Source organism: Marivita lacus, assembly GCF_014637725.1.
Lineage (GTDB): Bacteria > Pseudomonadota > Alphaproteobacteria > Rhodobacterales > Rhodobacteraceae > Marivita > Marivita lacus.
Map to the genome: position 1 here is coordinate 1 of NZ_BMFC01000007.1, position 56202 is coordinate 56202.

A 56202-nucleotide genomic window follows, 5' to 3' on the forward strand; every position below is an offset into this window, starting at 1 on the left:
CCGACATCATCGCCCGCATCTCCGATATGCCGGTCTCGCGCCTGCACGAGTTGCTGCCGTGGGAATGGGACGGGGCCACGCCCCTGGTCAAGGTCGCTTGACCGCGGCCTCCAGCGAATGCTTACTCCTCTCTTGATCAAGGCTCGATCGCGCGTGCTCAAGAGCCCTGCTGATTGGGCCAGTCACTGTCGATTTCCGTTGGTCAGGACATAAGCGTCATCCGAAATGCGCACAGGGTCTCAGGTCGACCGATGGCTGGCAGCATCGCGTCAGCATGGGCAGCGCACCCTGCACCACTTCACTTTGCAAGGTGGCATGGGTCAGCAGAATTCCAATTCAAGGTGCATTGGATTGAGACCGCTCATGTCCAGGACCGAAGCCATCCTAAACTGAAGCAACCGGTAAGGGAAGACGACGGTCAAGGTTGATGATCCAGTCGCTCACAACGCAGGCTTGGGTTCACCATTCAGATCTACAAAACAAGGAGCGACCTCGGAAAGCGCGGCTAAATGCGCATCTGTAGTGTTAGGCATTGCAGGCTGATGCTTCCCATTATCCTCTCTTCGTGATTTGCTCAAATTCTGCAAATCACTTCAAGTAATTCTTTTCACAAGGTTGGTCTTGCGTGGTGTCACTCTTCATGCTGCACCTTTCGACCGCTTTGGGCGCAAAAGCTTAATTGCTGGAAGCAGGATCAAGATGATAGCAATCACGGTAATCGGACCTGCTATCGGCCTGGTGAAAAAGATCATTGGATCGCCCGATGACAAAAGCAGGGATTGGCGCATTGTAGGTTCGGCAATCGGGCCAAGCACGATTGCAAGTACAGCAGGTGCAAGCGGATAGTCGAACTTGCGCAAGAAGAATGCAGCAAGCCCAAAAATTACGATCAGCCAGAGATCATGCAGGCTGCGCGATGCGGCAAACCCACCTACGATGGAGAGGACGAAAATCAGGGGTGCAAGGATGGTGAACGGCATCCGAAGCATCCAGACGAAGAGGGGGATGAAGGCGAGGTTGATGAAAAGCGCCGCAATGTTCGAGATGTAGAACGACCCGATCAAGCCCCACACAAATTCGCTCTCATCAACGAAAAGGCGGGGGCCAGGTGTCAGACCCCAGATCACCATGCCACCTAGCAAGATCGCCGTTGTTGGAGATCCCGGGATGCCCAATGTGAGCATCGGCAACATGGACCCTGTAGACGCGGCGTTGTTGGCAGCCTCAGGAGCTGCAACCCCGTCGGGCGACCCTTTGCCATATTCGTCACGGTTTTTTGAGACCATTTTGGCAACACCATAGGACATCAGTGACCCCGGCGTGGCACCTGCGGCCGGCAAAACACCGACAAAGAAACCAAGAATCGAACCAATCCAAGTTCCTTTCCAGCCTCTTCGGACTGCTTCCTTGGTGTCAGACAGCATGCCTTTTGCTGTCATTTTGGGATTTGTCGTCGTAACCTCCCCACGCGTCTGCTCGATGGTCCAAAGCATTTCCCCGATGCCATAGACCCCGATGGCGAGCACGATGAAGCCTATCCCACGCAAAAAGCCCTGGATGTCAAAAAGCACGAGGCGCGGTTCGCCAGAGATGGTGTCAAATCCGACGGTCGCCAGCACCAGACCAAGGCAGATCGAGAAGATCGTCTTGGGAATATCATCCCCACCAAGACCCACAAAGGTCGCAAAAGCCAAAAGCATCAGTGCAAAGATCTCTGGAGGCCCGAATGAGAGCGCCATATTGGCAAGCAACGGGGCAAAGAGCGTAAACAGAATGTTTGCAACCGTGCCACCCACAAAAGAAGCCAGTGCCGCAGTCACCAATGCAAGACTGGCTCGCCCTTGGAGCGCCAAAGGTCGTCCGTCAAATGTTGTGGCAACCGCGGTAGATGCGCCGGGTATTCCCATGGTTATCGATGAAATCGCACCGCCATACATGGCGCCATAATAGATTGCAGCAAGAAATATGATGGCGGAGCCCGGCGGAACCAGAAACGTGATTGGCAAAAGAATTGCTACGCCGTTCACAGACCCCAGACCGGGCATTGCTCCGATGAAAAGACCGACCGTTACGCCAATCAAGATCAAAAGCAGATTGATCGGTTCAAGTGCAACTAAAATACCGTCGGCCAAAAATGACAGAACTTCCATGGTGATCCTCGGTTCGGAGCTGGGTCAGTAAATGATGTCGTACATCAGATCGAAAAATGGCTGCGTGAAGGGCAGACCTTGTGGCATCGAAATCTGCATCGCGCCCTCAAAAAAGAAGAACAACGCGAAGGGAAGGGTGACTGCCATCGTAAGCGTCAACATCCAAGAATGCCGACCCAGGAAGCGCAGGTAATAGACCAAGAACAGTCCAACCGCGCCATACATCGACACGATTGCAATCAATGCAACGAAGCCCACAATACCACCGCCGACAAGGATGACAGAGCGCCATCCAAAATCATCCATCAGTGGTTCATCCGATACCGAAGCAGGACTCTTGCCGCGCCACCAGTTCCAAGCAATGGCAACACAGCTCAGAAGCATACCGACTGACAACCAGAATGGCCAAAATCCGCCACCAGGGCCTTGGCCACGGATGTAGCCGATGGGAAGCTCGGTGCTCTTCCACATCAGATACATGGAAAAGAGGGCAAGGAGCCCTGCAAGTGATATTTCACCTTGGCGCATCTCTGCCCCCTTTCCTTAGGTTTGGCTTAGCCGTCAATTTCGGACAGAAGCTTGCGATGGTTTGCAACTTGGGTTGCCCAATATGCCCGCGTTTGCGCTTCATCCATCGGCAGAGGGGACAGGCTTTCAGAGGTCAGATAGGATTGCCAATCCTCACTTTCATAGACCTTGCCGAAGACGTCGCGGTAATAAGCTGCGGCTTCGTCAGACATGCCTGGCGCACCAACGATGGCACGCTGATTGTAGTATGAAAAGTCATGCCCCTTTTCCTTCATGGTTGGCACGTCGGGGAAGGTTTCCATACGCTCGTCAGAAAAGACCAGAAGTGGCACAAAGTCGCCCGCCTCGTAAAAACCCTTGGCTTCGGCTGGATTGTTCACAGTTGCCATGATCTGCTGGCCAGCGAGGTCCTTTGCCACCGCACCGCCGCCGTCATACGGAATGTACTTGATATCAAGGCCAAAGGCGCCGGACATGTAAGCGATCACAATCGAGTCTTCCTGACCGGTGCCAGTGCCCCCCATGACGTACTCACCGTCCATTTCCTTGACCTTCGCGATAAACTCTTCAAAGGTCGTGATGCCAGAGTCCTTGTGGACCCAAAGCACGAAAGGATCGACGCCCATCATGGTGATCGGTGTAAAGGCTTCAATATCGACGCCCAAACCTTCTTGACGGATCGGCGTTGTGTAAAACGAGTTGAGCGTGACCATCAGAGTATGGTCCGCGTCGCGGGCATCTTTAAGGTGCAATAGCGACTCCGCGCCCGAGCCGCCACCGCGGTTGGTCGGGACCAGCGGGCGGCTCATCATGTCATTCGCTTCGACAACGGACTGCACGAAACGCGCGATCTGATCGGCGCCGCCACCGGGGCCTGCCATGATCGTGAAATCAATGGGGCGTTTGGGCTGCCACTCCTGGGCCAGAGCTGAAATCGGCAGTGTCGCAAGGGCAGTGCCTGCAGCCATTCCCAGGAAAAATCTTTTGGTCAGTTTCATAGTGTACTCCTCCCTAAAATGCCCGGTTTCCCGGACCAGTCGTTTCCGCGTAATGTGCGGGCTTCGGATTTGGGGATTGCCCCCGTCGTCGGCCTTGGTGCGGCCAAAGAGATGATTCAGTGCGCCATCAAGATGGGCATCTCTGTCTTGTCCACGATGCGCTCGGTGTTGCCCCCGAAGAGCATTTCCGTCTCGTGGCTGTGGCTGTAGGCTCCAATAACGAGCAGGCTGGCCCCAACACTTTTGCTTGTCTCGAGAAGTTCGGTCGCGGCGTCTTTGCCCTTGAAGCGTACAACCTCAGCAATGATGCCGCGGAGCGCGTAGTAATCCACGAGCTCTTCTACTGTTGGTCCGTGGGACTGCACCTTTCCACCAGTCAAGATACTGACGCGCTTGGCCGCGTGGACAATATCCAAAGATGATGCAACGGCGCGGGCAGCAGGCAGTGATCCATTCCAGCCGACCGCCACATGCTGTGCGAAGGTTTCGTCAGGCTGCAACTGTCCCGGACAGATCAGCACAGGGCGGCCCGCCCCATAAAGCGCGGCCTTCAAAGAGCTTTGACCGAGGTTGCGTTCACGCTGGGGCTTTGGCAGAACGATAAGATCAGACAGCCGACCGGCGTGCTTGACAACATCGGCCATTCGGCCGTGCACTTCTGCAAAGGTGCACGTCGCCGTGCCATCTACAATGGCGTTTTCCTCCAGCCCGAAATCCTGCGCCAAACGGTGCAGTATTTTCCGGAGATGGTCTTCCTGACGGTTCGCAAGCTCAACTGCCTGCTCAACCATCACCTTGCGCGCGAAATCGCTCAGGGCAATGCCCGGCGGGATCAGATCATTGGCTTGTGCACGGCAATGTACGACATTGACCTGTGCTTGGTGTTGCTTTGCGAGTTCTGCCGCATGAGCAAGCACAGTCGCAACCATGCCATCACCGCGCACCGGGACCAAAATGGATTTCAACATCGCCCGAGATCTCTCCTGCCTTTTTAAGTCGCTCTAGATCCGCGGTCTCATCTGGCGAAACATGCCATTTGACTAAAACGCCGTCCCTGTTGTTCACGTCAAACTATGCGCAGGATTGTTTCGTCAAGAAATAAATTATTGAAATTTCCTTGCGCACTCATTTTTGCTAAGTTTTTAAGCCTTTGTTAAACGTATATTTTTCTGTATCCAAAGGTATACCACGCTTTTGGGAAGCACAGGGTGCTCGTTCTGAACCAACAACGAGCAATCCGACACTGTTCAAATTCGAATCGTGCATGCACAGCTGTCGGCCTGATCCTTCTGCGCTCGGCTGACGCCGTCGAGGATGATCGGATCAAACCTGGCGAGGGTGGCCGCCTCTGGCGCAAGATCCCGGCGTATTGTTTCAAACCCCTGCGCCATGTCTGTGTTCAGGGATGAGAAGACGCGCTTGCCAGCCTCGACGAGAGCATGGCCCTGGTGGCGCTTCCGATTTCAGCCACTTTGCCACGCTACGGCGCTTGAACCCGGTCCGTCGTTCGATCTCGCTGCAAGACGGCCGCTCCTCTCGAAGCGCATTTATCGTTGTGGAGATTTCTTTTCGGGACCCGCGATGGGCCAAGCATGACCGCTGCAGGTCAATGTGTGTGCTGATGTTGCTCGCATCTGGCAGAAGCGCTCGGCAGGCTGCGCGACCATGCAGGTTCATCTGTTCTTCGATGGCCTGTCGCAGATCTTGTACAAGACGGACCCTGTCAGCGGCTTGCAGAGCCTGAGGGGCGCCTTCGTGAGCGGCCTTTGCATAAAGGCCGCAACGGTCCCTGCTGACCAACTGAAAACGTCCGGTGCGGGCAAGCGGACACCAACATTGGCGGCGGCAAACCTGGAGTGCCACTGTCACACCGTCTCCATGTGCGGGAAAATCCTGCAGCCGCCGATGCCACCATCGGTGACGGCTTGGAGAATGCAACCGACAGTCCGGGCCGATGCCCCCTGTGTCAGAGGGCCTGATACAAGCCACCCGCCGGTATCGCTTGCTCAACGCTTTGAGCGGAAACATCGCTCCCGGGCGAGCGGTGCTTCTTCGAATGCACGGCTAGCCCGCCCGAATATTCCAATTTCAGGATAGGTGCGCCCCACAGGTTGAGGCAGAGCTGATTAAGGGGCAACGCGACAACAAGCAAACTAGCGTCGAAGGCGAAATGCTGTTCATCTTTGGGCTGTTCCAAGTCGCATGAAGCAGCCAGCCGCCTCGACACACGAGTGTCCAACGACGACTACCGCAGCAGTCCCGTTTGAACCTGATACGTGACATGACCATGGCGAGGACCCCGAAGCAGTCTCGGTGCCGGTTAAAGCGGCTATTTTGTTACGAACCGGTTGACCACTCGCCCACGAAAACGCGTCCCAAATGATGCAGATCAGTTTGGTGATTGATGGCGGTCGCTATCGTACAACTTTGGCAGATCTGGTTCGAAGCGCGAAACGGTTCAGGGATGGGAGCGGCGAAACTGGAGCAGAACATGACGAAGGTTTCTTCGGATCGGGACACCAAGGCACCGATCCCTTCCGCTCGGCTATCAGACACGTCCGGCCTGCCTGCCCTGCGTCCGGAGGCACCATCCTCTGCCGCGCCGGGCCGGGTGCGGCGGCGCGTCTGGCCTTGGGGTGTGGCGCTTGGTCTTGCTCTCGCGGGGGCTGCCGCGCTCTATCTGCAACCCTGGTCCAATGCGCCTGTTGCGGTTGTCGTGGAAACGGTTGAACTGGCGCCGGTTACGCGGGTTCTTGCCGTCAATGGCCGCATCGCCGCCCTGCATTCGGTTGATATACGCGCGCTGGCGGGCGGCACATTACGCGATCTGCCCCTGGCCGAGGGCGACAGCGTGAGGCAGGGCGACATCCTGGCCCGCATCGATGCCGCAAACCAGCAAGCGATCCTGCGGCAGGCGGTGGCGGGGCTGGATGCCGCGCTGGTGTCCGAGGCGCGAGCGCAGGATGCGCTGGACCGGGCCGTGGCGCTGGGGCAGAACATCGCCCGCACCGAACGCGACGCCGCCGAACGCGCGCTTTTGACTGCCGCGCAAGAAGTGGCGCGCGCCACCGCACAGGTCGATCAGGCGCAAGTGCACCTGGACAACCATACGCTGCACGCGCCGATGGCCGGAACGGTGCTGGCGCTGAATGTCGAGCCGGGACAGACCATCGACCCGGCGACCATTTTGATGACCCTTGCTAACCTCGACCAGCTGATCGTCGAGACCGATGTGGACGAGGCCTATGCGACGCAGATCCGCGCGGGCCAGCCTGCTGTCCTGCAATTGGCGGGCGAGGCTGTGACACGCCCAGGTCGGGTCAGCTACGTGTCGCGACGCGTCGATGCAGGCACTGGCGGATTGGCGGTGGAGCTGTCCCTTGACGCGGTGGTGCGCGCACCTGTCGGGCTGACCGTGAGCACGAATATCGTGGTCGATGAAAGGTCCGCCGCGATCACCGCGCCGCGTGCCGCCATCGACGGGGAGGCTGTTTTCGTCGTGACCGATGGGGTCGCCACCCGCCGCCCCGTGGCCGTGATCGACTGGCCCGCCGCGCGGCTGATCGTGACCGAGGGGCTGGAGCCGGGGGATGCTCTGATCACCGACGCCGCAGGTCTGGCGGACGGGCAGGCGGTCCGGGTCACGGTGCCCTGATGCTGTACGGACTCAAGATCGCGACCCGCTACCTGACAGCCAGCAAGGCGCAGACAGCACTTCTGGTGCTGGGTGTCGCGGTGGGGGTGTTCATCTTCATCTTCATGTCGGCGCTCATCGGCGGTCTGGCGGAATTCATCCTGTCGCGCACCGTGGGTGACATCAGCCATATCACGATCCAAGCCGAAGACCCCGATCCGGCGGTTCTGATCGACGACGATGGTCATGTGCTGGCCGCCATCGAACGCGGCCGCGCACGCACCGCGACCCTGCCCGATGCCGCCACCTATCTGCCCCTGATCAAGAGCGTGCCAGGTGTCGTCGCCGTGTCGCCCCAGATCGGTGGAGCGGGGTTTCTGGCACGCGGCGCGCAGGTGGCGCAGGTCAGCGTCACCGGGCTGGAACCGGGGCGCGAATCCGCGATCCTGAACCTGCGCGGCTACATCGTCGAAGGGTCGGAACGGCTGGGATCCGGCATCGTCGTTCTGGGCGAGACACTGGCCGACGACCTGTCGCTTCGGTTGGGCCAGACGCTGCGCCTGCAATCCTCGACGGGGGCGTCGGCGGTCCTGACGGTGGGGGGCATCTATGACACCGGCAACGGCATGATCGACGGCAGCAGCGTCTATGTCAGCCTGCCGACCGCGCGCACGCTCTTCGCGCTTCCGCAAGGCGTCACGCGGATCGAGATCAAGCTTTCGGACCTCAATGCCGCCGATACCACGGCGCTGCGGATCGCGGCGCTGACGGGGCTTGATGCGGTGCCCTGGACCGACGGGGCCGAACAGTTGATGGAGGCGCTCGATGCGCAGGCGCAGACAGGCTATTTCCTCAAGACCTTCGCGCTCATCACCATCGTGATCGGTGTTGCCTCGGCACTCCTTCTGTCCACCTATCGCCGCCGCCCAGAGATCGGGATCATGCGGGCGATGGGGGCGGGGCGGGGCTTTGTGATCTTCGTCTTCGTCACCCAAGGCGCATTGGTCGGACTTCTGGGCGGTCTGTCGGGTGCTGCGCTGGGGTACCTGGCGCTCTTGCCTTTCCCGTCGCGCGACGCGTTCGAGGCGGGAACCCTGCCGATGGACATCACCCAGGGGTCTTACGGGCTGGCCATCACCCTGACGGTGATCGGCGCGATCCTTGCGTCGATCCTGCCCGCACGGTCGGCGGCACGGGTCGATCCTGTCACGGCGATCGGGCAATGACCGCGCTGCTCGAGGTTTCGGATCTCTTCAAGACCTTCGGGTCGGGCGAGGCGGAAACCCGCGTTCTGCGCGGCCTGTCGCTGACCCTTGCGGTGGGAGAGATGGCAGCCCTTCTTGGCCCATCAGGGTCGGGCAAGAGCACGCTTCTGACCATTCTCGGCACGCTGATGAAACCGACATCGGGCTGCTATACCATGCTGGGACAGGACCTCGTGACAGCCGACGACCGTGCGCTGACCGAATTTCGCAACCGTCATATCGGGTTCGTCTTCCAGTTCCACAATCTGCTGCCCGATTTCACCGCGCTGGAAAACGTTGTGTTCCCGACCGCCGTCCGCGAGGGGCGCGAGACGGAGCAGGCACGCGAACGTGGGCGCGAGCTCTTGGTGCGGATGGGCCTTGAAGCGCGCGTCGATTTCCCGTCGGCCAACCTGTCGGGCGGGCAAAAACAGCGCGTCGCCGTGGCCCGCGCGCTGATGAACCGGCCCGAGCTGGTACTTGCGGATGAGCCCACCGGCAATCTTGACCGCGACTCGGCCATGCAGGTGATGGACCTGATCGCCGAAATCAACCGCGACGAGGGCACGACATTCCTGATCTCGACCCATGACGAGAAGATCGCAAGCCTCTGCGCCCGGCAGATCGTTGTGGGCGACGGTCTGGTCACAGGCTGACCGTTTGTGTCCGGTCTCCTGTTTCGTTAGAAACAGATGATCGAGGTTAGCAGATGGGTGGCACGAATGTGGCACTCTGCACTCACAGGTCGTGGATGACATCTGCGGCGCAACGCATCGAAAGGCGACCGGACATGCATGTGGAAATCAGCACGGACAACACGATCAACGGAAGCGAAGCCCTGATCGCGGACCTGACCGCCGCGATCCAGCACGAGCTTGGACATTTCGACGCGCATGTAACGCGCGTGGAGGTCCATCTTCAGGACACGAACGCCGGCAAGTCCGGACCTGATGACATAGAATGTACGCTTGAGGTGCGGCTGAAAGGGCAGCAGCCCGTCATCACCAAGGATGCGTCCGATACCTTGGACAAAGCCACCAAGGGTGCTTCGACCAAGATGAAGGCGTTGCTGACAACAACGCTGGGCAAGCTGTCCGAGCGCCGCTGACCCTGTCCTTGCGGGCATGGGCCGAGACCGGCGCAACGTAGCGTATGAGACGAAAGGCAGTGTATCATGGCAACCGAAGACACGCTTTGGGCGATGGAAGAACGGTTCTGGATGCAAGGCGCGGACAGCGCGCGGACGATGACGGCCAAGGGCGCGGTTTTCGTCTTCCCATACCCTGTGGGCATTTTGCAGGGCGACCAGATCTGGCGCGAAAATCTGGTGGCTCAGCGGTGGCGGTCGGTCGAATTTTCCGAACGGTGCTTCAACCGGGAACAGGGTGTCGGCATCCTGGCGTATCGTGTCTCGGCCGAGCGTGAGGGTGATCCGATCTACGAGGCTTTTTGCACCTCGTCCTACTTGAACGATAACGGCACGTGGTTGCGGGTTTCGCACCAGCAAACACCGGTACAAACGGCACAACCATCCTGAGGTGATCTTGGGCCTGTCGTTTTTGGGTCAGGATGCATTGATTTCGGTCGCAATGCCTGAGTCACGGCTCCGAAAAATGGAGCTGTGACATGAGTGACTTTTTTTGGCTTCGCGACGCGCAAATGGCACGTCTCCAACCTTTCTTTCCGAAGTCGCGCGGAATGCCGCGGGGCGATGACAAGCGCGTTCTGAGCAGGATAATCTTCAACAACCGCAATGGGTTAAGGGGCGCGATCCCCTGCAGCCTATGGCCCGCACACGACGCTTTACAGACGCTGGAAGTGTTGGAGCGAGAAGGGCATCTTCGCTCTGATGATGGTCGGGCCGGTTGCGGAACATGGTGAGACGAAGACTGTGATGATCGCTGCAACATACCTCAAGGCACACCGAACTGCGACCAGCATGGTTGCCAAAAAAGGGGGGCGTCGCCGCCCGACCTGAATATGCTCGTAGACACAACAAGTTGGCAGACATGGGTCCGCTTTGGACCGGTCCCTAAAGGGTGCGTATCGCCGCACATGCGAACTCGATCTGGATCGCATTGGTCAGTATCGGCTCGGGCAGCAACCGATTTTCGACTTGGGTGACCGCAAACTGAATTTCAGCGCAGCTCCGCTTGGCCGCTGCCAGCCCAAGGCGGACCCGATCAGTCGCTCTTTTTTTCTTGCGCAGCGCCCGCAGGTCGGCGGAAAGCGGGTTTTCGCCGCAGGTGTGCGCCAGTCTGCTCAAGTCGAAATAAGCGGACTTTCAGAATTCCCCAGATATCAGTTCTTCAACGCAACGCAGCAAGCTGGCTCCGAACACAGACGTGCCGGTCGCCTTTTTTCAGAGATTGCATGCGCGATTGGCTGGTGCCAGTTCATGTACCGTCGTTTGACTGGGTTGGCCTCCAATCTTTTTCAACGGCCACAAAGGGGGCTTCGCAAAGAGTCGTGCCAATGGATGAACGGTCCGACACGCCGCTGAAAACGATAGGCCATGTCTCATTTCATCAAATCACGGAATGCTGCACCGTATCCGATTGCGGGTATGGGCTCAGGTATCAAGCCGTCCCCATCAATGCGGATGCCCCGATGGCAAAGGAGAGATAGCGGCCAGACGCTAACACGATGAGCATCATGATGAGCGTGCTCATCAACATGGCAGAGGCAGTTGCCTGTGCGCCTGGCTCGGGCCGTTTGGCAAGCCCGGACAGGTAGAACAGGGCCGGCGGCAACCGGACCGGGAGCATCATCGCCAGGATCATGCCGAGCCAAGGAGGAAAAGCCCGACCAGCAGTGCGTGTGTGCCCCACCTGCGCCGCGCGGCGACGCGGCGTGAGGCCATGACGTCATTTTTCACGCGCCCGCGCCAATTGGGCGGCGGCCGTGGCGCTGGCAAACGGGTTCACGTACAGCTTGTCGTGGCTTTCGACGCCCACGTCGACAACGCAGTCCTCTTTCGGGCGCGCCACGCAAAGCAAGACGTAGCCTTCTTCGGACTGACGTTTGTTCAATGCCGTACCATTTGGTTGCCTGACCGAACCCGAGATCATCCGGGCGGCACAGGTGATGCAGCCGCCGTACCGGCAGGCGATCGGCAGAACATGGCCCGCCGCTTCGACGACGTCGATGATCGGTTCATCTTCGCCGATCATGAAAGATAAACCGCCGCGATTTCGGAGCGTTACTTTGTGTTTGCGCATGTCTCCTCCGAGTAGATGGCCCCCGGCCCCGAAGGTCCGGGAAGAACGGGGAGGCTGGTCAGACCCAGATATCGGAGGAGCAATCGCCGCCCGGATAACGCGTTTCATGCGCCCGCGCGGGCCCGTGCGGTTCGTCGTTGAAATCGACGAGAAAGTTGTCGCGGATCGTCATGCCGCCATTTTCATTGTCGCAATCCACGATCAGCATGATGCCGCCCTTGTCCTTCATCGACGGGTAGAACTGGTTGTCCCAAGTCGAGAAGAGCGACGTCGTGACATAGAGTCGCTTGCCATCAAGCGACAGCTGGATCATCTGCGGCGCACCATCAACGGTGCGGCCGTTTACCTCGTGCGCCTTGCCCAGAAGCCCGCCGATCCAGACTTGGCCGGTCAACTGAGGATTGGCTGGGTCGGAGATGTCATACTGCCTCAGATCCCCGTGCAGCCAGTTCGAGAAGTAAAGATACTTGTCGTCCATCGACACCAGAATATCGGTGATCAGGCTCGGCATCGGAACGGGGAAGCCTTCGACATCCACGGGCGGCACGTCGATGATCTTGTTAATTTCAATTTTGCCGTTGTCCTTGTGGTAATGAAAGATGTTCGATGCCAGGGCGGCCCCGACAAAACCATGGGTGCTTTCGGGATTATGGTGGAAACGGGCCTCCAGCGGGATCATCCCTTCCTCGCCCAAGTCGATGGATTGTTCCACCTTGCGGTTCTTGAAGTCCCAGAAATGGATGTGCTGGCCGTATTTTCCCCGCGCCACGTCTTCGAGGTCAAAGCCCGGCATGAAGGTGTTGGGCGAGGCCCATTCGGTGGAGATCATCATGTTGTGGCGCGGCTGATACCAGAAGTCGTAGTTGTACTTCATGTCGCCGAGGTCGTTTTCCCAGCGCCCGATGATGTTGAAATCCTTGTCCAGATGCAGGAACCCGCCGGGCCCATTGCCGTCGGCATCGCCCAGCATCGACACGATGATGTCGGCACCGAGACAATGCACGGTGTGCGGGGCGGACAGGTTGGTCTTGGCCTTGATGTCCTCCCCGTCGATGGTCTTGAAGAGTGTTGGCCTGCGTGGATCGGTGGCAGTATCAACAATGTAGAAATTGGTGGTGCGCACGCCCGGGATGATCAGGTACTTGCGCTCCATGCTGCCGTCGGTGTTGCACGAGGAACAGGCGTTCCAGCCCATGTGGTGCAACTCGTCTCCGACGACTGGCATTTCGGTCCGATGGATCACCTCGCCGTAGGTCGGACTCTCCTCGTCAACGTCGATGGTGGCCAGGTAGTCGGGTTTCTCGATCCCGGTCCCGGTATAGATGCAGATTGTGTAGACAACTTTCTCGCGCGGTGCCTTGATCGCTTCTTGCGGCGAGGCATAGCCAGGCCCTGCGCAGCAGCTCCCATTGTCTTCTGTCATGTCATTCCTCCTCTAATGTTGACGTCGTGATTGGCCTTCTTGTTGTCGCACTGGCTTGAGCAGCGGGATGTCGGCTTCTTCAATCTGCGCCACATTGAACAACTGGATCGCGGCGCTTCTCCTCTCAGCGATTTGTATCAGTTCTTCGCCCAGATCATTGCGATAGGCCGCCTCGAAGCGGCGGACGGGGCCGACCACGCCAACACTGAACGATGCGCCGATATGGCCGATGAGCACCGGTTCTGCGACGCTGGAGACACCGATATCAATTTCTTGATGGCATTCGGCATGGCCTTGTTTCGCTATCTGTTCGAATTCAGCCTCACGGCACGCTTTCGTGGATTTGGTATATTTCGTGCAGGCGCCGAGCGCGCCGGACGGGTCGTCCGGCGTTTCGACGTGGATGATTTCGACCTGACGGCTGCGAAAACGGGCGAGGAACACGATGTCTTCGAACTTGGCTGCTGCCACCTTGAGCGCTGGCGCACAGGCACGGTGCACGTCAATGTCGGATTTTCCCAGCAGAGCGATCCGGATCAGGCGCTCTCCGACGATACAATGCGAGCTGCCGCCCAGGTCGTCGATCAGCCGATGTTTCGCCCGGGTTTGCAGCAGACGGTAGCAGGTGGGCCGCGGCAGTCCTGTTGCCTTCTGGACTTCCGCCGCGGTCAGCCCGCGGCCGGCAATGGCAACTACTTCAAGAATTGCGATGAGGCGATCCAAATGCATATAGACTCTCATGTATCGAGTCACTGTCCCAAATGATGGCCCCTGCATAGCGCTGACGCAAGGAAAGTCTGGAGCCGAGCCCGGTTTCCGCCGGATCTGCCCGCCGCTCAAGAACACGATCGCCCTTGCCGCGATTGAGATCGCAAGCCTTCAAGAAGCGTACTGGCATGGATCACGAGGGCGCCATTTCGCCGACAGGTCCATCCGCCGACTACCCGAAGGCTGCGGTGCAAAGACTGCGGCAGAGTTCAGTACTATTGTGGCGCAAGGCGGATCTTTCCGAATGTCCTGGCACAACGTCTGGCCAAAAAAGATGCCGCCTGGCCCTTGAGGGCGCCTGATCCGCTGCCCGAGGTGATCCAGGCCGGAGCCAAGGAACTGCTGCGCACAGCGGTTCAAGTCGAAGTATCGGCGTTCATTGCCGATCATGCCCACTTGCTGGACGAAGAAGGCTGCCAGCGTCTTGTCCGCCACGGTTTTTGCCCGCGCGCGAGGTGATGACTGGGATCGGGACGGTGCCTGTTCAAGTTGCGCGCGTCCGTGATCGTGGCTCCAATGAGTATGGCACCAAGATCAAGTTCCGCTCTTCACTGGTCCCGGCGTATCTACGCAAGGCCAATTCGGTCGAGGAATTGCTGCCGTGGCTGTACCTGAAGGGTATTTCGACGGGCGACTTCAGTGAGGCGCTGGCTGCGTCAAACCTTACGTGAAGCGCGGGAAGAACGACGCGGTTGATGCTGAGGCAATCTGTGAAGCGGTTTGGCGCCCAGCCGGGCTTGTCCGCGGGCACACAATGGTTTCGGCAGATGGTCCCCACCGAAAACTTGTGGCACGTTGCGCAAATGGAAGAACTGCACCGAACGGTCAGGTTGCTCTACACCGGTCAAAGCCAGCGCGCCCGGCGGTTTCGCTATGGGCTGATCGTTTTCGATGCTGTGACCATCGCATATTTCATCGCAACCGCGGCGCTGCCTGCCACACCGGCAATGACAGCGCTGAACATTGGGCTTGGCCTGCTCATACTTCTGGACGTCGCGGCCCGTTTATGGATCTCCGATAACCTGCGCCGGGAACTGACGCGCATCTACACTCTTACTGATCTGGTCGTCGTGCTCTCCCTGCTCCTGGCACCGTTTATTACCGAGAGCTTCGCATTCCTTCGCGTGCTGCGGGCCCTGCGGCTGATCCACGCCTACCACCTGCTGCGTGATCTGCGGCGTGAAAGCCTGTTCTTCCGCCTCCACGAAGACGCGATCCTCGCTGCGGTCAATCTGTTTGTCTTTATCTTCATGACTACGTCACTTGTTTTTGTGCTCACTTTCGATGAATCCGCTGGCATCACGGGGTATGTCGACGCGCTCTATTTCACAGTGGCTACGCTCACGACGACGGGCTTTGGCGACATCACCATGACGACAACCGGCGGAAAGTTGTTGGCGGTTTTCATCATGGTCGTGGGCGTCGCACTTTTTGTGCAGTTGGCCCGCGCCATCTTCCAGCCCTCCAAGATCAAGCATAAATGCCCAGAATGCGGATTGAACCGCCACGAAACGGATGCGATTCACTGCAAGCATTGTGGTGAACCGTTGAAAATCGAAACGGAGGGCGACACTGGAACATAAACGCGCCAGCGTTTTTCAATCATCGTGTTAGCCGAGCGGAAACAAAAAGCGGTTGGAAAATTTTATAACCTGGACCAGCAATACTCCACGGAATGGCCGCCGCCCCCAACATAATTCCTGCTCCGGCCCCCAAGCCAACATCCAGCAGCCAGCAGCCAGCAGCCAACTCAGGTGCTGCGGCTGCGGCTCGCTTTCCAGCCATTCGCTGCCTGTGCGAAACTTTGGGTTAGCTGAACTCACAGTCTGCGGACCTTGACACCATTCGATGGGGTGGCTCGGTCACCGCTGCGCCTTGGATGAAGTTGACGTGGAAAAACGCCTGCATCAACATGTACGACAATCAAACGGGCAGAGACCCAGTCGACCGGGGCGGCGGCTCCATGATCTGGTTTTTCGTCGGCGGCTTGGTGGTTGCCGTGGTCGTGGTCGGCTATTTCGTCATAGATGATGGTATCATTGCGAAGCCGTCCGCACCGTCAGGCGGCAATGTCTCGATAGATTTCGAAACCGCCCTTGGGCCGGCAGCAGACGCGGCTCCGGTGGCTGCGCCCACGGACGGGGCACCAGAGCCTGCGGCTCCGGTTGACTGAACGATCTGACGGGTCGTGCAAACTGAAGCTCTGGCCTGACGACGCGCGAAATTGCTTTTGGGTTTCAGCGACAACAGGTTAGAGAGGCCGCGTCTGTTTTTCGACTTTTTTGCTCTACCAGGTTCCATCGCCGCCACGCGCGTGGTAGCCTGTATTGAGCCGCAATCAAACGGGTCGCAAAAATACTCGACCGTGCGGAAGATCCCGATTGTGGAATGCGAGTGTTGATCTATTGGTGTCATCTCGCTTTTGCATGGCATCTCCAACGCTTTTAACGTCATAAGATGACATTGCTGGCATCAAGGCCTGTTGCGCAGCCCAGAGGACATCAGACCAACATGTGCCCAGCACCAGTGGCGGACGGTGCCAGCCGCGGGTTTATCATCCCGATCGGCGGCGGCGAAGACCGCATCAAGGAAATGCAGATCCATCGCCGGTTCGTGGAACTTTCGGGTGGGTCGAACGCGTCGATCGTGGTCATCCCGACAGCATCCTTGCTGCACGAGACCGGTCAGAACTACCGTCGCATCTTCAGCAGGCTTGGTGCGGGAAATGTTAATTTCCTGCAAATCACCCGTCGGGCCGATTGCAACAATCCCGAATTCTCGGAAATGTTGGACAATGCGACTGGCATATTCATGACTGGCGGCAACCAGTTGCGGCTGTCCGCCATCCTCGGGGGCACTCTTGTCGCGCAAAAGATCAGGCGCCGGAACGCCGAAGGCATTCCAGTCGCGGGAACCTCTGCGGGTGCGTCGATCATGTCAGAGCATATGGTGGCCGGGGGCGCGGGCAATGAGCCGCCCGCTGAGGGCAAGGTCTCCTTGGCTCCTGGCATCGGCCTTACCAACAGTGTCATCATTGACCAACATTTCACCCAAAGAAATCGTTTGGGACGTCTTTTGACGGCGTCGTCCTACAATCCCTTCTTGATCGGATTGGGGATAGATGAAGACACCGCCGCGTTCATCGGGGCCGACAACGTTCTGGAAGTCGTCGGCAGCGGCACGGTCACCGTTGTGGACGCCAGCCAGATGACCCATTCGTCCATCTGGGATGCCAAGCCCGGCCAGGCGCTGAGTTTGTTGGGCCTGCGGCTCGACGTGTTGGGCGAAGGGTGCCGTTACGATCTCAAAGCCCGTATCGGATATCCGCCCAAAGATCATACGGTGATCGGCGCCTTGCCCACCGCCAACGACAAGAATTCCGAATAACGCGGAGCTTCGTCAAACAGATAGGAAAATATGTGAAGATAGTCTCCACCAATGTGTTTGTCGGCCCGAACGTCTGGGCGGTGTTTCCGGTCATACGGCACGTCGTAGATCTGGGGATATTGGAAGACTGGCCTTCTGCAAAAATCGGATCGGAGTTTGTCGAGGGACTGGTCGAGGCCCTGCCCGGACTTTCCGATCATGGCTGTTCCTACAGCACAACAGGCGGATTTCTGCGCCGTCTGCGCGAAGACGAAGGCACATGGATGGGTCATATCCTGGAGCATTGTGCCATCGAAGTGCAGAATGTCGCTGGAACCGATGTCACCTTCGGGCGGACGCGGGGAACAGGCGTAACGGGCCAGTACAACATGGTCTATGCCTACCGCCAGCGCGACGTGGGATTGGCAGCGGGAGCACTGGCACTCAAGCTGCTGATGCATCTCTTGCCGCAGTCGTTGCGCGAGCGTATCGATTTTCCCTTCGATCCCGCCTTTGACTGGCAGGAGGAATTGCGCAGCTTCGTGCTGCATGCCCAACGCAAGGAGTTCGGGCCGTCGACCGGTGCGCTGGTTCGGGCAGCGCAAGATCGTGACATCCCGTGGCTTCGACTGAACGAAGGGTCTTTGGTCCAATTCGGGCACGGCAAATATCAGCAGCGCATTCAGGCCACTATCACCTCCGAGACACGCCACATCGCCGTGGAAATTTCCTGCGACAAGGAGGACACTCACAATCTCCTGAGCGATCTGGGGCTGCCCGTACCATTGCAACGTATCGTGTACAGCGCCGCAGAAGCCGTTCAGGCTGCCCATAAAATCGGGTGGCCGGTCGTGGTCAAACCGCTTGATGCCAACCACGGGCGGGGTGTGTCCATCAATTTGACGAAAGAAGATGAGGTCGTCGCAGGATTTACCGAAGCGGAGCTGCATTCGAAAAGTGCGGCCATTCTGGTCGAGAGCTTTGTGACTGGCTTCGATCATCGGATGCTGGTTGTGAACAACAAACTGGTTGCCGTGGCCAAACGTGTGCCCGGCCATGTGGTCGGCGACGGCAATCACACGATTGGCGACCTTGTGACGGCGGTCAATCAGGACCCGCGCCGAGGTATCGGGCACCAGAAGGTGCTCACAATGCTCGAGATCGACAATCAGGCGAAGCGACTGATAGCCGATGCCGGACATACCATTGATACGGTGCTGCCCGCCGGGGAAGTGTTCTATTTGAGATCCACCGCGAACCTGTCCACCGGAGGTACGGCAATTGATCTGACCGATGTCGTCCACCCTGACAACCGCGACATGGCAGAGCGCGCGATCATGGCAGTTGGTCTGGATGTCGGCGGCGTCGACTTCCTGATCGAGGACATCACCCGGTCCTACAAGGAGATCGGGGGCGCGATCGTCGAAGTCAACGCGGCCCCCGGATTCCGCATGCATGTCGCACCATCCGAAGGGCAGCCGCGGGATGTCGCAGGCTCGGTCATCGATATGCTGTTTCCGCTCGGGCAGGAAAGCCGCATCCCGATCGCGGCGATCACCGGAACGAACGGGAAAACGACAACCTCGCGCATGTTGGGTCATATCCTGAAGGCCAGCGGCAAGATTGTCGGCATGACGTCGACCGACGGGGTCTATGTGGACGGCAAACTCAGCGTCAAGGGTGACATGACAGGCCCTAAATCTGCCCAGATGGTTTTGCGCGATCCCACCGTCGATTTCGCAGTGATGGAAACGGCCCGCGGCGGCCTTGTCCGGAGTGGCCTCGGCTTCAGGCATTCCGACGTTGCGGCCTGTTTGAACGTGACGGGCGATCACCTTGGTCTGGGCGGCATCGACACCGTCGAACAGCTGGCCGTGGTAAAGCGTATCGTCATCGAAAGTGCCACAAAAACGGCAGTGCTGAACGCCGATGACATAAACTGCCTGAAGATGGCGGACTATGCAGATGTCAGTTCAATCTTCTACGTCACCGTCAACCCCAACCACACCTTGGTCAAGGAACACATCAAGGCCGGCGGACAGGCAATCGTTCTTGAACAGGGCATGAGTGGTGACATGCTCACAATCTATGACAACGGTTTGCACATGCCCGTTCTATGGTCACATGTGATCCCTGCCACTCTTGAAGGCAAGGCGGTGCACAACGTTCAGAATGCCATGTTTGCAGCTGCGATGGCGTATAGTTTCGGTGTTGATCTGGATAACATCCGCCACGGCCTTCGGACCTTCGATACCACTTATTTTCAGGCGCCGGGGCGAATGAACGTTTTCGACGAACACCCGTTCAAGGTGATCCTCGACTATGGCCATAACCCCGCCGCATTGGGGGCGATGGCGGGTCTGGCCGAGCGGCTCGAGGTCAAGGGTCAGCGTATTGTCGTCCTGTCCGTTCCCGGCGACCGTCGCGATCAGGATGTGGCCGAGGCCGCGAAGATCCTGTCCGGAAAATTCGACCATTACATCTGCAAGGCCGACGACGATCGTCGCAAACGTGGCCACGACGAAATCCCTCAAATGTTCAAGGCAGAGTTTCTCCGGAACGGCATATCCGAAGATCAAATCTCGGTTGTCCCGAACGAGGAAGACGCGGTTGCCACCAGCCTCAAGATGGCTCGGGCAGGCGATCTGGTGGTCATCTTCGGTGACAACAGTCCACGATGCTGGAAACAGATCATCTACTTCAATGCAGGTGAAAAAAAGGAAGGCGGTGCTTCAAAACCCGTAACGGCGACCAGCAGTGTCGCCTTCGAAGACATGATAGACAATGACCTGACCATCATACGCGATGGCCGTGGTGTCAGATTGGCCAGAGATCGCGTTGAAGATGGGGATTGAACCGGGCACCCATATCGACCGGATCGCAAGGCTCGAGGCCGCCCTTGATATCCGGTGGGCCGAAATCGACCGTGTTCATGTCGATCACCCCCGACGTCTGACCGGTCCGGGTCATTTGTGGATTCATCCCGGCGCTGTGACTGATGTCTTCTTCGATGATCTCGATCCTGACGTTCTCATCGCGTTGTGGAACAAACACGCGCGAAAGGTGCTGGATGCAGTCGGTTGGCATGACCAGGGCCTGATCCATCGCGTTTTTCAGGGCGGGGTCAGCCTTGCGATTTCCGCGCCAATGGATCAGCTCTATTCGGCGACTTTCGTCGTCAAGACGGCATGGCATTATTGCGCGGCCGCGCTTTCCGATACCGCAAGCCTGCCATTTGAGGACATGATCCATGATCTGAAACGCGTCATGGCCCAAGAGGCAAATCCGGCACTGATCGCGCTGATCGAGGCAGCGTCCATACATGGCGTCGATATCCTGTGCGATGATGAGAACGTGTCGCTGGGGCATGGAATTGGATCGCGGACGTGGCCCGCCGATGACTTGCCAACCCCGGCACAGGTCGGCTGGTCAGACATCAATGACGTGCCTGTGGCCTTGGTGACAGGGACAAACGGCAAGACCACCACCACCCGTTTGTGCGCGGCGATTGCCACCGCTGCCGAAAAGATCGCGGGCCTCACATCCACCGACGTGGTGCAGGTTGGCGGCGATATCCTTGATCGCGGAGATTATTCCGGTCCGGGGGGCGGACGGATGATGCTGCGCGATACACGTGTCGAACTGGGGTGTCTGGAAGTCGCGCGCGGCGGCATCCTGCGGCGAGGTTTGCCGACACGTCGCGCCCGTGTGGCTGTGGTGACAAACATCGCCGCGGATCACTTGGACGAATATGGCATCACGACGCTGGCAGAACTGGCCGAGGTCAAATTCGCCGTCGCGCGGGCGTTGGTGAGTGACGGCGTTCTGGTCTTGAATGCCAACGATCCAATTGCTGTGGAGGAAGCCGCAAAGATCGCGACTCCGGTTTGGTGGTTCTCGCATGATCCGGCAGCACCTCTGATCAGGCAGGCACAAGGCCGCGGTACCCCCTGTTCCTATATCAAGAACGGTGTTTTGACTTTTCATGACGGCGTTGCAGAAACGTTCACAATCGCTGTCGCGGACGTGCCTGTCACCCTTCAAGGCGCCGCGAGGCACAACGTGCAGAACGTATTGGCGGCCATCTGCGTCTGCACCGCACTTGGCATATCAGACCATGCGATCCGGGCAGGGCTTTCGGGCTTCGTGTCCGATCACAAGGACAACCCCGGCCGCTTCAATGAATTCCAGTACAAAGGTGCACGGGTATTCGTTGATTTTGCACACAATACCCATTCGATCGCAGCGATTTCCGACGCCCTTTCATCCATTCCCTCGAACCGCCGGTTCATCATGCTCAGTCAGCCCGGGGACCACAGCGATCAGGATATCGCGGATGTGACGCATGCCGCCCTTCAATTTCGGCCCGATATCATCGTCGCCGCCGAGATCGAAGATTATCTGCGTGGTCGCGATTTGGGCGAAACGACCAGCCTGATCAAGGCCTCTGCCATTGCGGGCAACACTGACCCCGAATCCATCCTGAGCGCCGACTCTGCGGCCAGCGGTGCCAAGATGATTCTCGACTTGCTGCAACCGGGTGATCTGGCTTTGCTTTTGGTGTTGTCGGATCGTCAGGCAGTGTTCGATTTGTTGATGGAACACCTACGGTGAGAGTGACGCAGAAAAACGATATCGGCGGCAATCATCCAATCCCGCGCTGTCCGGCAAAATTCTTCACTTCGTCATCGGTAGTCCATCGGAGGATGGATGACATCGCTACGGCGACTTCGGACCTCTCTACGACAGACGGCTTTTTCTTGCCTTGCCGCAATATGTTCAATCGAGACCCGGGGTCACTTCTGCTCAGTTCAACATCATAGAGCACTACATACTGATATTTCCAGAATTGCAGGTCATTTTCAAAACAGACACGACACAATATTTGAACGTCGGTTCCTTTCCGAGGGCGCAGACAAAACCTTATGTTGCCGGAGACGGGGCAATGATCGTATTCAACTTGAGAGCGTGCCGATCGCCGCATGTCGGTCCGAGCATCAGTTACGGGTGCTGCGTTTGGAAAGCACGGTAATCCGCACATTCCGCCAACGCTACCAAGAGGCTTCGCGGCTGCAACGAGAACCGATCACATGCGGTGAACGGCAGGAAGCTCACGCTTCCTGCCAATTGGACCTTTATCCGAGCAACCCGGTTGAACCAGAAGCATATCGGGAATCTCATGTCTGGCGTGGAATACTACTCTCCCGAACCCGCTTCGCCGGTGAAGAAAAGCCGAACCAAAAAGAACAAGAACACAATGATTGCAAGAACGGTGCCCCAAGACACAGAAGGTCGATTTTGGGTGATTTGAATGGACTCGCCCTGAGAAAGGCGGCGGTTCGGCAACAAGGATGCGAGCTTTTTCGCAATCGCGTGGTGGTCTTGGCGAAGCGATGGGATATCGATGCATCGTGCCAGCAGCTGACTGAGCCTCTGAACGGCGGCGTCACGGCTAAGTGCCCCAAGGCTTGCGGCTTCGTCCCAGGGATCAAGTTTCAGCCGCGCCAGAACCGACAACACGCTGACGCTACGGCCCCCGTGATCATCGCCTACAGTTGCATAAAGAAATTTTTCGAAATCTGGGTCATGCGGGTTGAGGATCGTGGATGCGGACATCGTGGCCTCCATTGCCTTGGGGAGGATCGCACTGTGCAGCCGATCCAGTGTCCGACCGGACATCGCGTCCGCATTCGGTTGGTTCAAGGACTCTATACCTCGCGAGGCTTAAACAGGCTGACGCAGATCAGTCAGACGCTTCAATGACGCGCTACCGCGCGTCGATTGACACTGCTGCACTCAGGACAATCCAGAGAATGTTGCGGTCCAGCGGCTGCCGATACTGATGCAACTGACTACAAAAGTCTTTTGAGCTTACAAGCGGCAGGGGGGCAGGGGGGGGCGACATCGGCTAGAAAAGTGATGTCTCGCTGAACATTTGGCGGGGTATTTTTCCGAGTACCAAGAAGTGTGCGGGCGTGTTGATCCTCAAAGCTTCGGCATTTCGGCGCGCTTCTCAGTCTCGGAACGTCCATGAAAGGACACTCTTACGTCAACCGAACAAACAAAAACTGCCGACAAGATGAAATCCGTCAAGGCAGCCTGGGACAAGGCGCCTTTCGACCCGAAGAAAGATTCGGCGCTGAAGCATTACCAGGCGGCCAAAAAGGCGAATACGGCAAGAAACGAGGAAGACACGAACAAGGAACTCGACGCGGCGACCCACGGTCTCGCGTGACGCCCGTTGCCTGACCGAACACCGGGCCCGCTCCCCAGTAATGGCGGGCGGCCCTGTCGTTTCAGAACCGACCCGAGCTCATCCAGTACATGCTGAATCAATTTCGCAAGGTCCAACAGAAGGCCATGGTCGTGGACTACATTCTGGCACCCCAAAATATTGCCCTCCCGCACTCTCAAGCCCCTACTCCGATTTATTCGCGATATCGCCATTTGCCTGGAGGACGGTCGCACCCGCGCGCGATTTGCTCTGTCGCGATTTTCGGCACATGTCGCGCATGAAGGATACCATTCAAGATGGAACTTGAGAGCTTACCGGTTATTGTTCTGGTCGGCGGGATCACGGGCTTGCTTGCAGGCTTGATCGTCAAAGGTTAGGGCTACGGCCTTCCCGGCAATATCGTCGTGGGGATCATCTGGTCGTTTGTCGCCAGCCTGATCTTGTCGGAAATCGGACGGAACATTGAGACAGGTATCGCTGGTTCAATTGTCCATGCCACTTTCGGTGCGGTGATCCTTCTGGTGTTGTTGCGGGTGATCAAAAGAACTTGCCTCTTTTGCGTCAGGTTCCGCCTTTGATCTGCACAATAATCCCAAGATTGTACTGATCCAGATCAGTGTCGAAAGGCTCCAAAATGCAAAAACTGGTTTCATTGCGATACCCAGGCGCGGGAGTTCCCGCGCAAGGTGTTCGAGGAGAGTTGCGAACTGGACAAGGACGTCATCAAGGGAACACTCAAGCAGGTCAGGGAATGCATCGGCAAAGTTGCGAGCGATGCATCGCTTGAAGCTGAAGGCAAGATCGATCATGCCGAGGGCGCGCTTCGGAAGGCATTCGGCGAAACGAAGGATGTCCTGAACAAGGATTGATCACGCCGCCGTTGGCCCCGTCGCCATTTACCTCGTGCGGCGGGGCTGCTATTTTGGTGATGAAAACCTTGGTTGATGCAGGTGAGCGCGCGTTCCGAAGGTTGGCGGGCAGGTCGCGCCGCGACGCTTGATAGCATCGCGTTTATCAGTGCGACGACAGTGATGTGGCAATCATCCGGATCGCTGCCCGGAGCATTTAGAAAGACTCCTGCCGCGTCCCGCAACACGCCAACAATCTCGTGTTCGGGCAGCACGCCGCGGTCGATCATGGCGAAGAGCAGGGATTGGCAAATCGTCAGCGCTGCGGCTCAGGCGGCGTCTTTTGGTTCGCTCATGGTCGACGTCACTGTCGGATAAGGGTTACACAGGACCATTCCAAGTCCAAGGCTACAAAACGACAACCTAAACCAAGTCGGCTTTTTCGAACTGATCCACAGCAGCTTGGTCACACTTTCTCGGCCTCGTGTCATCGACAGCGAAACACGGCCTCACTATCTCGGAGTTCACGCCGTGCCACACCAGAGCGCACTGACACGAAAACTGCTGACCTTCGTCGCCCTGTCCGATCTGGACATCGAGACGCTGGCGCGTTTCTTCCAGCGCCGCAGAAGCTTTCTTGCCGGTCACGAAATGATCTATCAAGGTGAGAAGGATGCCTCGGCCTTTATCTTGGCCTCAGGCTGGGCCTATTCCTACAAGTTGCTCGCCAGCGGAGAACGACAGATCGTCGATTTCCAGGTTCCCGGCGATTTCCTTGGCTTGCGCAGCATTCTCTTTCGGACATCCGACCACAACATCGAGGCGATCACCCGCATCGAAGCTTCTGAAGTGCTGGCGTCCGATATTCTTGATGCTTTTTCGCATGCGCCGCGGCTGGCAACGGCCATTCTCTGGGCTGCATCACGCGACGAGGCTATGGTCGTGGAACACCTTGTCAATCTTGGTCGGCGCTCGGCGGAAGAACGCGTGGCACATCTCTTTCTGGAGCTGGGGACACGGTTGAAACTGGTTGGACTTGATGACGAAAATGGGTTCGATTGCCCGCTTACCCAATATCACCTTGCTGACGCACTGGGTCTCAGTGCTGTCCATGTCAATCGTGTGCTGCGTAATCTGCGTGAAGATGGCCTTGTAACCTTTCAGAAGGCGCGTGTGGTCTTCCACGATTTTGAAGGACTCAAGGCGCTGTCGGGCTTCGATACGGGCTATCTTGACCAGGACGGTCCTCTGCTGCGTTGATGTCCGGGTCAGCAGGCGTGTTGATGCCTGGCTTGAAACGCGCGAAAACCGGTTCATGTGAGGAGCGGGTAGTGTTCTTGCCGCCAATTTCCAATCGAGAAAAACAACGCTTTCGGAATTCGTCAAAGGTTGCTGATCTACATCAGCCTGATCACCTCAAGATTGTATTAGTGTCTGTTATCGCGATCGAATATCCGATCGCAATGCTGGCCAAATTCCGGAAACGAGAGACTTGAGGACGGACAAACCAAGTTTGTCCGAACCCCTTTTCCTGCAGTTCCGGACCCGGCCGAAAGGAATATCCAATGATTACGAAGAAGACACTTGGGGCTACAATTGCGACTCTGGTTCTGGCAACATCGGTGTCCGCGCAAACCAATGCGACCGCGTGGACCGATCTGAATTTGCGCGCCGGTCCGGGACCAACGTATGACATCCTGCATGTGATCCCTGCGGCGCAGGTGGTCGATGTTGATGGCTGTCTTGATGCCTCGAATTGGTGCAGCGTTACCCATGGCGAGTTCAAGGGCTGGGCGTCCGGCGAATACCTGACGGCGATGGTCGAGGCACCGATCTATTCGAACCGCGAACAATTGGCGGTTGGCACCGTGACCTATGAACGTGCTCCCGACGCTACCGTCGGTGGAGGTGCGGCCGGTGCTGTTGCTGGTGCATTGATTGCTGGCCCGATCGGTGCGGTGGTCGGGTTGGGTGTCGGGATGGGACTCGGCGCGGCAGCCACCCCCGAGGAGCGCGTGACGACCTATGTCCGGACGAACCCGGTCGACCAGATCTATCTCGATGGCGAAGTCGTGGTGGGTGCGGGCATCCCCGAGACAGTGCAGCTTTCGGAAGTTCCTGAAAGCGAATATTATTACGCATATGTCAACGGATTGCCTGTTCTGGTCGAGAAGGAACAACGACGCGTCGTATATATCGTGCGGTGACGTTCCATAGCCCTTCTGCAAGGCAATGTGAAAATGGAGGCCCGGTATACGCCGGGCCTTCGTTGAAGGTGTCACATTCGCCAATGGTGTCACTGCCACCGACTTTGAAAAACCGCGCCGCTTATCGCGTGATCAGGACGCGTCATCCAAAATCAGGCAAATCCCCACGATTCAGTGGAGGATCAGAATTTGTGTTGGATGTCAGTGCGCCTCTTGAATGTTCGAAAAAAGCCCCACTGAACATTCAGTAGGGCATTTCGTTCATAAGCGTTGTCATGGTTCTCTTGCACTGGCGCAGGTTGGTTCGAATACTTGCTGCGAGTCGCTTTGTTCCCATGCCTTATGTAACGGGCGTCTGCTGGTGTGAAAGCCGCTGCCATCTGTCGTCATCAAGCAAATAGGTTGAGGCACAAAGTGCTTTGGAGATCGGCACGTCAGGTTTTTCTGCCGAAACGCGGTATGTGAGAATGGCGATGGTACCACGAAACGTCAGACGCCGTTCGCTGATGGAGACAGACCGCCATCCGGTCCGATCTCGTAAGTGGTTCCAGATCAGATCGCCTTGGAGGATACCCGGTGGATACGGGAAGATCATGACGGCGTTGGTGGCTGTCGTCGCACGGGCATTGTCTGCTCCACTGGTCCAGAACTGTTCCTCCATGTCCCACAGGATCTGTTGTTCGTTTGGCGGCAGTGTACCGGATTTATGTGCAGCATGAACGGGCGTCTTCACTGAAGGGTTGGACAGGTTCATTTGGCCACCCCCGATCCGACCAACATCCAAAGTTGAAACAGCACGAAAACGAACGTGAGGATCGTCCAGAGCGCGCGGCCCGGGCCGCGGCGACCGACCAGAGCCAGAGAGGCTGACCCATTAAAACTACGTATCGCCGCTTGTTCCGGAAGCAGCAGACTAAGTTCCTTGGCCATTTTTCCGTGATCATTCCCGAGCGAGGGGACGTCTTTGAATTTGGCAAGCAATTCCCCCAGCCTTTTGTGTGCGGCCTCGTCGCCCAGGATGGCAAGGTCGGCGCTCTCGCTCCAGGGATCAAGCTCGAGCCGTGCCAGCGCAGAGAGAACTGTCACCGCTGACCCGTTCCGGTCCTCGCCGACAGACGCAAAAAGAAATCGTTCGAACTCGGGTGGGTTAGGGTTGAGAATAGTGGTTCCGCGCATCGTCATTCCAGTTCTGGCTTGGGGATCACAGGGGGTCTCAATCGCGCAAGCGTACGCGGTCGCCGATCCGTCTGCCCTTACACAGGTCAGTATGCGGAGCCGTCTGAGCGATTTCACGCCGAACGAATGGCCAAAGTCTGCCGCCAAGTGCTCGGGACTAACCTGCATCAGTACTGGATTGCCGAATCTGAGGTATAAGCCGAAAGTTGTTCACTTTTGCTCATGCTCGATTGAGATATCTGCAAACGTGACCTGCGGCGCACCTGCACATCATACCTGAATCGGAGACCGACATGCGCGCGAGCCATCTCACTGTCATTTACCCACATCCCTTCAGCCTGTCGGGATATCCGCACGAATTGCCGGCCGGACAATACGAGGTTCTTGTCGAAGAAGAGACCGTCACGGTGCGCGGCGTGCCCGTCTTTCGGTGGACGGCGGCATATCTGACCCTGCCCCGCACGAAAGGTGAGGCAGGTCGTAGAAAACGCCGCCCGCTCAACGGGGCAGACCTTGTCACAGCGATGCAAAACCGACTTCCCCCCAGTCAGTACCAATAGCACGGCAAGTCTTTCTCCGCAGGAGTATTTGAGGTAAGCATTCCCGAATGATTCAAGCTTGGCATCTATGGCGCAGCGATTGGTGTTGAGCGATGTTCGTTAGTGTTTTCTTACGCTGTGCCCAATCAAAATCCACATGATCCGGACTATCCGGATTTGCAATTTCTGCGTTTGAGGCTTGGAAAACCGCGGTTTTCCGGGGTGCCAAAATGGGGGAAAAAGTGAGCCGGTCTAAGGTTCAGGTCTAATCGTGAAATTTCACTTAAGCATATGATTTGTAGAAGGTAATTTTTGATCTGCAACTCGCTTGTGCGGGGTGTCTGCATGGAGTCTCATATGCACAAAAAAGTGCATATGTATTATAGGATATTATATACCTGATTTCACTTTTAATTCAAAATTATGCTGTGTGCATTCTCACTGAAGATCGAGCAACAAACGCACCTTCTCGGCAAGTTGTTTGCGGCGGTAGGGTTTGCTCAGCAATTGCACACCCGGGTCGAGTCGACCTTGATGCATGATGGCTTGTTCCGTGTAGCCCGAAGTGAAGAGCACCTTTATTTCTGGACGCATCTTGAGGGCAATGTCGGCGAGCTCGCGACCGTTCATTCCATCTGGCATCACGATATCGGTGAACAGCAGGTCGAAAGACTGCGTCTGCGTCAGGGTTTCAATCGCTTCGGGTCCGGATCCCACGCCAACGACCTTGTATCCGAGCCCCAGCAACTGGGAGATCAGGTGCTCGCGCACCAACATGTCGTCCTCGACCACGAGGATACTCTCCGATCCACCGACGAGATGTTTTCCCGTGTCTGAAATTTGGTCAAGAGTGGCCTCTCCAGTCGCGCGCGGGAAATACAGCTTGATCGACGTGCCTTCGCCAGGCTCGGAATAGACGTTGATGTAACCACCCGATTGCTTGACGAAGCCGTAGACCATGCTCAGTCCCAGTCCGGAGCCCTTGCCGACCTCCTTGGTCGTGAAAAACGGCTCGAAGATGTGCGACAGGACATCCGTCGGAATGCCCTCTCCTGTGTCGGTGATGGTAATCATCACATACTGGCCGGGAATGACGTTGTACCCACGGGCACTATAATCCTGGTCAAGCGCGGCATTGGCGGTCTCGATTGTAAGGCGACCACCTTCCGGCATCGCGTCGCGGGCATTCAGTGACAGGTTCAATATTGCAGCATCGAGTTGTGACGGGTCAATTTCTGTCCGCCAAAGACCATCAGGACAATTCAGCCGGATATCGATATTTTCCGACAGCGTGCGACCCAACAGCCCCTCGGATCCGCGGATCAAGTCATTCACATCCATCAATTGCGGCTTCAGAGGCTGCTTGCGCGAAAAGGCAAGAAGCCGGTTGGTCAGATCGGCGCCGCGCTCCGCAGCGGTGATGATCATCTCTGCAAGCGTCCGCTGCGGCTCGCCGAGTTCATCGCCGAGAATCTCGGCATTGCCCAATATTATCGTCAGCAGATTGTTGAAGTCATGCGCCACGCCGCCGGTCAACTGCCCTACAGCCTCCAGCTTCTGGGACTGGCGCAACCGGTTCTCGGTGTCTCGCTTGGCGGTGACATCGGACATGCTCCCCGTCAGGCGAACTGCCTTGCCTTCGGCATCGCGGATGATGAAGGCGCGATCGACAACGATCAGCGGGAGTCCGTTTGCGTGCATGAAGCGGTATTCCTCGGTCCAGCTGTTGGCTGAGCCAGCGATCACAGCGTGAACACTTTCCAGAACCCGCGTCTTGTCCTCGGGATGTATCCGGTTGACCCAGGAGTCCGAACCGGGCTCCACCTGCGCCGGATCGTAACCGAAAGTCGATTGCAGGCTTTCGTTCCACCATTGCGTGTCGGCGATCATGTCCCAGTCCCGGATCGTCTCGTTCGTGGCCTTTGTCACAAGGGAAAAGCGCTCTTGGCTGACACGGAGCTCAGCCTCGGCGCGGCTCCGCGCGACGGCCTCCCACAACCGCTCCGCGACTGCTTCCGTCAGCGTGACGTCGCTGGACTTCCATGGGTGCGGGCTGGAGAAGTAGACCCCCAAGATTGCCCGAAGACGACCCTCCTTCAGCAGCGGAACCTTCAACAGGCTGCCGATGCCAAGATCTTCGAAAGCGGCAGGCGGGTCATTGCCTGCGATACGCTCATCCTCGAGAACGTTCTCGATGACGAGTGTCCGGCCCTCTTCGAGATGGTCCAGAACCCGGTGCCCAAAATCCTCGACGCGGTAGCCTCCAACCTGCACCGTCACCTGTTCATTGCTCCAGACACGTGGCAAGATCCGGTGTTCGTCGCTGTCATCGATGTCGGCGTAAAGCACCCAGGCGGCATTCAATTGCTTGCCAAGCGCCTCGCAGGTCATGTCGATCAGGCTTTCCGGGCTTGCCTCTCCACGCTGCCGATCGAGGAGGTCGAGGATGAAGCCGCGACGGACTTCCCGTGCATTCTCCTGTCGCTCGGTTGCCCGCTCCTCTGTCAGGTCGTCGATGGCCAGAAGGATGAGCTGATGGGTATTGATGCGGCGCGCGTTCAGCATCATGACACGATGCCCGATATCATCGAAGTCGTGTTCGACCTCGAACCCGTTGAAGGTGTCGTTGTCGGGCAGAACGTCCTCGAGCAGTTCACGCAGCTTGGGGATGTCCCACTGACCGTTGCCGAGCTCATACACAAGCCGGCCCTCCGTCTCCTCGCGGTCGACCGCGAATGCGTCGAAGAACGTTTCGTTTGCCCTGAGCACCTTCAGATCCTGGTCGAGGACCAGGAAGGATACCGGCGCGGCGTCGATGATGATCTCGGCCAGGTGCTTCTGCCGTTCGGTCTCGTGGCGGTGATCCTCCTGCGCGGTGATGTCGTCGATCGACATCAGTATCAGCGCGGGACTGAGTTCCGGGATCTGGCGCGCGTTTATCATCATGATCCGCCGACCTATGGTCTCGAAGCGATGATCCACCATGAAATCCTCGACGACCTCACTGTTCGGAAGGATGTCCTCGAGTAGCGTGCGCAACCTTGGAATGTCCCACTGTTGGTTCCCAAGATCATAGATAATGCATCCCTCTGTATCGACGGCTTTGACGTCGAATGTGTTGTAGAACCTCTTGTTGGCACCCCTGACCACGAGTTCGCTATCCAGGACGAGGAAGGGCTGCCGCATCGTGTTGAGAATGGACTGCGCGTCGAGGTTGCTCATGGAAAAGTCGCGATCTTTTGCGCTCTTTGCGGTACCATCGTCGGGGTGCTTCATCTATTTCTTCCTGATGTGTGGGAAGTGGGCTCTGGTCTTGACTCCCTCGCGTAATATTAGCGTCCATGCGATGGTAGCGTCCTTAATCTGGGTTAGTGGCCATTGATTATGGTCGCCAGCGTGAGCCAAAAGCAGATACGTGCGGTGAAGTTTCGTGCAAGGAGGCGTTGGTTTGGTGCGCTACTGCTGAATAGTCAGTGATCCAACCGTGAGTGGCCACCAAACGGCATAGGCCGAGAACCGAAATCTGCGATCCGGGTCAAAGCGGTCAGTGGCTTTGATCAGCCCAATCTGCGCCTGTTGCACCAAATCCGGGTCAGCCTCCCCGGTCCCTCGTTTGAGGCGCTTTGCGATCGAAGCCGCCAATGGAGCGAATGCGCGGATCAGATGATCACGAGCGCGTCGGTCGCCATGCGACTGCCATGCGCAAATCAATGACCGCTCCTCGTCAGCAGATAGCATCCCCGAAGATCGGACGTGCCGGGTCCCGTGGATGAGAGTCCTGACAGGTTTGTTCATGGCCAAGCTCATTTAATTTTGAAGCGATACTGAATCCTGGATCTTGAGATTGTCAAAATGATTTCGTTTCGCTATTAGTTTGTCATGATCGATGAACCACAAACGCCAGACCGGATCGCAGAATTACTTGTTCATGTCGGGCGCGCGGCGCGGAGCGAAGATACAGACTCCGGCCTGACGGCCGCCCAGTGGACCTGCCTGCGCTTTTTCGCTCGTGCCAACGGCAGCACACGTACTCCTTCGGGGTTCGCCAGCTTCCAGGCAACGACCCGTGGCACGGCATCGCAGATCATCAAGTCGCTGGAGCGCAAGGGGCTGGTGACGGCGACTCGCTCGGACCGAGACCGTCGCAGCGTGTTTTTTGACCTGACAGGTCGCGGGCAGGCAATGCTTGCCAATGATCCGCTGCGACACCTGATTGACGTGATCGACGGGCTTGCCGCCATCGAGCGCGACAGCTTCCTGACAACATTGTCCCGTTTGGCCGCAACATTGGCTATTCATCGGGACGCTCCTGCGTTTGGGACGTGCCAGGATTGCAGCCATTTCGCGTCATCCGGCGATACGGCCTATTGCGCCTGCATGGCCGAAGAACTGGCGGCCGTAGACATCCCGAAGCTCTGCGCAAGCTACAGGCCGACCCGCGCAGTACAGAGTCAAGGAGACCAAAATGGCGCAGACTGAACTGCCCGCTGAGCCCCGCATGATCGCCATCAGCAGTGGCAAGGGTGGAGTGGGAAAATCCACAGTCACAGCAAATATCGCTGTTGCCATGGCCGAGGCGGGCTTGCGCGTCGGAGTGGTGGATGCGGACATCTACGGGCCATCCATCCCGCGCATGCTGGGGATTCCTGCAGGCAAGCCAGCGATGTCGCCCGCACAGAAGGTGATCCCGGCCGAGGCGCATGGGGTGAAGGTCATGTCTATGGCCATGTTATCGGACGATGACTCCCCGGCGATCCTGCGTGGGCCCATGGTGACGAAATACCTGCAGATGTTTATCCGTCAGGTGGAATGGGGCGCGCTGGACGTCCTGTTGCTTGACCTGCCGCCGGGCACGGGCGACATCCAGCTGACCTTGGCGCAGGCCTTTCCTCTGACGGGCGCCGTGGTCGTCAGTACTCCACAGGATGTCAGCCTCAAGATTGCGCGGCGAGGCCTGCGCATGATGGAACAGGTCAAGGTACCGATCCTTGGCGTGATCGAGAACATGAGCGGCTTTACCTGCCCGGAGTGCGGGACGGTGACGCATATTTTCCACGAGGGTGGCGGCGAAGCCATTGCGCGAGAGCTTGGCGTGGAATTCCTCGGCAAGGTACCTCTTGACCCGACAGTGGTCGATTGTGGCGACGACGGACGGCCGTTGGTTCTCGCCGCACCGGAGAGTTCTGCAGCCGCCGCGTACCGGAGCATCGCCACCAGGTTGGCCGGAAGCGCCTGCGACATCGTAGGGATCGCGACGCCCTTTGCGTGGACACTTACCGACGACACCGGAAAACCGGCGCCTGTACAGGCCCTGGTAAGTGGTCCAGCCGACCGCCTCGCGGCTCTGGATCATGCCGACGGCGCGCTCCTTTTGCGATGGGCCGACGGTGCAGATCAACGGCTGACAGACCGCGATCTGCGGCTGGTCTGCCAATGCGCACAATGCCGCGACGAAATGAGCGGCAAGCGGATTCTGAATCCTGAAAACGTGTCGCTGAATATCAACCTGACCCGAGTCTGGAGCGTCGGCAACTACGCGCTCGGCATGGCCTTCAGCGACGGCCACGATACCGGCATATACACCTTTCAGGCATTACAGACGATGGCGGGGACGGAACTGGAGGATGTCTGACACCGCCATCCGCCGCCGCATCCGGGCCCAGTCATCGGAAAACGATCCTGATGTCATGGGCTTTGTCTTGGACATCCCGATCCAGGAGGGTGCGTTGGTCTGGTTCGAAGCCTCAGACGATGCCCCGCTGGCACAGGCACTTTTTGCGTTGGACGGGGTCGTCCGCGTCGAAGTGAGCGACACCACAATCTGGGTAAAGAAACGCCCTGACGCTGACTGGACACACCTCAAGCCCCGCATTGCCGAAGGGATCCGACGCGTGCTCGACGAAACAGACATGCCACTTGGCGGGGAAAGCGTGGTCGCGGCAAGCCCGGACGAAGGCCTGCGAAAGGCCGTCGAGGATTTGCTGGACCGGCAGGTCAATCCGGCGGTCGCCGCCCATAGCGGCCATATCTCGGTAGACAAGGTCGAAGGGTTGACCGTGCACCTGCGCATGTCCGGCGGCTGTCAAGGCTGTGCTGCATCGGCAGTCACGCTCCGAGAAGGGGTGGAACGCATGCTGCGCGCCGCCTTGCCGCAGATCGACCGGATCATCGACGTCACGGACCACGCGTCAGGGGACAACCCGTTCTATGCCCGTGACGATGGACCCTCGCCGTTCCTGAACAGACCCGTCCCCGAAGGCGTCATCAGATGGGAGGATGGGCAAATAACAGTGGACCCCAACTATCTGGCGCCAAAGCTCGGCATCACCGCCGAAACTCTTCGCGCCGGATTGCGTCGCGGGGAGGTCGTTGGCGTGACCGAAACCGGCGAAGGCACGGACAATGGCAAGACCCGGATCATCCTTCGCACCTCGACCCGCGCCTGGGCAGCAGAAATCGACTCCACCGGCGCTGCCCGCGAGATCCCGCCCCCGCGCGTGATCAAGACGGCAGCAAGCAACGAGGTCGATTTGACAAACCGCGTGCGCGCACATCTGGAAGGTCTCAACGAGAACTCCGCTCCAATCACATACGGTGCATTGGCGCGTGCGCTCGGTTTGTGGGCGCCAGGCTCCGTCGGCAGGGTCACTCGGGCCCTGGAAACGACGATGCGGCAAGACGCGGCTGCCGATCACCCTTTCATCGCCGCCCGCGCGGTCAGCCGCGGACACAACAATCTGCCCGGCAAAGGCTATTTCGATCTCGCCCGCGCTCTCTCGCGCGGACCGCTGGAAGGTGAAAGCGAGGCAGAGTTTCACACCAGAGAACTCCGCCGCCTGAACGAGATCAGGACCAATCAAACACCTTCCGGCGCTGTCACCGTGAACACACACATCTAACCACAGCACATGTTTCTGATCATATCCGCCGATGTGAAGGATTTTCGATGCCGGCCGCAGTGCACGGTTCCAGGAGGATGGCGTGCGCCCCCGATGGCGGTCAGCGACGGCGTGATGTGCCCGGGCTGACGGGCAACGCGTTTCGCCAAGCATTCAAGCTCTTGCAGCGCCGACAGATCCGTTCGCCAAAGCCTTCACTCCAGAAAACACTATCGCATCTCAGGCAAGGACGTTCTCGAGGTATGTCGCCCAAGGCCTTTTCTGGCGCGTTGCACGGCGCTGCCGCTTCAGCCATAGCCCTGTTCGCCGTCATATCTGTTCTGCTGCGAGGCACATCCGCAAGGGCTGCGACGTTTCCGGTCGCGAGGGCATGCCTTCGTTTTCGGCAACCTGGATTGACGCATTTTCGCGTGCTCGTTGGTAGGCCAGCTTGGGGTCCAGCACATCCAGGTCGGACTGTGGCGTCCGGAGCCCAGAATAGAGATGTCGCAGATGCGCCACGGAGACGCCGTCAGCCTCCATCACGAGACGCACTATCGGATCTGCCAGCATTTCTTCGAGCAAGAAGTCGGATAACGCCTTGCCCGTCAGCTTGTCCTTGGCACGTATGTGGTCCAGGTCCGCAAGCGAAACGGTCAGGGTCCTGGTCAGTCCAGGATGTGATACCCGAGGATGTAGATTGACCAGAACAGAGGCCTTCCAGGCTTCGGGATCCTCTTGATCTGGGGGTGAAACGAGCTCGGTTTCGATGTCGTATTCCCCCGCTGGCAGTGTCTCGCCAAATCCTGGGACGGTGAACGGTCGGGCGAAAACCGCAACGGTCTTGCTCGTCTGATCTTCCATCGACGTGATCCTCCATGTTGTTGCTGCGGGTGGTTCGCACCCCCTTTTGAGAATGGGGCGCGTGGCTTGTATACGTCTCAAGATGTCTTGGACGTCGCAGGCGCTTCCTTGCCGACGGCATTGGACTCGTTCTGCTTGGCAGGGGTCTTTGCTGCTTCGGCAGGCCTCAGCTTCATTGCCGCCGAAGCCCGTGCTGTCAGGTCCTTGAGGGACATGTCATCGACCCTTTGATTGGCCGACGTCAACTCCTCGTCCATGGTGGACCGGGAGGCTCGACAAAAGTACTACTATCTATATGGGGACTGGCCCCCCAATTTACGACGGCGCAGGTCGAAGAAAACCAAAGTCGATTAGGCCAATTCATCGGTCCAGACCTTGAATTCCGTCAAAATGTTGTGCCCGAATGTCTGGGTCAAAGGCACATCGGCGGTATCGCGGTAACGCGCGATCAGAATTCTCGCAAACCTCGGTTTGTTGTTGCGCGGGTCGAACATGTGCCATTCACCAGTAAACCATGTTGGCCTGAGTGCTGCGGCGTCATTCGATCTGCCTCACGCGCCCGGACTAACCTGCGTCAGTGCGCCGGGGCGTTGATATCGGCTAGGTGAAATGTGCCCGCCGAATATCTGGTGGGGCAATTTTCCGAGTACCCGCGAAGCATGCGGGCGTATCAAACCCCAAAAGGTCAGGATGTAAGCGTGCTTCTTATTGCTCGGAACGTCCAGAAAGGACATTCCAAATGACACCCCAACAGACCAAGACAGCCGACAAGATGACGTCAGTGAAAGCCGCCTGGGACAAGGCACCCTCAGGCCCGAAGAAGGACTCGGCGCTGAAGCATTACCAGGCAGCTGAGAAGGCAAACACGGCGAAGAACGACACCGAGACCAACAAGGAACTCGATGCGGCGACCCACGCCCTCGCGTGACCTTCTGCGTCTGACGTGATCACTGGGGCCGTCTGCCGAAAAGGGAGGGCGGCCCTCTCATCTAAGACGTGGTTCAATCTGATCCAGATATGCCGGATCGAACTCGCCTTGATGCACCATATCGCATCCCGCGACGAAGGATCGACGACGCTGGTGCAGTTGTTCAAGGACGGCCAGCTCGACCTCCGACAGGGTGACGAAGGCAGAGAGCTTGCGCGTCAGAGGGCTGTGTTCAGCTGATGCCATGGGGCCTCCCGGCGCGTCGTGACCCAAGAGCGGAAATGGGCCCACACTGCTCTGGATCAGTTCAACATAGAAAACTTCCTGAAAGTGTACGGATGCATGTGAACCTGACCTTTCCCCGGTTCACGATGCCAGGGAAGGAACCTCCGATGTCCACGGCGAACGAACATGCAGGCCAAGCCGCCCTATCCATCTGCGAGGCGCTCCTGCTTGCCTTGAACGATCGCGGGTTGCTGCCGGAGCACGAGACCATGGGGGTTCTTCGCAACGCCGCAGCAACGCGAGAGAACGCCATCGGCACCGAACTCGAAACGGAAAGGCACCGTGCCGTCGCGAGCTTGATCAACGCGATCTTCGTTGGCGGTGACTGGGTACGACGCTCGTGAAGTCCACCTTCGACGAACTGCAGGAGCAGTTATGGGCGTCACATGATTGAAAGCCAAAAGATATTCTTTGAGACGCTATTGTAGAACCGCTCTCGAGCCATCATTTCGATAACATTGGCACTCCGGTATGGCGAGTGCCAAAGCACATCCGAACATCGCCATGCTCCCTAGGACATCCGAAGAAGGAGCACTAAAATGTCGTTCACTCCACTCCACGACCGGGTTCTCGTCCGCCGCATTGAAGGCGACGCGAAAACCTCAGGCGGGCTCATCATCCCCGACACCGCAAAAGAGAAACCGCAGGAGGGTGAGATCGTCGCAGTCGGCGCTGGTGCCAAGGACGAGGATGGCGAGCGCATCGCCATGGACGTCAAGGCCGGCGACCGGATCCTGTTCGGAAAATGGTCAGGAACCGAAATCAAACTGGATGGCGAAGACCTCATGATCATGAAGGAGAGCGACATTCTCGGCGTCATGACCTGACCCCGACAGCGACGCCGAAATTTCATTCTCAGGAGCACCCTACCATGTCCGCCAAAGACGTCCGATTCAGTACCGATGCCCGCGACCGCATGCTCAAAGGCATCAACACGCTGGCCAATGCCGTGAAGATCACCCTCGGCCCCAAGGGCCGGAACGTTATCATTGACAAATCCTGGGGTGCGCCGCGCATCACAAAGGACGGCGTGTCCGTCGCCAAGGAAATCGAGCTGTCGGATCCTTTCGAGAACATGGGCGCGCAAATGGTCAAGGAGGTCGCGCAGCGCACCAATGACGAGGCTGGCGACGGAACCACGACCGCAACCGTACTCGCCCACGCGATTGTCCAGGAGGGCATGAAATCGGTCGCCGCAGGCATGAACCCAATGGATCTCAAGCGTGGGATCGACAAGGCCGTTGCTGCGGTAGTGGCCGAGATCAAGACCATGTCCCGACCGGTCGGCGACAGCGACGAGATTGCCAAGGTCGGCGCCATTTCGGCGAATGGAGAGGTCGCAATCGGTCGTCAGATCGCAGATGCGATGGCCAAGGTCGGCAATGAAGGCGTGATCACCGTCGAGGAAAACAAGGGACTGGAGACCGAAACCGAAGTGGTCGAGGGCATGCAGTTCGACCGTGGCTATCTGAGCCCCTATTTCATCACGAATGCTCAGAAGATGCTCGTAGAGCTGCAGGACTGTGTCATCCTGCTTCACGAAAAGAAGCTGACCTCTCTCGCATCCATGGTGCCGCTGCTGGAGGCTGTGATTCAGGCCGACAAGCAACTGCTGATCGTGGCCGAGGACATAGAGGGCGAGGCGCTTGCCACGCTGGTCGTCAACAAGCTCCGCGGCGGGCTGAAGGTCGCAGCCGTCAAGGCGCCCGGCTTCGGAGATCGCCGCAAGGCGATGATGGAAGACCTTGCCGTCCTTACGGGCGGCCAAGTGATTTCCGTAGAGATGGGCATCAAGCTTGAGAATGTCACAATGGACATGCTCGGCACGGCGAAGAAGGTCGCGATCACCAAGGATGACACAACGATCATCGACGGTGCCGGCGACAAGGACGCGATCGCGGCACGCGTCACACAGATCCGGGCGCAGATCGAGGAAACCACTTCGGACTACGACAAGGAGAAGCTTCAGGAACGCCTGGCCAAGCTTGCCGGCGGCATTGCGGTGATCCGGGTCGGAGGGGCAACCGAGAGCGAAGTGAAGGAGCGCAAGGACCGCGTGGACGATGCGCTGAATGCCACCCGCGCTGCGGTTCAGGAAGGTGTCGTACCCGGTGGCGGGGTGGCCCTCATTCATGCCGGTAAGGTGCTGGCGACGCTGAAGGGTGAGAACAATGATCAGGATGCCGGCATCAAGATCATCCGCCGCGCGATCCAGGAACCGCTGCGCCAGATTGCTGGAAATGCCGGCGTCGACGGATCGGTCGTCGTTGGTAAGGTTATCGAGAACGACAGTCCTACCTTCGGTTTTGACGCGCAAGCCGAGGTTTACGTGGACATGCTGAAGGCCGGTGTGATCGATCCGACGAAAGTCGTCCGGATCGCACTCGAAAACGCCGCGTCCATTGCCGGGCTATTGATCACGACCGAAGCGATGGTCGCGCAAAAGCCCGAGAGGTCCGGTGCCGGAAGCGAAATGTCCGGCATGGGCGGCATGGGCGGAATGATGTGAACGGCGGCGTCCCATGGTCAGGAGCCCTGGGACGCCACTCCACTGTGCTGATGCACATAAATACCAATCACTGCGTCAGCAAAAAACTTAGGACCAGGAGGAATCAAAATGTCTAAGGGTGACAAGCAACGTGGCAATCGAGAAGTGAAAAAGCCGAAGAAGGTGAAGGAAAAGGTCATTGCGACAGCTGACTTTACGAAGGGCAAACTCGTGACCAATCTTGGTGAGCACAAAAAGAAATAGAGTGTCGTCGACAACGAGATTTACGACGCTTCCATACACGCCGCGCCTGACAGGCTACGGGTTCCCTTGAGAAATCGTTGCATAGGCCCGTCTGGGTCTATCATCGCTTCGCGCTCAGCACGGCGCCTGTCGAGGGCGTTCTCGCTGAGCGGGGTGGATGGTCAGACGGGAACCAATCCGGAAATGGGTGAACGGTTTTGGCCGCCATTTTTCCGATTGTATCAGGTGCGACAGACCGGCCGCGGTCGACAAATGGCATCTGGATGAGGTCGTCATCCCGATCAACGGCAGAAAACACTGGCTCTGGCGGGCGGTAGACGCGAACGGTGACGTGCTTGATGGTCTCGTTCAGCCACAACGCAACGCCAAAGCTGCGACACGTTTCCTCGCAAGGCTGACCAACCGGTCTGGTGAACCCCGTGTCGTGATCACGGACAAGTTGCGGAGCTATTTCAAACTGATCCGGGATCTCGCACCGTCCCCGGATCATTGCGCGCACAAGGGCTTTAACACCCGGACCTGCCATTGCCTAGGAGCCACCTAGCGAATGACCACCGCACCAGATCGCTCCATTTCGTCGATGCGATCCTCCGAAAACCCGTATTCAGACAGGATTTCTCGTCCATGCTGGCCGAGCGTCGGAGCGGGGCGGGTGACGCCTCCGGGTGTTCTACTGAATTTCAACGGTAACCCGATGGCCTTGACCGGACCAGCGATGGGATGGTCGGTCTCAACGATCATTTCCCTTGCCAGCGCCTGTTTGTCACGGTGCATCTCGCATACGTCCATCACGGGCCCGGCTGGCAGACCTGCCTCATCCATCAGGCGCAGCCAGTCCTGCGTGTCGCGCTTTTGCAGGTGTTCCTCGAGGATCGGCACCAGTTCGGCAAGATTCACAATCCGGTCTGCATTGCTGCCGAAACGTGGATCGTCCTGAAGCTCAATGGCCCCGATGACCTCCAGCAGGCGCATCCAGTTCCGTTGATTGGCTGCGCCGATATTGATCCAGCCGTCGCGCGCGCGGAAGGTTTGATACGGTGCGTTCAGTGGATGTGCTGAGCCGAGCGCGCCGGGTGCTTTGCCGGTTGCGAAGGCGATGGCTGATTGCCAATATGTCAGGGAAATGCCCGCCTCGAAAAGCGAGGTATCGACCATCTGGCCCTCGCCCGTGGCCTGCGCGTTGGAATAGGCTGCCACGCAGCCCAGGGCCGCCAAAAACCCTGCGGTGATATCGGCGATCGGCGCGCCGGGTTTGACCGGAGGACGACCAGGCCCTTCGCCTGTGATCGACATGAGACCCGACATGCCCTGCGCAATCAGATCGAACCCGCCACGTTCGGCATAGGGTCCGGTGCGGCCAAAGCCGCTGATTGCGCAATAGACCAGCTTTGGATTGCTCTTGCGCAGCGTCTCGTATCCAAGACCAAGCCGGTCCATCGTGTCGTGGCGGTAATTTTCGACCACGACATCGGCGCTGTCCAATAGAGTTCGCAGTATCTCGACGGCGTCTGGATCCTTGAGGTTCAGAGCAATGCCGCGCTTGTTGCGATTCATCATCATGAAGGCAGCGCTTTCGCCCTCGATGTCGGGAGGCAGAAAGCGGCGGCTGTCGTCGCCATCGGGTTTCTCGACCTTGATGACATCAGCGCCCATATCCGCCAGCATCATTCCGCAGGCAGGACCGGCCATGATATGAGCCAGTTCGATGACTTTCATTCCGGTCAGGGGGCCACCGTTGCTCATGTTCCGCTCCACTCGGGCTTGGTCTTGTTGAGGAAGGATTCGAGCCCGTGTTTGAAATCACGGCTCATGTAGCACATCGCGATCAGATCGCTGTCTTCGACGGCCAGCATCGCACGGTTGCGGCGCATGGCTTCCTTGGTCGCGCGTAACGTGAGCGGTGCCATGCCCGCAAGTTGATCGGCCAGTTCCCCGGCGCGCGCCATCAGCGCATCCTCGTCCGGCAGGATCTCTGATATCAGACCTGCTGCCTTGGCCTCATCGGCACCCATCAATCGCGCCGTGAAGATCATTTCACGTACGCGTCCTGCGCCCATCAATTCGCTGAGCCGCGCCAGATTGCGGGCGTTCAGGCAATTTCCGAGCGTGCGGGCAATCGGAAAACCGAATTTCAACGCGTCGCTTGCGATGCGGATATCGCAGGCCGCCGCGATAGATGCGCCGCCGCCGGTGCAGGCGCCGTTGATCGCGGCCACTGTCGGGACAGGGCAGCGGTCGACGGCGGTCAGCACGCGGTCAATCTCGGCTTCGTAATCCAGAGCGTCCTGCGCGGTCTCGAAGGCGCGGAATTGCGTCATGTCGGTGCCCGCCGCAAACGCCTTGCCGCCGGCACCGGAAACGACCATCGCGCGGATCGAGCCGTCGGTGGGCATCTCGTCGCAAAGCCGGGCCAGTTCGGTGTACATGGCAAAGGTCATGGCGTTGCGCGCTTCTGGGCGGTTGAACGTCACCCATAGGGTCGTGCCCCGCCGCTCCGACGAGATGTCGCTGGTCATATCCCGATATTCCTCCCGAATGCTGGATAATGTGACTGTCGCGGACGCGGTGCCGCGCTGGCGCTCAATCCTCGGCCGCGTCCTCCGAAACCACGTTGAGCGCCCTGATATGGGCCGCGTATTTGTTCATCATGTGTATCTTCATCAATTTGCCCAGACCCTCGGAATCGCGGACGCGCAGCTTTTCCATCATCTGCTCGTGTTCCCGGATGGCCTGTGCCCAGCGGTCATCCGACAGGTTGGCCATAAAGCGCGCCCGACGTACGCGGGACGCAAGAAGGCGATGATGCGTTTCAAGGATGTCGTTGCGTGCGCCTTCGATCAGAGCATTGTGGATGTCCTGATTTGCCTGAAAATAGGCTTTGCGATCCTTGACCCGATAGGCCTTGATCATGGTTGCATGGCGCTTCTCAATCTTTTCGATCTCTGCATCGGACAGGTTCTTACAGGCCAGTTCGCCAGCCAGTTCTTCCAGCACAGCGATGATCGGGAAGGTTTTTTCCAGTTCCTCGCGCGTCACTGTCGCGACGCGCGCGCCGCGATTTGCCTGCAACACGACCAGCCCTTCGGAGGCCAGCACCTTGAGCGCCTCGCGGAGCGGCGTTCGGGACACGCCGAAGGCTTCGCACAGGTATTTCTCGGGCACTTTCTCGCCGGGCTTCAGCGCGTCCTCGATAACAAGGTTGCGCAGTCGCTCTACGAGTTCTTCGTGCAGGGTAGGGCGGTGAATGGTCTCGGTCAGAGGCATAGTGTCCTCCTACTCGGAAAGGGCCATGTCGAGCAAGCGCGCGACATGGATCGCGCGCCGCGGCGTGCCATCGGCGATCTGGTGGCGGCAGGAGGTGCCATCGGCGACGATGATGGCACCCGTGGGGGCCGCCTCAAGCGCTGGGAAAAGGTCAAGATTGGCCATCTTGAGTGACACGTCTATGGTCTCGGGCGCATAGCCGAAAGCCCCCGCCATGCCGCAGCAGGAGCTTTCGATCAAGGTGACATCCGCCCCCGGAATGCGCTTTAACAGATCGAGCATCGGCGTCACCGCATCCTGCGCCTTCTGGTGGCAATGACCATGCACATAGATCAGCTGGTCGAGGGATTTCATCGGCAGATCGGCGCGTTTTGCGAGGAACTCCTCAAAAGTGTGGGTCGCTGCTGCCAGCGCGTCGGCCTCTGGTCCCGGGCATAGTGCGAGGAATTCGTCACGGAAGGTCAGGATCGATGAGGGCTCCAGACCCACGACCGGAATGCCGCGCGCGACCGCGTCCCGTGTTGCGCCGATCACGCGACGCGCCTCTGCCCGCGCCTCGTCGACGCAGCCGACGGCGAGCAGTGTGCGCCCACAATCAAGCGCCCGGCCGCTGTTATCCTTCGCCACTGCGACGCGCAGCCCGGCTGCGCGCAGCACGCGGAGTGCGGCGCGCAGGTTCTCAGGCTCGAAATACCGGTTGAAGACATCGGCGAAAAGCAGCACCTGCGCGTCGGCATCCTGTGCTTCGTCGTCACGGAACGGGGTCGAGGACCACACGGGCACGTCGCGACGATGCGAGATGCCGGTGATGCTTTCGGTCAGCTTGCGCACCGGCCCGATGCGGTTGCGCAGATTCATCAGCCTCGCGACCCTCGCGGCGTACGGCGCATAGCGCGGCAGATAGCCGACCAGCTTGTCGGCCAGTGTCAGGCCGTTTTCCCTCCGCCGCGCCGCCAACACTTCGATCTTCATGCGGGCCATGTCGACGCCGGTGGGGCATTCGCGGCGACACCCCTTGCACGACACGCAGTATTTCATTGTGTCGGCCATCGCGTCCGAGGTCAGGCCGCCGGGCATCTGGCCGCTGATGGCGAAACGCAGCGTGTTGGCTCGTCCGCGCGTCGCGTCGCGTTCGTTGCGCGTGGCGCGGAAGGAGGGGCACATGACGCCCCCCTTGAGTTTGCGGCAGGCGCCGTTGTTGTTGCACATCTCGACCGCGCCCTGAAAACCACCCGCAGCGCCAGGCCATGCGGACCAATCCAGGGCGGTCTCGAATTCCGGCACCTCGTAATTGGGGCCATAGCGGAACACCCGACGGTCATCCATCGCGGGGGCATGCACGATCTTGCCAGGGTTCATCACGCCATGTGGATCGAAGCGTGCCTTGACCTCCTCGAAGGCCGAAACGATGCGCTTGCCGAACATCTTTTCGTGAAACTCGGAGCGGACAATCCCGTCGCCATGTTCGCCGGAATGCGAGCCTTTGTAGTGCTTGACCAGGTCGAACGCCTCTTCTGCGATCGCGCGCATGGTTTGGACGTCCTTGTCCTGCCGCATGTTCAGCACTGGGCGCACATGCAGGCACCCGACCGAGGCATGGGCATACCATGTGCCCTTGGTGCCGTGGCGGGCAAAGATATCTGTCAGCCCTTGGGTATACTCTGCCAGATCCGGCAGCGCGACGGCGCAATCCTCGACAAAGGAAATGGGCTTGCCCGCCTCCTTCATCGACATCATCACATTGAGTCCTGACTTGCGGTATTCGGCGATCGCACCCTGCAGGGCATTGTCGATGACGTTCACAACGCCGCCCCAGGCTTGTCCGGTACCTGTAAAGGTGAAACCCAGATCCCCCATCAACTGCGACAGCTCGATCAGCTTGGCCGCGTTGCCGTCCGCGCTGCCTTCGGCGAACTCCACCAGCAGGAGCGCCGCCGGATCACCCTCGACAAAGGCCTCGATGGTCTTGCGAAACAGGGGAATGTCGCGGCCCAGCCCGATCATCGTGTCGTCGATCAACTCGACCCCTTGCGGGTTCAGTTTGACGAGATGCTGGGCCGCATCCATCGCGGCGTAGAAGGTCGGAAAATGGCACACGCCCGTGACCTTCTCGCCCGGCAGATGGGCAAGGCTCAGCTCGATCTCGGTGAAATAGGCCAGCGTGCCTTCGGAGCCGACCAGCAGATGGGCCATATTGACATCGTTGCCCACCAGCGCGTCGATATTGTAGCCCCCCACGCGGCGCTGCACCTTGGGAAAGCGCGCGTCGATCTCGTCGGCCTCGCGGTGCCCCAACGCGCGCATGTCTGCAACCAGATCGGCATAAGCCCCCGGTTCGGGTGCGGCGCCGTTGAACCGCGCCCTGGTACCGTCCGGCAGGATCGCCGAGATCGCGCGGACATTGTCACGCATGATGCCGAAGCGCAGGGATTTCCCACCGGAGGAATTGTTTGCAGCCATCCCTCCCAGTGTGCAGCGCGATGCGGTTGAGGGATCGACCGGGAACCAGAGACCATGCGGTTTGAGTGCGCGATTGAGCTCGTCCAGCACGAGACCGGGTTGCACCCTGGCGGTCAGGTTTTCGGTGTCGATGTCGAGAATGCTGTTCAGGTGCCGCGTGTTGTCGAGCACCACAGCCCGGTTCACCGTCTGGCCGCATTGCGACGTGCCACCACCTCGCGGCAGGATCGGCACTTCTTCTTCGCGGGCGACCTGCATTGCGGCCAGCACGTCTTCTTCGCTGCGCGGGATGACAACGACTTCGGGGATCATCTGGTAGATCGAGGCATCGGTTGCATAACGGCCGCGCGTGGCGGCATCACCCATCACCTCGCCCGAGACAGCGGCGCGTAAACGGCTGCCAAGACGTGTATTCTCACGCATCAGTTGAAAGACCTCCTCGCGGACCGGACCGCACGGTGCGGCCCCAAGTTTTTTATTGACTGCATTATGCATTCATAATTACCGTTTTGACAACAAACAAATGCGCCGACCCACGGTGCCCAAGGGAGGAACCGATTCGATGCGCCAAGCTGGCAGACACTTCTTGCAAATCCCCGGCCCGAGCGCGGTGCCGGACCGTATTCTCAAGGCCATCGGTCAGCAGACCATCGACCATCGCGGCCCTGATTTTGCCCAAGTGGGGCTGAAGGCGCTCGAAGGGATGAAGACGATCTTCAAGACAGAGCAGCATGTCTTTATCTTCCCGTCGTCGGGCACTGGCGCTTGGGAGGCCGCGCTGGTCAACAGTTGTTCGCCCGGCGACAAGCTGCTGATGTTCGAGACCGGCCATTTCGCATCTCTGTGGAACAAGATGGCGCGCAGGATCGGATTGGAGCCAGAATTCCTCGAAGGCGACTGGCGGGGTGGTGCCGAACCCGACAGGATCGAGGCGCGGCTGCGCGAAGACAAGGCTCACGAGATCAAGGCAGTCTGCGTGGTGCATAACGAAACCTCAACCGGATCGGTGTCGCCCATTGCCGAAGTGAGAAAGGCCATCGACGCGGCGGGTCACCCTGCATTGTTGATGGTTGATTCGATCTCGGGTCTCGCCTCCATCGATTTTCGCTTTGACGAATGGGGTGTGGATGTCTGTGTCTCGGGCTCGCAGAAGGGCCTGATGCTGCCGCCGGGGCTGAGTTTCAACGCGGTGAGCGCGCGTGCGCTGGAGCATTCGAAATCGGTCACCATGCCGCGCAGCTACTGGGACTGGCAGGACATGGTCGTCCCAAACCAGACAGGCTATTTCCCCTACACCCCCGGCACCAACCTGCTTTACGGCCTGAACGAGGCCATAGACATGCTGCACGAGGAAGGGCTGGACAACGTGTTTGCCCGCCATGCCCGTCATGGCGCAGCGACCCGAGCGGCGGTGCGCGCCTGGGGGCTCGAAACGCTCTGCATGCGTCAAGGACAGGAGTCCGGTGTACTCACTGCAGTCTTGATGCCGTACGGCCATTCCGCCGACGCGTTCCGCGCAACCACGCTCAAGCATTACGACATTTCGCTTGGCAATGGCCTGTCCAAGGTGGCTGACAAGGTGTTCCGCATCGGGCACCTGGGCGATTTCAACGATCTGATGCTGATGGCCACGCTGTCCGGTGTCGAAATGGGTCTGGCGCAAGCCGGTGTCCCGTATCACTCCGGCGGCGCTCAGGCCGCGATGGAGCATCTCAAGGAGACGACCGAAGAGCGGCTCGCCGCTGAATGAACAATGCCTCGGGAGGGGGGCATAAAGGGAGGAGAAACCTATGAAGATCAAAGCTGTAATCCTGGCCAGCGTGGCCAGCATCGTGATGCCGTTGGCCGCCAGTGCCGCGGACCTGACACTGCGCTTCGGCCATGTCGGCAATCCTGGATCGCTGTTCGAGGCTTCCGCCAACGCCTTTGCCGAATGCGCCAATGGCAAGCTGGGTGACCGGGCCGAGGTACAGACCTTTGGCTCGAGTCAGCTGGGCAATGACCGCGAACTCCTGCAGAAGCTCAAGCTCGGGCAGGTCGATTTCTCGTTGCCGTCCTCGGTGATGTCTTCGGTTGCGCCTGAATTCGGCGTGTTCGAAATGCCCTATATCGTTCAGGATCGGGACCACATGCGCCGCATCCAGGCCGAAGTCGGTGACACGTTCCAGGAGGCTGCACTTGCTGAAGGCTACCGGATCATCGGCTATTTCGAGAACGGCTTCCGCCACATCACCAACAACGTCCGTCCGATCAATGTGCCCGAAGACCTAAAGGGCATCAAGCTGCGCACACCGAACGGTGAATGGCGGGTCAAGATGTTCCAGCTCTACGGCGCCAACCCAAGCCCCATGGCCTTTTCCGAGGTCTTCACCGCTCTTCAAACGAATGTGATCGACGGGCAGGAAAACCCCTACGCTCAGATCGCCTCGGCCAAGTTCCAGGAAGTGCAGGAATATCTCTCGATTACCAACCATGTTTATACCCCAGGCTATGTTCTGGTGTCCGAAAACCGTTGGCAGGCGCTTCCCGAAGATGTGCGTGCCGATCTCGAGGCTTGCGGATCCGAGACCCAGGATTTCGTGTACGACCTTGCCGCAAAGCTTGATGAAGACCTCTTGCAGGTGATCCGCGATGCCGGGGTTGCGGTGAACGAGGCTGACCAAGCGGCCTTCGTTGCGGCTTCTGTACCCATCTACGAGGAATTCGCAAATACCATCGACGGCGGTGCGGAGCTGATTGAGCGTATCCGGAAGCTCGCATCGGGTTCCTGAGCAAAAGTGCAGGGGGTCAATCAAGACCCCCTGCACCATTTTCGACCACCAGACCAACAGCGTCATCAGACATCTCCGGGATACTGCCCGGCGGGGAACCCTCATGCTCACTTCACTGCGCAACTTCTTCGAATTCGTCCTCGAATATTTCGTTATTTTCCTGATGCTCATTCTGACCACCGTCGTCGTGGTGGCGGTGATATATCGCCTGATGGGTGCGAGCCTGGCCTGGTATGACGAAGTCGCGGCGATCCTGCTGGCCTGGATCACCTATTACGGCTCCGCGCTGGCAGCGCTGCGCCGTCGCCATATCGGGTTTGACAGCGTGCTCCTGTCGATCCCGATGCCCGCCCGCATGTGGGCGGTCGGGCTGGCCGAGGCGATCACCGCGGGCTTCTTCATCCTGCTGGCCTGGGCCGGCTTCGTCGTCATGTCGATCCTGGGCGGCATGTCGCTGACATCACTCACATGGGTGCCGATCAGCTTTACCCAGTCCGTCATTCCTCTTGGCGCGATCCTGTTCCTGATCTGCCAAGCGCTCAGCCTGCCGGATTACTGGCGCAAGACGGCCAATGGCGTGTCGCTTGAACATGCCGAAATCGAGGAAGAGGTCGAAACCGAAATGAAAAAGGCAGGACACATCTGATGCTGATGCTGGGTATCTTCGTCGCCATGGTCGCGATGATCTGTCTGAATGTTCCGATCGGTGTCGCGCTGGCGGTATCGGCGGTGTTGGGCCTGCTGGTGCTCGAGGGGGCGAACTCGCTCGTGAACGTCGCGCTCGACATGTATGGCGGCTCGACCAAATTCTCGCTCATCGCAATCCCGATGTTCGTGCTGGCAGGCGCTATCATGAATGCGGGTGGTATCACCGACCGTCTCATCAATTTTGTCGCCGCCCTCATCGGTTTCGTCCGGGGTGGCCTTGCGCATGTCAATATCGGTGTGTCGTTGTTCTTCGCGGAAATCTCGGGCTCCGCCGTTGCAGACGTGGCAGCGATGGGGTCTGTATTGATCCCGCAGATGAAGAAGCGCGGCTATTCTGCACCCTTTGCAGCGGCGGTCACGTCCTCCTCGGCTTCGCTCGCCATCATCATTCCCCCATCGATCCCGATGATCCTTTACGCCACATCTGCTAACGTGTCGGTGGAACAGCTCTTCGTCGCGGGCATTATCCCGGGGCTTATGGGCGCGGCGGGCCTGATGGGCGTGGCCTATTTCTTTGCCGTCAAATACGATCTTCCCCGCGAAGAGGCGTTCTCGGGCCGGGTGCTTTGGACCGCGTTCGTCGAGGCGCTGCCCACCTTCGCGCTGCCGATCATCATCCTGGGTGGCATCTTCGGCGGCTATGTCACTGCGACAGAGGCGGCGGGTCTTGCCGTGCTCGCGGCCATCGTGATCAGCCTGTGGTATCGGCAGGTCGATCTCAAACATCTCCAGCGCTCCATGCTGGATGGCGGGATGCAGACGGCCGTGGTGATGATCCTCGTCGCGGCATCGGTGGTCATGGGCGGCTTCCTGACCCGGGCACAATATCCGCAGGAATTGGCGCAGGCGATCCTGAGCATCACGGACAACAAGTGGTTGGTCCTTCTGATCCTCAACTTCTTCTTTCTCGTGATCGGGTTCTTCCTGCACTCGGCCGCCGCGATCATCCTCGTGGTTCCGATCGTGATCCCTCTGATCGACGCGGTGGGGATCAACCCGATTCATTTCGGGCTGGTGGTGACACTGAATCTTGCCATTGGGCAGCAGACGCCGCCCGTGGCCAGCGTTCTGATCACTGCCTGCGCAGTGGCGCGGGCCAATATCTGGGACGTGACAAAGGTCAACATCTACTTCATCGCAGTTCTTTTGACGGTGCTGCTGATGTGCACGTACATTCCGGCGATCCCACTCTTCCTCGTGGATTACTTCTACGGTTGAGACAAAGCGGCCCCGTCGCAGTGCTGACGGGGCCGTCTCAAAAAACGAAAGACACCGCATGAACCTCAACCTTGCCAATGACCTGATCGCGACCGCGCTCGATTATCGCCGTGCTCATGGTCTCAAGCCGCTGACAATCGCGGTAATTGATGCCGGCGGGCACCTCGTCGCGCTGCAACGCGAAGATGGCACAAGCAACCTGCGCGCCGCGATTGCGCAGGGCAAGGCAAAGGGCGCTGTTGCCATGGGACTGGGGTCGCGGGCATTGTTCATCCGTGCGCAAGAGCAGCCTTATTTCATCGACGCGATGAACGCGCTTAACTGTGGCGCACTCGTGCCAGTACCCGGCGGTGTGTTGATCAAGCGGGACGGAGCCCTGATCGGTGCGATCGGCATTACCGGGGACAGTTCGGACAACGACGAAACCTGCGCCGTCGCGGCCATAGAGGCGCAGGGCCTGACGGCGGAAACCGGGTGATGCACCACCTGCGCCAGCCTCCTATCACCACTTGAATTGACGTTTCGCTGCCTCGGATTCCAACTTCAATGACGAACCCGCTTTATGACGCCCTGTTCGCGCCGCATGAAGGTACAACGACCCCGTTCCTGTATCTTGCGGACGGCCGGAGGTTGTCTCACGACGACTTTCAGCAGCAGGCCGGCAGGATGGCAAATGCGCTGTCCTCGTTGGGCATCGGACCGGGGGATCGCGTAGCGGTCCATGTGCAGAAGTCACCGGAGGCGCTTGTTCTGTATGCCGCCTGCGTCATGGCAGGCGCTGTCTTTTTGCCGCTCAATACGGCCTATACGTCGCGTGAGCTGGACTATTTCGTCACCGACAGCGGTGCAGCGCTCTTTGTCTGCGATCCGTCTGAGGAAGGGGCGCTGAGCGACATCGCTGACGGGGCAGGGGCCATTCAAAAGACGCTTGGGCTGGGCGGGGAGGGGTCCCTGACCGATCTTGCAAATGCTCAGAGCGCCACATTTGCCGCGGTGCCGCGTTCGGAAGACGATCTGGCGGCGCTGCTCTACACGTCGGGAACCACCGGGCGCTCCAAAGGTGCGATGCTCACGCATAAAAATCTGCTGTCGAACGCCGAGGCGCTGGTCAACGCCTGGCAATTCACGGAAAGGGACGTGCTGCTTCACGCGTTGCCGATCTTTCACAGCCACGGGCTCTTCGTGGCGACGAACGTGATGCTGCTTTGTGGCGGGGCAATGATTTTCCTGCCAAAATTCGATCTGGAAACCGTGCTGAACCGCTTGCCGCAGGCGACGACCATGATGGGCGTTCCGACCTTCTATACCCGGCTTTTGGACGATCAGCGCTTCAATCGCGATCTTGCCGCGCATATGCGGCTTTTCATCTCCGGTTCCGCCCCGCTTCTTGCCGAAACGCATCGGCAGTTCGAGGCGCGTACCGGGCACCGCATCCTCGAACGTTACGGCATGACCGAAACCTCGATGAACACGTCGAACCCGTTTGACGGCGAGCGGCGCGCCGGAACGGTAGGCTTTCCGCTGCCAGGAGTAGAAGTGAAGGTTTGCGATCCCGAGACCGGCGCCGAACTTCCGCGCGCAGAGATCGGGGTGCTCTGGGTACGCGGGCCCAACGTCTTCAGGGGATACTGGAACATGCCCGAAAAGACCCGTGAGGAGCTGCGCGAGGACGGGTTCTTTATCACCGGGGATCTCTCGCTGATCGATGATGACGGATATGTGCATATCGTTGGGCGGGGCAAGGATCTCATTATCTCGGGCGGGTTCAACATTTATCCCAAGGAAATCGAGCTTTTCCTCGATGCACTGCCAGGCGTGAAAGAAAGCGCAGTGATCGGCGCGCCACACCCGGATTTAGGCGAGAGCGTCATCGCTGTCCTCGTTCCCGAAACAGGCGCAACGCTCGACCTTGCAGACGTGGATGCGGTGGCAAAGCGCGATCTGGCGGGCTTCAAGCGTCCTCGACACATTGAAGTGGTAGAAGCCTTGCCGCGCAATACGATGGGAAAGGTCCAGAAAAACGAGCTTCGCGACAGGTTCGCGGCCACGTTTCAGACGGAATGATCTCAAGGCAGTGCCGAAAGAGTTGGACTGTCACCGTTCTGCGTTGGATGCCCTTCCGTAGTGAAGGGGTCATCTCCAACATGAGAGGAGCGCTCACACGTCTCCATCCCTTGCACGTGTCCAGCGATAAAGCCAAACTGGGCTCGCCGCTGCTCCGCTGTTGTCCCGTAGAACAAGACGCAAGTCGACGGTGTCGATGTCACCGGGCGCGAGAAGGAATGTCATCCGTGTCCCGCGACCATCCGGCAAAAGATACAGGCTTTTCCCGGAAATTTCGCCCGTCGTCGCCGAGAGATCCGGCGAAAGCCCTGTTGCGGCGCCCGCGAAATCCACGACGAAGCGCCGTGTGCCCGGGCGGTCATGTTCGCGGCCACTTCTGCTTTGACGGATTGGCAACGGTGAGAGGATTGGCGGTGCCGCCCGTGTCCAGCTCAGTCGGTATGCGAACCTGTGTTCGCTTCCTGCGGCCAATGGATCCAAAGGTCGCCAGAAGGCGACGATGTTGTCCATGAATTCATCCCCGGTGGGGATCTCGACCAACATGACGGCACCGGACCCCCAGTCGTCCAGAGGTTCGACCAAGGCGGAAGGGCGATCATGATACCGCGCCTCGCTGTCCTGGAAATCCTCGAAGGTGCGCGCGGTTTGCCAAAGCCCGAAAGCCTCTGGTCCGTTGTCAAGGAACGCCGAGGTTTCAACTCGTGCCGGATTGGCGATCGGTCTCCAGACCTCCTCGCCGCCACCTGTCTTGATCACAAGAACATCACTGTCATGCACGCGTGGGCGGAAATCGTCCGAAACGGCAGAGCGCATCGGACCCTTGAGATACATCGAGGTCAGCGGGGCAACACCGATATCGGCAATCTCGCGGCGCGGCATAAGCGTGACCGCAATGTCCATCACCGTGTCCGTGCCGGGACGCAGCGTCATGTCCAGATGCCCTGCGAGAGACGGGCTGTCGATCACCGCCTCCATTCGAACGGCGCCGTCTTGTTCGCCGTGCAAGCGTAACCGGGTGAAGCGGGGAAATTCCTCGGGCACCGGACCACCTGTGCCTAAGGCCACGGCGCGTGCCGACAGGCCGTAGGCCATGGCTTGTCCGATGGCGCGGAAATAGCTGGCGCCCTGTACGACAAGCACTTCGTCCAGCGTGTCTGCCCTGTTCAGGGGGTAGCGCAGTCGGAGTCCGGAAAAACCTGCTCCTGGCGATGTCTCGGGAATGGAGTCGAAATAGCGTGGCTCGAATGTGAAAAGGTCTGGAGACACTGGCAGCCTCGCGAAACCGGTTTCAGTCGGCAACTCGATTTCTACCGGGTGCTGGAAATATAGTCCCGGTGGAAGCAAATCGACGGCGTAGTCCGGGCCAAGGGGCAACATCGCAGCCTTCCCAAGCACCGGACGTATTCCCCTGTAGGCATCATAGCTCAACCCATCGAAAGGCGGTGGTAGCTCGCTTGCAGGCGGCACATAGACGGATGTGGCAAGGGCGCGGGCTTCCGCGAGAAGGGTTTGAGGTGTCGTTTGCGCCGAAACCCGCGCCGACCCCAAGGCCAAAGCGGCGACTGAGGATGCCAGAAAACTCCGCCGTTTCATGGTTTTGCGCCCCGATCAAGCCAGCCAAGCAATATCGGTGCGTTCAACATGGGCAGAGCGACAGGCAAAAGCCAGAGGGCCGATGATGCCGGCTCGGTCAGGAATGCCACTCCCAACAATGCAGCCCCGAAGGCAACCTCGGGTACCCCGCGCCACATTCGCAGGCGTGAGAAGCTTGGCGACTTCCAGCCGCAATCCCGACCAGCGAGGACGGACAGGACCGAACCGCTTTGCCGCAGCATCATCAAGGGCGCGATCAACGTGGAGAGGACCAGTTCCAAAATACTCGCACGAAGAAAAAGCCTGCGCCGCGAAAAGGTCCGTGCGCGTGCGAACCAATAGCCAAGCGCGCAGAGCTTCGGCAGCAGGATGATTGCGGTGACCATGAGATAGGGCAGGGCACCTTCGACCCGCACTGCACCTGTGGCAACCAGTAGCACCAGTGCAAGCCAGACCGGCGCAGCAAGATAGCTTGCGATGCCAGAAGCCAGATGAAGTCTGCTGACAACGTCTAGGCCTGGCTCGGCAATCAGACGAATATGCTGCAGGTTGCCTTGGCACCAGCGACGGTCACGTTTGTGAAATTCTGCCAAGGTCTGCGGGCCGTCTTCTGCGCTGCCCCAGGTCTCTGGATCAAGCTCGATCGCCCATCCTGCGCGCCGCATCCAAGCCGCCTCAATGAAGTCATGGCTTAGCGGTGGCCCTCCAAAGGGCGCGCGTCCTGACAGGACTGGAAGTTGCGCTGCGCTGCGAAAAGCGGCAATCCGCATGATCGCATTGTGGCCCCAGTAATTTCCGGCTTCTCCTGACCAGGCGGCCAGACCGCGCCCGAAATTCTGTGACAAGAGACGCGATGCCGCCCTCTGGTGTCGGCCGAAATGGCTGCGCCCCGGCAGGAGTGTCATGCCTGCCTGCAAGAGACCCAGACGCGGCTTGCTTTCCAGCCGGTAGATCAAGCTCATAATCCGTGCTTCAGACATCCGACTGTCAGCATCCAGAACGAGCATGTAGGCATACCCGCCTGAGTGTGACGCGAGCCAGTCCGCGATGTTGCCGGGCTTGCGACCAATGTTTTGCGCGCGCCGCCGGTATGTGACCGTGCCGTCTTCGATAAGTTGGCTCAGCGCTGTTTCCTCTGCCGCTATTTGGTCAGGGTCGCTTGTGTCGGACAGCACGAAGATTTCAGCAGCCTGCCCGAAACCCTGATCGTTCAAGCCACGACGCAATCCCGAAAGATACTTTGCCAAAGGGTGCGCATTCTCTCCGCACAGCAGGACAAGAACAGCCGTCTTTTCCACAGGTCGCCAATCGCTTGGTGGCGAAATGGGTGCCGTCCGCTGTTGCATCAAACCCAAGACAGAGGTGGCCGCTCCGCCGGAAATCCATATCCCACCGAGGCCGATCAACACCAAAGCGATCAGGGACGCGCCCGTCCATTCCACAAGGCTCCATGCGAAGATCGTGGAAATGCAGGCCGCACCAAGCACCGTCAGGACCAACTGGGCCAAAAGCCATCCAACTCCGGGGCGTTCGAGCTTGTCGGAGTGGGTCAGGTTGGTGCGCACATTGATCTCTGCCACGGACATTTTTAGGTCAGGTTCCTTTGTTGGGGTGAAAAGCTTGTGATTGGAGATGTGGAAGACAGGGTTGCGTCTTGCCGCAGCAGACCAGGTCTAGCTGTGGCACCAATTAGCGAGTGCCACCGCCAACCGGTGGCCACATGCGAGAAAAAACGCCATCCTGCTTTACCATAGTATGAAACAAGGCCGCGCCGATGTGCATTGCTATCAAAGCCATCAACAAGAGCCCGAATCCGTAATGCACCGTTTTTGCAACCTCCGCCAGTGCTTCCGATCGCGGCACTAGCGACGGAATGTTCAGGGCATCAAGGCTCTCGATCGGAAAGCCACCGGCTTTGACACGCACATAGCCAGCGATTGGAACAACGAATAGCAAGGCGTACATAGCCTTGTGCGTAAGCTCCGCGATACGTACCTGAATTGCTGTGAGGCTTGAGGGCTTGGGCGGCGGCGGATTTCTAAGACGCCAAAGCAGCCGCACAACGATGAGAAGGAGCAAC

54 protein-coding genes and 3 pseudogenes (1 of these 57 only partly in view) are annotated in these 56202 nt (G+C 58.7%); 32 read left to right on the forward strand and 25 right to left on the reverse strand.

Going from position 1 to position 56202, the window contains the following annotated elements; translation table 11 throughout:
- Positions 1-638: 638 nt before the first annotated feature.
- From IEV82_RS13590 to IEV82_RS13605, 4 genes are all read right to left on the reverse strand, one after another.
- Positions 639-2150, reverse strand: a complete 1512-nt coding sequence (locus IEV82_RS13590; RefSeq protein WP_188482589.1) for a tripartite tricarboxylate transporter permease — start codon at positions 2148-2150, stop codon at positions 639-641.
- 24 nt (positions 2151-2174) lie between these two features.
- On the reverse strand, positions 2175-2678 hold the full coding sequence (locus IEV82_RS13595; protein ID WP_188482590.1) for a tripartite tricarboxylate transporter TctB family protein: 504 nt from the start codon (positions 2676-2678) through the stop codon (positions 2175-2177).
- Between the two features lie 26 nt (positions 2679-2704).
- Positions 2705-3676, reverse strand: coding sequence for a Bug family tripartite tricarboxylate transporter substrate binding protein (locus IEV82_RS13600; protein WP_188482591.1), 972 nt, complete (start codon positions 3674-3676; stop codon positions 2705-2707).
- A gap of 116 nt (positions 3677-3792) precedes the next feature.
- Positions 3793-4644, reverse strand: coding sequence for a universal stress protein (locus IEV82_RS13605; RefSeq protein WP_188482592.1), 852 nt, complete (start codon positions 4642-4644; stop codon positions 3793-3795).
- Between the two features lie 1523 nt (positions 4645-6167).
- Between IEV82_RS13605 and IEV82_RS13610 the strand changes: the two genes are divergently transcribed.
- The 6 genes and pseudogenes from IEV82_RS13610 to IEV82_RS13635 form a co-directional block, all read left to right on the forward strand.
- Entirely contained in the window at positions 6168-7331 is a 1164-nt protein-coding gene (locus tag IEV82_RS13610) for an efflux RND transporter periplasmic adaptor subunit (protein ID WP_188482593.1), read from the forward strand.
- Positions 7331-8536 (forward strand): ABC transporter permease, encoded by a 1206-nt coding sequence (locus IEV82_RS13615; RefSeq protein ID WP_188482594.1) that lies wholly within the window; start codon positions 7331-7333, stop codon positions 8534-8536. The genes IEV82_RS13610 and IEV82_RS13615 overlap by 1 nt, the downstream gene beginning before the upstream one ends.
- Positions 8533-9210: an ABC transporter ATP-binding protein gene (locus tag IEV82_RS13620; protein WP_188482595.1), complete on the forward strand. Its 678-nt coding sequence runs from the start codon at positions 8533-8535 to the stop codon at positions 9208-9210. Before IEV82_RS13615 ends, IEV82_RS13620 begins: the two co-directional genes overlap by 4 nt.
- Positions 9211-9344: 134 nt before the next feature.
- Complete coding sequence (locus tag IEV82_RS13625; protein ID WP_188482596.1) at positions 9345-9662, forward strand: HPF/RaiA family ribosome-associated protein; 318 nt, start codon at positions 9345-9347, stop codon at positions 9660-9662.
- Between the two features lie 66 nt (positions 9663-9728).
- Positions 9729-10091: a hypothetical protein gene (locus tag IEV82_RS13630; protein ID WP_229747796.1), complete on the forward strand. Its 363-nt coding sequence runs from the start codon at positions 9729-9731 to the stop codon at positions 10089-10091.
- A gap of 89 nt (positions 10092-10180) precedes the next feature.
- A pseudogene (locus IEV82_RS13635) lies at positions 10181-10523 on the forward strand (transposase); the annotation flags it as partial.
- Positions 10524-10586: 63 nt separating this feature from the next.
- Here the strand turns inward: IEV82_RS13635 and IEV82_RS13640 are convergent.
- The 5 genes from IEV82_RS13640 to IEV82_RS13660 all read right to left on the reverse strand — a co-directional run bounded on the left by IEV82_RS13640 (position 10587) and on the right by IEV82_RS13660 (position 13927).
- On the reverse strand, positions 10587-10820 hold the full coding sequence (locus tag IEV82_RS13640) for a hypothetical protein (protein WP_188482597.1): 234 nt from the start codon (positions 10818-10820) through the stop codon (positions 10587-10589).
- A 313-nt stretch (positions 10821-11133) separates the two neighbouring features.
- Positions 11134-11325 carry a hypothetical protein gene (locus IEV82_RS13645; RefSeq protein ID WP_188482598.1) on the reverse strand — a complete coding sequence of 64 codons (192 nt, stop codon included), beginning with the start codon at positions 11323-11325 and terminating at the stop codon, positions 11134-11136.
- A 96-nt stretch (positions 11326-11421) separates the two neighbouring features.
- Positions 11422-11727 (reverse strand): 2Fe-2S iron-sulfur cluster-binding protein, encoded by a 306-nt coding sequence (locus IEV82_RS13650; RefSeq protein WP_229747797.1) that lies wholly within the window; start codon positions 11725-11727, stop codon positions 11422-11424.
- A gap of 106 nt (positions 11728-11833) precedes the next feature.
- Complete coding sequence (locus IEV82_RS13655; RefSeq protein WP_188482600.1) at positions 11834-13198, reverse strand: selenium-binding family protein; 1365 nt, start codon at positions 13196-13198, stop codon at positions 11834-11836.
- Positions 13199-13210: 12 nt separating this feature from the next.
- Complete coding sequence (locus IEV82_RS13660; RefSeq protein ID WP_188482601.1) at positions 13211-13927, reverse strand: IclR family transcriptional regulator; 717 nt, start codon at positions 13925-13927, stop codon at positions 13211-13213.
- A 288-nt stretch (positions 13928-14215) separates the two neighbouring features.
- Between IEV82_RS13660 and IEV82_RS24170 the strand changes: the two are divergent.
- From IEV82_RS24170 to IEV82_RS13690, 6 genes and pseudogenes are all read left to right on the forward strand, one after another.
- Positions 14216-14616: pseudogene (locus tag IEV82_RS24170) on the forward strand (transposase); the annotation flags it as partial.
- Positions 14617-14769: 153 nt separating this feature from the next.
- Positions 14770-15549: an ion channel gene (locus IEV82_RS13670; RefSeq protein WP_188482756.1), complete on the forward strand. Its 780-nt coding sequence runs from the start codon at positions 14770-14772 to the stop codon at positions 15547-15549.
- Between the two features lie 380 nt (positions 15550-15929).
- Positions 15930-16139: a hypothetical protein gene (locus IEV82_RS13675; protein WP_188482602.1), complete on the forward strand. Its 210-nt coding sequence runs from the start codon at positions 15930-15932 to the stop codon at positions 16137-16139.
- Between the two features lie 338 nt (positions 16140-16477).
- On the forward strand, positions 16478-17353 hold the full coding sequence (locus IEV82_RS13680; RefSeq protein ID WP_188482603.1) for a cyanophycinase: 876 nt from the start codon (positions 16478-16480) through the stop codon (positions 17351-17353).
- An 80-nt stretch (positions 17354-17433) separates the two neighbouring features.
- Positions 17434-20187, forward strand: coding sequence for a cyanophycin synthetase (gene cphA / locus IEV82_RS13685; protein ID WP_229747821.1), 2754 nt, complete (start codon positions 17434-17436; stop codon positions 20185-20187).
- Complete coding sequence (locus IEV82_RS13690) at positions 20147-21946, forward strand: Mur ligase family protein (RefSeq protein ID WP_188482605.1); 1800 nt, start codon at positions 20147-20149, stop codon at positions 21944-21946. The genes cphA and IEV82_RS13690 overlap by 41 nt, the downstream gene beginning before the upstream one ends.
- A gap of 582 nt (positions 21947-22528) precedes the next feature.
- Here IEV82_RS13690 and IEV82_RS13695 read toward each other — a convergent pair.
- Entirely contained in the window at positions 22529-22948 is a 420-nt protein-coding gene (locus IEV82_RS13695) for a hypothetical protein (protein ID WP_188482606.1), read from the reverse strand.
- A gap of 463 nt (positions 22949-23411) precedes the next feature.
- On the opposite strand from IEV82_RS13695, the gene IEV82_RS13700 reads away from it, so the two are divergent.
- From IEV82_RS13700 to IEV82_RS13720, 5 genes are all read left to right on the forward strand, one after another.
- On the forward strand, positions 23412-23567 hold the full coding sequence (locus IEV82_RS13700; protein ID WP_188482607.1) for a hypothetical protein: 156 nt from the start codon (positions 23412-23414) through the stop codon (positions 23565-23567).
- A 404-nt stretch (positions 23568-23971) separates the two neighbouring features.
- The gene (locus IEV82_RS24020; RefSeq protein ID WP_373285226.1) at positions 23972-24145 is read left to right on the forward strand and encodes a GlsB/YeaQ/YmgE family stress response membrane protein; all 174 of its coding nucleotides are present in this window, start codon (positions 23972-23974) and stop codon (positions 24143-24145) included.
- A gap of 108 nt (positions 24146-24253) precedes the next feature.
- The gene (locus IEV82_RS24025) at positions 24254-24436 is read left to right on the forward strand and encodes a CsbD family protein (RefSeq protein WP_373285227.1); all 183 of its coding nucleotides are present in this window, start codon (positions 24254-24256) and stop codon (positions 24434-24436) included.
- Positions 24437-24946: 510 nt separating this feature from the next.
- Positions 24947-25675 (forward strand): Crp/Fnr family transcriptional regulator, encoded by a 729-nt coding sequence (locus IEV82_RS13715; RefSeq protein WP_188482608.1) that lies wholly within the window; start codon positions 24947-24949, stop codon positions 25673-25675.
- A gap of 305 nt (positions 25676-25980) precedes the next feature.
- Positions 25981-26622: a DUF1236 domain-containing protein gene (locus tag IEV82_RS13720; RefSeq protein WP_188482609.1), complete on the forward strand. Its 642-nt coding sequence runs from the start codon at positions 25981-25983 to the stop codon at positions 26620-26622.
- Positions 26623-26962: 340 nt separating this feature from the next.
- On the opposite strand, the gene IEV82_RS13725 is transcribed toward IEV82_RS13720, so the two are convergent.
- The 4 genes from IEV82_RS13725 to IEV82_RS24030 form a co-directional block, all read right to left on the reverse strand.
- Positions 26963-27376, reverse strand: coding sequence for a hypothetical protein (locus IEV82_RS13725; RefSeq protein WP_229747799.1), 414 nt, complete (start codon positions 27374-27376; stop codon positions 26963-26965).
- The gene (locus IEV82_RS13730; protein WP_188482610.1) at positions 27373-27798 is read right to left on the reverse strand and encodes a hypothetical protein; all 426 of its coding nucleotides are present in this window, start codon (positions 27796-27798) and stop codon (positions 27373-27375) included. Before IEV82_RS13730 ends, IEV82_RS13725 begins: the two co-directional genes overlap by 4 nt.
- Positions 27799-28775: 977 nt before the next feature.
- Positions 28776-31613: an ATP-binding protein gene (locus IEV82_RS13735; protein WP_188482611.1), complete on the reverse strand. Its 2838-nt coding sequence runs from the start codon at positions 31611-31613 to the stop codon at positions 28776-28778.
- Between the two features lie 180 nt (positions 31614-31793).
- Positions 31794-32144, reverse strand: a complete 351-nt coding sequence (locus IEV82_RS24030; RefSeq protein WP_373285228.1) for a sigma factor — start codon at positions 32142-32144, stop codon at positions 31794-31796.
- Positions 32145-32216: 72 nt separating this feature from the next.
- On the opposite strand from IEV82_RS24030, the gene IEV82_RS13745 reads away from it, so the two are divergent.
- Genes IEV82_RS13745 through IEV82_RS13755 form a run of 3 tightly spaced genes read left to right on the forward strand, consistent with a single transcriptional unit; the run spans position 32217 to position 35236 of the window.
- Positions 32217-32816, forward strand: a complete 600-nt coding sequence (locus tag IEV82_RS13745) for a MarR family winged helix-turn-helix transcriptional regulator (RefSeq protein ID WP_188482613.1) — start codon at positions 32217-32219, stop codon at positions 32814-32816.
- On the forward strand, positions 32803-33969 hold the full coding sequence (locus IEV82_RS13750) for an MRP-like and DUF971 domain-containing protein (protein ID WP_188482614.1): 1167 nt from the start codon (positions 32803-32805) through the stop codon (positions 33967-33969). The genes IEV82_RS13745 and IEV82_RS13750 overlap by 14 nt, the downstream gene beginning before the upstream one ends.
- Entirely contained in the window at positions 33962-35236 is a 1275-nt protein-coding gene (locus IEV82_RS13755; protein ID WP_188482615.1) for a DUF6522 family protein, read from the forward strand. Before IEV82_RS13750 ends, IEV82_RS13755 begins: the two co-directional genes overlap by 8 nt.
- A gap of 309 nt (positions 35237-35545) precedes the next feature.
- Here IEV82_RS13755 and IEV82_RS13760 read toward each other — a convergent pair whose 3' ends face one another.
- From IEV82_RS13760 to IEV82_RS13770, 3 genes are all read right to left on the reverse strand, one after another.
- Complete coding sequence (locus IEV82_RS13760; RefSeq protein ID WP_188482616.1) at positions 35546-36079, reverse strand: hypothetical protein; 534 nt, start codon at positions 36077-36079, stop codon at positions 35546-35548.
- A gap of 77 nt (positions 36080-36156) precedes the next feature.
- Entirely contained in the window at positions 36157-36294 is a 138-nt protein-coding gene (locus IEV82_RS13765; protein WP_188482617.1) for a hypothetical protein, read from the reverse strand.
- Positions 36295-36429: 135 nt separating this feature from the next.
- Complete coding sequence (locus IEV82_RS13770; RefSeq protein WP_229747800.1) at positions 36430-36573, reverse strand: hypothetical protein; 144 nt, start codon at positions 36571-36573, stop codon at positions 36430-36432.
- A gap of 245 nt (positions 36574-36818) precedes the next feature.
- Between IEV82_RS13770 and IEV82_RS13775 the strand changes: the two genes are divergently transcribed.
- Entirely contained in the window at positions 36819-37007 is a 189-nt protein-coding gene (locus IEV82_RS13775; protein WP_188482618.1) for a hypothetical protein, read from the forward strand.
- 57 nt (positions 37008-37064) lie between these two features.
- On the opposite strand, the gene IEV82_RS13780 is transcribed toward IEV82_RS13775, so the two are convergent.
- Positions 37065-37253 carry a hypothetical protein gene (locus tag IEV82_RS13780; protein WP_188482619.1) on the reverse strand — a complete coding sequence of 63 codons (189 nt, stop codon included), beginning with the start codon at positions 37251-37253 and terminating at the stop codon, positions 37065-37067.
- Between the two features lie 146 nt (positions 37254-37399).
- On the opposite strand from IEV82_RS13780, the gene IEV82_RS13785 reads away from it, so the two are divergent.
- The 5 genes and pseudogenes from IEV82_RS13785 to IEV82_RS13800 form a co-directional block, all read left to right on the forward strand.
- Positions 37400-37636 carry a hypothetical protein gene (locus IEV82_RS13785; protein ID WP_188482620.1) on the forward strand — a complete coding sequence of 79 codons (237 nt, stop codon included), beginning with the start codon at positions 37400-37402 and terminating at the stop codon, positions 37634-37636.
- Between the two features lie 195 nt (positions 37637-37831).
- Complete coding sequence (locus tag IEV82_RS13790; RefSeq protein ID WP_008556373.1) at positions 37832-38119, forward strand: co-chaperone GroES; 288 nt, start codon at positions 37832-37834, stop codon at positions 38117-38119.
- Positions 38120-38163: 44 nt separating this feature from the next.
- Complete coding sequence (groL, locus tag IEV82_RS13795; protein WP_188482621.1) at positions 38164-39801, forward strand: chaperonin GroEL; 1638 nt, start codon at positions 38164-38166, stop codon at positions 39799-39801.
- Between the two features lie 108 nt (positions 39802-39909).
- Positions 39910-40044: a hypothetical protein gene (locus IEV82_RS23915; protein WP_268236119.1), complete on the forward strand. Its 135-nt coding sequence runs from the start codon at positions 39910-39912 to the stop codon at positions 40042-40044.
- 1 nt (position 40045) lies between these two features.
- Positions 40046-40555 (forward strand): annotated as a pseudogene (locus IEV82_RS13800) (IS6 family transposase); the annotation flags it as partial.
- Between the two features lie 29 nt (positions 40556-40584).
- On the opposite strand, the gene IEV82_RS13805 reads toward IEV82_RS13800, so the two are convergent.
- From IEV82_RS13805 to IEV82_RS13820, 4 genes are all read right to left on the reverse strand, one after another.
- Positions 40585-41787 carry a CaiB/BaiF CoA transferase family protein gene (locus IEV82_RS13805; RefSeq protein ID WP_188482622.1) on the reverse strand — a complete coding sequence of 401 codons (1203 nt, stop codon included), beginning with the start codon at positions 41785-41787 and terminating at the stop codon, positions 40585-40587.
- Entirely contained in the window at positions 41784-42560 is a 777-nt protein-coding gene (locus IEV82_RS13810) for an enoyl-CoA hydratase/isomerase family protein (protein ID WP_188482623.1), read from the reverse strand. The genes IEV82_RS13805 and IEV82_RS13810 overlap by 4 nt, the downstream gene beginning before the upstream one ends.
- A gap of 64 nt (positions 42561-42624) precedes the next feature.
- Entirely contained in the window at positions 42625-43308 is a 684-nt protein-coding gene (locus IEV82_RS13815; RefSeq protein WP_188482624.1) for a GntR family transcriptional regulator, read from the reverse strand.
- A gap of 9 nt (positions 43309-43317) precedes the next feature.
- Entirely contained in the window at positions 43318-46191 is a 2874-nt protein-coding gene (locus tag IEV82_RS13820) for an FAD-binding and (Fe-S)-binding domain-containing protein (protein ID WP_188482625.1), read from the reverse strand.
- A gap of 139 nt (positions 46192-46330) precedes the next feature.
- On the opposite strand from IEV82_RS13820, the gene IEV82_RS13825 reads away from it, so the two are divergent.
- The 6 genes from IEV82_RS13825 to IEV82_RS13850 all read left to right on the forward strand — a co-directional run bounded on the left by IEV82_RS13825 (position 46331) and on the right by IEV82_RS13850 (position 52529).
- Complete coding sequence (locus tag IEV82_RS13825; RefSeq protein ID WP_229747801.1) at positions 46331-47518, forward strand: pyridoxal-phosphate-dependent aminotransferase family protein; 1188 nt, start codon at positions 46331-46333, stop codon at positions 47516-47518.
- Between the two features lie 40 nt (positions 47519-47558).
- The gene (locus IEV82_RS13830; protein WP_188482627.1) at positions 47559-48539 is read left to right on the forward strand and encodes a TRAP transporter substrate-binding protein; all 981 of its coding nucleotides are present in this window, start codon (positions 47559-47561) and stop codon (positions 48537-48539) included.
- A gap of 103 nt (positions 48540-48642) precedes the next feature.
- Positions 48643-49185: a TRAP transporter small permease gene (locus tag IEV82_RS13835; RefSeq protein WP_188482628.1), complete on the forward strand. Its 543-nt coding sequence runs from the start codon at positions 48643-48645 to the stop codon at positions 49183-49185.
- A complete protein-coding gene (locus IEV82_RS13840; protein WP_188482629.1) occupies positions 49185-50465 on the forward strand; it encodes a TRAP transporter large permease in 1281 nt (426 codons plus the stop codon). The genes IEV82_RS13835 and IEV82_RS13840 overlap by 1 nt, the downstream gene beginning before the upstream one ends.
- Before the next feature lie 58 nt (positions 50466-50523).
- Positions 50524-50943 carry a GlcG/HbpS family heme-binding protein gene (locus IEV82_RS13845; RefSeq protein WP_188482630.1) on the forward strand — a complete coding sequence of 140 codons (420 nt, stop codon included), beginning with the start codon at positions 50524-50526 and terminating at the stop codon, positions 50941-50943.
- 68 nt (positions 50944-51011) lie between these two features.
- On the forward strand, positions 51012-52529 hold the full coding sequence (locus IEV82_RS13850; protein ID WP_188482631.1) for a malonate--CoA ligase: 1518 nt from the start codon (positions 51012-51014) through the stop codon (positions 52527-52529).
- A 93-nt stretch (positions 52530-52622) separates the two neighbouring features.
- Here the strand turns inward: IEV82_RS13850 and IEV82_RS13855 are convergent, their stop codons facing one another.
- From IEV82_RS13855 to IEV82_RS13865, 3 genes are all read right to left on the reverse strand, one after another.
- The gene (locus IEV82_RS13855; RefSeq protein WP_188482632.1) at positions 52623-54122 is read right to left on the reverse strand and encodes an OpgD/OpgG family glucan biosynthesis protein; all 1500 of its coding nucleotides are present in this window, start codon (positions 54120-54122) and stop codon (positions 52623-52625) included.
- Positions 54119-55708: a glucans biosynthesis glucosyltransferase MdoH gene (gene mdoH / locus IEV82_RS13860; protein ID WP_188482633.1), complete on the reverse strand. Its 1590-nt coding sequence runs from the start codon at positions 55706-55708 to the stop codon at positions 54119-54121. The genes IEV82_RS13855 and mdoH overlap by 4 nt, the downstream gene beginning before the upstream one ends.
- Positions 55709-55811: 103 nt before the next feature.
- Positions 55812-56202, reverse strand: the 3' portion of a protein-coding gene (locus IEV82_RS13865; protein WP_188482634.1) for a cytochrome b. 161 nt of this gene lie beyond the right edge of the window; the window shows 391 of its 552 coding nt (coding positions 162-552); the start codon falls outside the window, past its right edge — the gene reads right to left on this strand; it ends in the stop codon at positions 55812-55814.

Bases quoted from the DNA above. Each gene is read 5' to 3' on its own strand.
- IEV82_RS13590 (WP_188482589.1), bottom strand. From the start codon at position 2,150: ATGGAAGTTCTGTCATTTTTGGCCGACGGTATTTTAGTTGCACTTGAA.
- IEV82_RS13595 (WP_188482590.1), bottom strand. From the start codon at position 2,678: ATGCGCCAAGGTGAAATATCACTTGCAGGGCTCCTTGCCCTCTTTTCC.
- IEV82_RS13600 (WP_188482591.1), bottom strand. From the start codon at position 3,676: ATGAAACTGACCAAAAGATTTTTCCTGGGAATGGCTGCAGGCACTGCC.
- IEV82_RS13605 (WP_188482592.1), bottom strand. From the start codon at position 4,644: ATGTTGAAATCCATTTTGGTCCCGGTGCGCGGTGATGGCATGGTTGCG.
- IEV82_RS13610 (WP_188482593.1), top strand. From the start codon at position 6,168: ATGACGAAGGTTTCTTCGGATCGGGACACCAAGGCACCGATCCCTTCC.
- IEV82_RS13615 (WP_188482594.1), top strand. From the start codon at position 7,331: ATGCTGTACGGACTCAAGATCGCGACCCGCTACCTGACAGCCAGCAAG.
- IEV82_RS13620 (WP_188482595.1), top strand. From the start codon at position 8,533: ATGACCGCGCTGCTCGAGGTTTCGGATCTCTTCAAGACCTTCGGGTCG.
- IEV82_RS13625 (WP_188482596.1), top strand. From the start codon at position 9,345: ATGCATGTGGAAATCAGCACGGACAACACGATCAACGGAAGCGAAGCC.
- IEV82_RS13630 (WP_229747796.1), top strand. From the start codon at position 9,729: ATGGCAACCGAAGACACGCTTTGGGCGATGGAAGAACGGTTCTGGATG.
- IEV82_RS13645 (WP_188482598.1), bottom strand. From the start codon at position 11,325: ATGATGCTCCCGGTCCGGTTGCCGCCGGCCCTGTTCTACCTGTCCGGG.
- IEV82_RS13650 (WP_229747797.1), bottom strand. From the start codon at position 11,727: ATGATCGGCGAAGATGAACCGATCATCGACGTCGTCGAAGCGGCGGGC.
- IEV82_RS13655 (WP_188482600.1), bottom strand. From the start codon at position 13,198: ATGACAGAAGACAATGGGAGCTGCTGCGCAGGGCCTGGCTATGCCTCG.
- IEV82_RS13660 (WP_188482601.1), bottom strand. From the start codon at position 13,927: ATGCATTTGGATCGCCTCATCGCAATTCTTGAAGTAGTTGCCATTGCC.
- IEV82_RS13670 (WP_188482756.1), top strand. From the start codon at position 14,770: ATGGAAGAACTGCACCGAACGGTCAGGTTGCTCTACACCGGTCAAAGC.
- IEV82_RS13675 (WP_188482602.1), top strand. From the start codon at position 15,930: ATGATCTGGTTTTTCGTCGGCGGCTTGGTGGTTGCCGTGGTCGTGGTC.
- IEV82_RS13680 (WP_188482603.1), top strand. From the start codon at position 16,478: ATGTGCCCAGCACCAGTGGCGGACGGTGCCAGCCGCGGGTTTATCATC.
- IEV82_RS13695 (WP_188482606.1), bottom strand. From the start codon at position 22,948: ATGTCCGCATCCACGATCCTCAACCCGCATGACCCAGATTTCGAAAAA.
- IEV82_RS13700 (WP_188482607.1), top strand. From the start codon at position 23,412: ATGAAATCCGTCAAGGCAGCCTGGGACAAGGCGCCTTTCGACCCGAAG.
- IEV82_RS13720 (WP_188482609.1), top strand. From the start codon at position 25,981: ATGATTACGAAGAAGACACTTGGGGCTACAATTGCGACTCTGGTTCTG.
- IEV82_RS13725 (WP_229747799.1), bottom strand. From the start codon at position 27,376: ATGAACCTGTCCAACCCTTCAGTGAAGACGCCCGTTCATGCTGCACAT.
- IEV82_RS13730 (WP_188482610.1), bottom strand. From the start codon at position 27,798: ATGCGCGGAACCACTATTCTCAACCCTAACCCACCCGAGTTCGAACGA.
- IEV82_RS13735 (WP_188482611.1), bottom strand. From the start codon at position 31,613: ATGAAGCACCCCGACGATGGTACCGCAAAGAGCGCAAAAGATCGCGAC.
- IEV82_RS24030 (WP_373285228.1), bottom strand. From the start codon at position 32,144: ATGAGCTTGGCCATGAACAAACCTGTCAGGACTCTCATCCACGGGACC.
- IEV82_RS13745 (WP_188482613.1), top strand. From the start codon at position 32,217: ATGATCGATGAACCACAAACGCCAGACCGGATCGCAGAATTACTTGTT.
- IEV82_RS13750 (WP_188482614.1), top strand. From the start codon at position 32,803: ATGGCGCAGACTGAACTGCCCGCTGAGCCCCGCATGATCGCCATCAGC.
- IEV82_RS13755 (WP_188482615.1), top strand. From the start codon at position 33,962: ATGTCTGACACCGCCATCCGCCGCCGCATCCGGGCCCAGTCATCGGAA.
- IEV82_RS13760 (WP_188482616.1), bottom strand. From the start codon at position 36,079: ATGGAAGATCAGACGAGCAAGACCGTTGCGGTTTTCGCCCGACCGTTC.
- IEV82_RS13765 (WP_188482617.1), bottom strand. From the start codon at position 36,294: ATGTCCCTCAAGGACCTGACAGCACGGGCTTCGGCGGCAATGAAGCTG.
- IEV82_RS13770 (WP_229747800.1), bottom strand. From the start codon at position 36,573: ATGTTCGACCCGCGCAACAACAAACCGAGGTTTGCGAGAATTCTGATC.
- IEV82_RS13775 (WP_188482618.1), top strand. From the start codon at position 36,819: ATGACACCCCAACAGACCAAGACAGCCGACAAGATGACGTCAGTGAAA.
- IEV82_RS13780 (WP_188482619.1), bottom strand. From the start codon at position 37,253: ATGGCATCAGCTGAACACAGCCCTCTGACGCGCAAGCTCTCTGCCTTC.
- IEV82_RS13785 (WP_188482620.1), top strand. From the start codon at position 37,400: ATGTCCACGGCGAACGAACATGCAGGCCAAGCCGCCCTATCCATCTGC.
- IEV82_RS13790 (WP_008556373.1), top strand. From the start codon at position 37,832: ATGTCGTTCACTCCACTCCACGACCGGGTTCTCGTCCGCCGCATTGAA.
- groL (WP_188482621.1), top strand. From the start codon at position 38,164: ATGTCCGCCAAAGACGTCCGATTCAGTACCGATGCCCGCGACCGCATG.
- IEV82_RS23915 (WP_268236119.1), top strand. From the start codon at position 39,910: ATGTCTAAGGGTGACAAGCAACGTGGCAATCGAGAAGTGAAAAAGCCG.
- IEV82_RS13805 (WP_188482622.1), bottom strand. From the start codon at position 41,787: ATGAGCAACGGTGGCCCCCTGACCGGAATGAAAGTCATCGAACTGGCT.
- IEV82_RS13810 (WP_188482623.1), bottom strand. From the start codon at position 42,560: ATGACCAGCGACATCTCGTCGGAGCGGCGGGGCACGACCCTATGGGTG.
- IEV82_RS13815 (WP_188482624.1), bottom strand. From the start codon at position 43,308: ATGCCTCTGACCGAGACCATTCACCGCCCTACCCTGCACGAAGAACTC.
- IEV82_RS13820 (WP_188482625.1), bottom strand. From the start codon at position 46,191: ATGCGTGAGAATACACGTCTTGGCAGCCGTTTACGCGCCGCTGTCTCG.
- IEV82_RS13825 (WP_229747801.1), top strand. From the start codon at position 46,331: ATGCGCCAAGCTGGCAGACACTTCTTGCAAATCCCCGGCCCGAGCGCG.
- IEV82_RS13830 (WP_188482627.1), top strand. From the start codon at position 47,559: ATGAAGATCAAAGCTGTAATCCTGGCCAGCGTGGCCAGCATCGTGATG.
- IEV82_RS13835 (WP_188482628.1), top strand. From the start codon at position 48,643: ATGCTCACTTCACTGCGCAACTTCTTCGAATTCGTCCTCGAATATTTC.
- IEV82_RS13840 (WP_188482629.1), top strand. From the start codon at position 49,185: ATGCTGATGCTGGGTATCTTCGTCGCCATGGTCGCGATGATCTGTCTG.
- IEV82_RS13845 (WP_188482630.1), top strand. From the start codon at position 50,524: ATGAACCTCAACCTTGCCAATGACCTGATCGCGACCGCGCTCGATTAT.
- IEV82_RS13850 (WP_188482631.1), top strand. From the start codon at position 51,012: ATGACGAACCCGCTTTATGACGCCCTGTTCGCGCCGCATGAAGGTACA.
- IEV82_RS13855 (WP_188482632.1), bottom strand. From the start codon at position 54,122: ATGAAACGGCGGAGTTTTCTGGCATCCTCAGTCGCCGCTTTGGCCTTG.
- mdoH (WP_188482633.1), bottom strand. From the start codon at position 55,708: ATGTCCGTGGCAGAGATCAATGTGCGCACCAACCTGACCCACTCCGAC.